Annotated in this window: 44 protein-coding genes and 2 tRNA genes; 22 read left to right on the top strand and 24 right to left on the bottom strand. The window is 39.5% G+C overall.

What is annotated here, in order from left to right; genetic code table 11:
• Positions 1 to 156 precede the first annotated feature (156 nt).
• Complete coding sequence (locus Q8P68_05195) at positions 157 to 756, top strand: hypothetical protein (protein ID MDP4008557.1); 600 nt, start codon at positions 157 to 159, stop codon at positions 754 to 756.
• A gap of 94 nt (positions 757 to 850) precedes the next feature.
• Here Q8P68_05195 and Q8P68_05190 read toward each other — a convergent pair whose 3' ends face one another.
• The 7 genes from Q8P68_05190 to Q8P68_05160 form a co-directional block, all read right to left on the bottom strand.
• Positions 851 to 1,534 (bottom strand): Bax inhibitor-1 family protein, encoded by a 684-nt coding sequence (locus Q8P68_05190; GenBank protein ID MDP4008556.1) that lies wholly within the window; start codon positions 1,532 to 1,534, stop codon positions 851 to 853.
• Positions 1,535 to 1,628: 94 nt separating this feature from the next.
• On the bottom strand, positions 1,629 to 4,574 hold the full coding sequence (locus Q8P68_05185) for an S-layer homology domain-containing protein (protein ID MDP4008555.1): 2,946 nt from the start codon (positions 4,572 to 4,574) through the stop codon (positions 1,629 to 1,631).
• A gap of 439 nt (positions 4,575 to 5,013) precedes the next feature.
• Positions 5,014 to 6,015, bottom strand: coding sequence for a peptidoglycan bridge formation glycyltransferase FemA/FemB family protein (locus Q8P68_05180; GenBank protein ID MDP4008554.1), 1,002 nt, complete (start codon positions 6,013 to 6,015; stop codon positions 5,014 to 5,016).
• A 6-nt stretch (positions 6,016 to 6,021) separates the two neighbouring features.
• Complete coding sequence (locus Q8P68_05175; GenBank protein MDP4008553.1) at positions 6,022 to 7,272, bottom strand: aminotransferase class I/II-fold pyridoxal phosphate-dependent enzyme; 1,251 nt, start codon at positions 7,270 to 7,272, stop codon at positions 6,022 to 6,024.
• A 4-nt stretch (positions 7,273 to 7,276) separates the two neighbouring features.
• Positions 7,277 to 8,887 (bottom strand): UDP-N-acetylmuramoyl-tripeptide--D-alanyl-D-alanine ligase, encoded by a 1,611-nt coding sequence (gene murF, locus Q8P68_05170; GenBank protein MDP4008552.1) that lies wholly within the window; start codon positions 8,885 to 8,887, stop codon positions 7,277 to 7,279.
• 93 nt (positions 8,888 to 8,980) lie between these two features.
• Complete coding sequence (locus Q8P68_05165; protein MDP4008551.1) at positions 8,981 to 10,033, bottom strand: HNH endonuclease signature motif containing protein; 1,053 nt, start codon at positions 10,031 to 10,033, stop codon at positions 8,981 to 8,983.
• A gap of 259 nt (positions 10,034 to 10,292) precedes the next feature.
• Positions 10,293 to 11,141, bottom strand: coding sequence for an alpha/beta hydrolase (locus Q8P68_05160; GenBank protein MDP4008550.1), 849 nt, complete (start codon positions 11,139 to 11,141; stop codon positions 10,293 to 10,295).
• Positions 11,142 to 11,203: 62 nt separating this feature from the next.
• Here Q8P68_05160 and Q8P68_05155 point away from each other — a divergent pair, with 62 nt between their 5' ends.
• From Q8P68_05155 to Q8P68_05145, 3 genes are read left to right on the top strand one after another with little or no spacing between them, the layout of a single operon-like run.
• Positions 11,204 to 11,776, top strand: coding sequence for a hypothetical protein (locus Q8P68_05155; GenBank protein ID MDP4008549.1), 573 nt, complete (start codon positions 11,204 to 11,206; stop codon positions 11,774 to 11,776).
• Positions 11,777 to 11,819: 43 nt separating this feature from the next.
• Entirely contained in the window at positions 11,820 to 13,067 is a 1,248-nt protein-coding gene (locus tag Q8P68_05150; GenBank protein ID MDP4008548.1) for a cell division FtsA domain-containing protein, read from the top strand.
• A gap of 8 nt (positions 13,068 to 13,075) precedes the next feature.
• A complete protein-coding gene (locus Q8P68_05145) occupies positions 13,076 to 14,929 on the top strand; it encodes a hypothetical protein (GenBank protein MDP4008547.1) in 1,854 nt (617 codons plus the stop codon).
• Here Q8P68_05145 and Q8P68_05140 read toward each other — a convergent pair.
• The gene (locus tag Q8P68_05140; GenBank protein ID MDP4008546.1) at positions 14,926 to 15,186 is read right to left on the bottom strand and encodes a hypothetical protein; all 261 of its coding nucleotides are present in this window, start codon (positions 15,184 to 15,186) and stop codon (positions 14,926 to 14,928) included. The two genes, Q8P68_05145 and Q8P68_05140, sit on opposite strands and share 4 nt — an antisense overlap.
• 161 nt (positions 15,187 to 15,347) lie before the next feature.
• Here Q8P68_05140 and proS point away from each other — a divergent pair, with 161 nt between their 5' ends.
• The 5 genes from proS (at position 15,348) to Q8P68_05115 (ending at position 21,578) form a co-directional block, all read left to right on the top strand.
• On the top strand, positions 15,348 to 16,784 hold the full coding sequence (proS, locus tag Q8P68_05135) for a proline--tRNA ligase (protein MDP4008545.1): 1,437 nt from the start codon (positions 15,348 to 15,350) through the stop codon (positions 16,782 to 16,784).
• 39 nt (positions 16,785 to 16,823) lie between these two features.
• Positions 16,824 to 18,371: an S-layer homology domain-containing protein gene (locus Q8P68_05130; protein ID MDP4008544.1), complete on the top strand. Its 1,548-nt coding sequence runs from the start codon at positions 16,824 to 16,826 to the stop codon at positions 18,369 to 18,371.
• Between the two features lie 81 nt (positions 18,372 to 18,452).
• The gene (locus Q8P68_05125) at positions 18,453 to 19,442 is read left to right on the top strand and encodes a hypothetical protein (protein ID MDP4008543.1); all 990 of its coding nucleotides are present in this window, start codon (positions 18,453 to 18,455) and stop codon (positions 19,440 to 19,442) included.
• 15 nt (positions 19,443 to 19,457) lie between these two features.
• Positions 19,458 to 20,531, top strand: a complete 1,074-nt coding sequence (locus tag Q8P68_05120) for a hypothetical protein (protein MDP4008542.1) — start codon at positions 19,458 to 19,460, stop codon at positions 20,529 to 20,531.
• Between the two features lie 15 nt (positions 20,532 to 20,546).
• Complete coding sequence (locus Q8P68_05115) at positions 20,547 to 21,578, top strand: hypothetical protein (protein ID MDP4008541.1); 1,032 nt, start codon at positions 20,547 to 20,549, stop codon at positions 21,576 to 21,578.
• Positions 21,579 to 22,156: 578 nt separating this feature from the next.
• On the opposite strand, the gene Q8P68_05110 is transcribed toward Q8P68_05115, so the two are convergent.
• From Q8P68_05110 to Q8P68_05095, 4 genes are all read right to left on the bottom strand, one after another.
• Entirely contained in the window at positions 22,157 to 22,483 is a 327-nt protein-coding gene (locus tag Q8P68_05110; protein ID MDP4008540.1) for a hypothetical protein, read from the bottom strand.
• Between the two features lie 36 nt (positions 22,484 to 22,519).
• Entirely contained in the window at positions 22,520 to 23,182 is a 663-nt protein-coding gene (locus Q8P68_05105) for a hypothetical protein (GenBank protein MDP4008539.1), read from the bottom strand.
• A 64-nt stretch (positions 23,183 to 23,246) separates the two neighbouring features.
• Complete coding sequence (locus tag Q8P68_05100; protein ID MDP4008538.1) at positions 23,247 to 23,855, bottom strand: hypothetical protein; 609 nt, start codon at positions 23,853 to 23,855, stop codon at positions 23,247 to 23,249.
• A gap of 26 nt (positions 23,856 to 23,881) precedes the next feature.
• Positions 23,882 to 24,400 (bottom strand): NUDIX domain-containing protein, encoded by a 519-nt coding sequence (locus tag Q8P68_05095; GenBank protein ID MDP4008537.1) that lies wholly within the window; start codon positions 24,398 to 24,400, stop codon positions 23,882 to 23,884.
• Positions 24,401 to 24,465: 65 nt separating this feature from the next.
• Between Q8P68_05095 and Q8P68_05090 the strand changes: the two genes are divergently transcribed.
• The 3 genes from Q8P68_05090 to dnaX are packed head-to-tail and all read left to right on the top strand — an operon-like array spanning position 24,466 to position 27,856.
• Positions 24,466 to 25,143, top strand: coding sequence for a ComF family protein (locus tag Q8P68_05090; protein MDP4008536.1), 678 nt, complete (start codon positions 24,466 to 24,468; stop codon positions 25,141 to 25,143).
• A 42-nt stretch (positions 25,144 to 25,185) separates the two neighbouring features.
• Positions 25,186 to 26,280: a glycosyltransferase gene (locus Q8P68_05085; protein MDP4008535.1), complete on the top strand. Its 1,095-nt coding sequence runs from the start codon at positions 25,186 to 25,188 to the stop codon at positions 26,278 to 26,280.
• Between the two features lie 55 nt (positions 26,281 to 26,335).
• A complete protein-coding gene (gene dnaX, locus Q8P68_05080) occupies positions 26,336 to 27,856 on the top strand; it encodes a DNA polymerase III subunit gamma/tau (GenBank protein MDP4008534.1) in 1,521 nt (506 codons plus the stop codon).
• A gap of 1 nt (position 27,857) precedes the next feature.
• Here dnaX and ligA read toward each other — a convergent pair whose 3' ends face one another.
• Positions 27,858 to 30,035, bottom strand: a complete 2,178-nt coding sequence (gene ligA / locus Q8P68_05075) for an NAD-dependent DNA ligase LigA (GenBank protein MDP4008533.1) — start codon at positions 30,033 to 30,035, stop codon at positions 27,858 to 27,860.
• A gap of 381 nt (positions 30,036 to 30,416) precedes the next feature.
• Between ligA and Q8P68_05070 the strand changes: the two genes are divergently transcribed.
• The 3 genes from Q8P68_05070 (at position 30,417) to Q8P68_05060 (ending at position 33,586) form a co-directional block, all read left to right on the top strand.
• A complete protein-coding gene (locus tag Q8P68_05070; GenBank protein MDP4008532.1) occupies positions 30,417 to 32,669 on the top strand; it encodes a hypothetical protein in 2,253 nt (750 codons plus the stop codon).
• A 96-nt stretch (positions 32,670 to 32,765) separates the two neighbouring features.
• Positions 32,766 to 33,077: a nucleotidyltransferase domain-containing protein gene (locus tag Q8P68_05065; protein MDP4008531.1), complete on the top strand. Its 312-nt coding sequence runs from the start codon at positions 32,766 to 32,768 to the stop codon at positions 33,075 to 33,077.
• Complete coding sequence (locus tag Q8P68_05060) at positions 33,077 to 33,586, top strand: hypothetical protein (GenBank protein ID MDP4008530.1); 510 nt, start codon at positions 33,077 to 33,079, stop codon at positions 33,584 to 33,586. The genes Q8P68_05065 and Q8P68_05060 overlap by 1 nt, the downstream gene beginning before the upstream one ends.
• On the opposite strand, the gene Q8P68_05055 is transcribed toward Q8P68_05060, so the two are convergent.
• From Q8P68_05055 to Q8P68_05045, 3 genes are all read right to left on the bottom strand, one after another.
• Positions 33,587 to 34,876, bottom strand: a complete 1,290-nt coding sequence (locus Q8P68_05055; protein ID MDP4008529.1) for a class E sortase — start codon at positions 34,874 to 34,876, stop codon at positions 33,587 to 33,589.
• 127 nt (positions 34,877 to 35,003) lie between these two features.
• On the bottom strand, positions 35,004 to 36,425 hold the full coding sequence (mnmA, locus tag Q8P68_05050; protein MDP4008528.1) for a tRNA 2-thiouridine(34) synthase MnmA: 1,422 nt from the start codon (positions 36,423 to 36,425) through the stop codon (positions 35,004 to 35,006).
• Between the two features lie 72 nt (positions 36,426 to 36,497).
• The gene (locus Q8P68_05045) at positions 36,498 to 36,809 is read right to left on the bottom strand and encodes a hypothetical protein (GenBank protein MDP4008527.1); all 312 of its coding nucleotides are present in this window, start codon (positions 36,807 to 36,809) and stop codon (positions 36,498 to 36,500) included.
• A gap of 549 nt (positions 36,810 to 37,358) precedes the next feature.
• Between Q8P68_05045 and Q8P68_05040 the strand changes: the two genes are divergently transcribed.
• Positions 37,359 to 38,327, top strand: coding sequence for a sodium:calcium antiporter (locus tag Q8P68_05040; GenBank protein ID MDP4008526.1), 969 nt, complete (start codon positions 37,359 to 37,361; stop codon positions 38,325 to 38,327).
• Here the strand turns inward: Q8P68_05040 and ychF are convergent.
• From ychF to Q8P68_05010, 6 genes are all read right to left on the bottom strand, one after another.
• On the bottom strand, positions 38,324 to 39,412 hold the full coding sequence (gene ychF, locus Q8P68_05035) for a redox-regulated ATPase YchF (protein MDP4008525.1): 1,089 nt from the start codon (positions 39,410 to 39,412) through the stop codon (positions 38,324 to 38,326). The two genes, Q8P68_05040 and ychF, sit on opposite strands and share 4 nt — an antisense overlap.
• 4 nt (positions 39,413 to 39,416) lie before the next feature.
• Positions 39,417 to 41,687 carry a class I adenylate-forming enzyme family protein gene (locus tag Q8P68_05030; protein ID MDP4008524.1) on the bottom strand — a complete coding sequence of 757 codons (2,271 nt, stop codon included), beginning with the start codon at positions 41,685 to 41,687 and terminating at the stop codon, positions 39,417 to 39,419.
• Positions 41,680 to 42,384, bottom strand: coding sequence for a type I 3-dehydroquinate dehydratase (locus Q8P68_05025; protein MDP4008523.1), 705 nt, complete (start codon positions 42,382 to 42,384; stop codon positions 41,680 to 41,682). The genes Q8P68_05030 and Q8P68_05025 overlap by 8 nt, the downstream gene beginning before the upstream one ends.
• 3 nt (positions 42,385 to 42,387) lie before the next feature.
• A complete protein-coding gene (locus Q8P68_05020; GenBank protein ID MDP4008522.1) occupies positions 42,388 to 43,314 on the bottom strand; it encodes a CdaR family protein in 927 nt (308 codons plus the stop codon).
• Between the two features lie 6 nt (positions 43,315 to 43,320).
• Positions 43,321 to 44,133 carry a diadenylate cyclase CdaA gene (gene cdaA / locus Q8P68_05015; protein ID MDP4008521.1) on the bottom strand — a complete coding sequence of 271 codons (813 nt, stop codon included), beginning with the start codon at positions 44,131 to 44,133 and terminating at the stop codon, positions 43,321 to 43,323.
• A gap of 78 nt (positions 44,134 to 44,211) precedes the next feature.
• Complete coding sequence (locus Q8P68_05010; GenBank protein ID MDP4008520.1) at positions 44,212 to 44,541, bottom strand: hypothetical protein; 330 nt, start codon at positions 44,539 to 44,541, stop codon at positions 44,212 to 44,214.
• A gap of 334 nt (positions 44,542 to 44,875) precedes the next feature.
• Here Q8P68_05010 and Q8P68_05005 point away from each other — a divergent pair, with 334 nt between their 5' ends.
• Together Q8P68_05005 and Q8P68_05000 are read left to right on the top strand one after the other, a co-directional pair.
• Positions 44,876 to 45,889 (top strand): HNH endonuclease signature motif containing protein, encoded by a 1,014-nt coding sequence (locus Q8P68_05005; protein MDP4008519.1) that lies wholly within the window; start codon positions 44,876 to 44,878, stop codon positions 45,887 to 45,889.
• A gap of 81 nt (positions 45,890 to 45,970) precedes the next feature.
• Positions 45,971 to 46,729 (top strand): FAD-dependent oxidoreductase, encoded by a 759-nt coding sequence (locus tag Q8P68_05000; GenBank protein MDP4008518.1) that lies wholly within the window; start codon positions 45,971 to 45,973, stop codon positions 46,727 to 46,729.
• A gap of 3 nt (positions 46,730 to 46,732) precedes the next feature.
• Here the strand turns inward: Q8P68_05000 and Q8P68_04995 are convergent.
• A tRNA-Phe gene (locus tag Q8P68_04995) sits at positions 46,733 to 46,807 on the bottom strand.
• Positions 46,808 to 46,926: 119 nt separating this feature from the next.
• Between Q8P68_04995 and Q8P68_04990 the strand changes: the two genes are divergently transcribed.
• The 4 genes from Q8P68_04990 (at position 46,927) to Q8P68_04975 (ending at position 49,344) form a co-directional block, all read left to right on the top strand.
• On the top strand, positions 46,927 to 47,790 hold the full coding sequence (locus Q8P68_04990) for an exodeoxyribonuclease III (GenBank protein MDP4008517.1): 864 nt from the start codon (positions 46,927 to 46,929) through the stop codon (positions 47,788 to 47,790).
• A 99-nt stretch (positions 47,791 to 47,889) separates the two neighbouring features.
• Positions 47,890 to 48,657 (top strand): RMD1 family protein, encoded by a 768-nt coding sequence (locus Q8P68_04985; protein MDP4008516.1) that lies wholly within the window; start codon positions 47,890 to 47,892, stop codon positions 48,655 to 48,657.
• 57 nt (positions 48,658 to 48,714) lie between these two features.
• Positions 48,715 to 49,215 carry a hypothetical protein gene (locus Q8P68_04980; GenBank protein ID MDP4008515.1) on the top strand — a complete coding sequence of 167 codons (501 nt, stop codon included), beginning with the start codon at positions 48,715 to 48,717 and terminating at the stop codon, positions 49,213 to 49,215.
• A gap of 54 nt (positions 49,216 to 49,269) precedes the next feature.
• Positions 49,270 to 49,344, top strand: a tRNA-Gly gene (locus Q8P68_04975).
• Here Q8P68_04975 and Q8P68_04970 read toward each other — a convergent pair.
• Entirely contained in the window at positions 49,333 to 50,808 is a 1,476-nt protein-coding gene (locus tag Q8P68_04970) for a recombinase family protein (protein ID MDP4008514.1), read from the bottom strand. The genes Q8P68_04975 and Q8P68_04970 overlap by 12 nt on opposite strands.
• Positions 50,809 to 51,367: the final 559 nt, after the last annotated feature.

The raw sequence follows: 51,367 nt of genomic DNA, 5'->3' as shown, positions 1-51,367 counted from the left end.
ACAATCTCATAGCGCTGTGCAAGCTTCATCATAAGATTACACATGCGGGAATGTATCGCGAGCCTACAAAAACAGATTTGCTTTATTTGGAACACAGAAAACTGGCACTTACGAAATTTTGACTTTTTAGCCCACAAAATTCTCCATAGTGTTCACGTGAACACTTTTGGAGGTGAGAAAATAAGTTGTGGGACGATCCAGAGTGGTGGGGTGATCGAGGATGATAAAACGAGTGAAGGAGAAGTTGAGGCGATGGCGGTGGATTGTGGGATGAGAGTTGAAAATGTGGTGAAAAACGGGTCAGCGCACAAAAAAATTCAACTTAATCTTTCCGAAAATACGCTTAACCAACTTTTGGAATTGCAAGAAAAAGGGCTTAAAATAGACGAATTGTTCAATGAATTTTTACAAAAAAGAAATCAGGAAATCGCGGAGGAGAAAGAAGAGATTGCGCAAGAGATAGCTAAAAAAGAGATTTCAAGATATGTACCACGAAAAGTTAAGGGAATTTTGAAAAAAGAATTCGGCACAAAATGTGCGGTGCGGAATTGCGGAAAAAACGCTGAACAGATTCATCACACGGCGCGATTTGAGCTTACCCATAGCCACAATCCATATTTCATGGCGCCATTCTGCAAAGCGCATCATGACATCGCGCACTCGATGGACGAGAGGTTTCTTCTGATGAAGGGGGGAAAGTTGCCAGGTGGTGGGACGAGTGAAGGTGGTGAGGCGACGAGGTGGTGGGACGAGTGAAAGTTGCCGGTGGTGAGGAAAGTAAAGTGGTTGGACGAAAGTTGGGCAGAGGCTTCCTGAAGGTGACAGGGTATGGTGAAGCTTTAAGATTTGATTAATTTCTCCTGAGAGCTCCCATCAATCTGAGTATGCTTATAAACAAATTAAAAATATCTAGATATAGAGCTAAGGCTGCATCTATATAACGATCCTCCGGATAATGTTTTAGCTTCTGAATATCGTACATTACAAATGCTGAGAAAAGCAGAACTCCAAAGCCGGAATAAATCATCTCAAATCCATTTCCCCATGGAAAAAATATGTTAAGAACTCCAATAATAATCATACCTATGATACCCATCATGAGTATGCCAGATAAACCTTGCAGATTTCTACCGGTCGTCCTACCTATTATAGCACTTGCAGTAAACATAAATGTCGTTGCAACCAAAGCCTTTATAATCACCTCATAGCCCCCAAATTCGAGCGCAAAACTAGCTATCAGAGGAACTACCGTAATACCTGACATAAGGGCAAACAAGGCAAATAAAATGTAATTTAGAGGTCTTCTTGTACTCCACATCCTAGACGTAAATATCAATGCCAATTCTAATCCAAATACCACAAAAAGCATCCATGGAGCTCCGATTATCATCCCCATCACGTAATCAGTACCAAAATACACTCCTCCGGCAGAGATCAAAATTGCTAAACCAAAAAAGAAATAGACTTTGTTAATAAACGTCGCATCCGCAGACTGAACCCCTTGCATACCATTTGTTGAGATTGGTGATTCCATTTTGTTTTAAGTTATTTTTAATACATTACAAAGATACATAAAAGAGAGGCCTTATGGAAGGCCTCTCGATTAAAGTTGAATTTTTTACAGAGATCTATCTTATGCTGCCTTCTATCTCTACAACGTCCAAAGCTTTCTTCAACATCTTTGCAAGTTCTGCACGGTTGACAAAGTCATCTACTCTAAACTTCTCCTTACTGCTATCAACTATGCCATATTTCACAGCAATAAACACAGACTTAAATGCAGGATGCGACTCTGGAATATCACTGAAAACTTGTTCAGCAACCCCCTCGACCTCAAGCTGAAGTGCTTTCACAAGTGTACTGATTACAACCTCACGAGTAACCAGCCCCCACGGTTCAGTATCAAAAAATATTCCAGCCTCTTTTAATCTGGATAAGTACTGCTCATACCATTCATCGCCTGTCTTCGCAGCCATCTTTTTATCATCACCTATCTTCGCAGCCGTAACTATCATCTTAGCAAATTCAGCGCCATTTGTAGGATCTCCCGGACGCACCATTCCATTGTTACCTATGATAATACCTTTCTCAGAAAAGGATTTCATTGGTTCATAATACCAATCATTATCATCAGCGTCCTTGAATACTATTTCACCATTCTCAAACTTCTCACGCCTGGAAGCCTTTTTCTCACCCTCCAACCAATGCTTCAAATTACTAAAGTCATGCTCAGTAAGGTTATCACGAGTAATGAAATCTTGTATCTTAGCTTTCACTCTTCCAGTCGCTTGTTCAGATAAATTGTCTAAAAGCACAATTTCTTTGATCCTCTCTAAATCTTGTCTGAAAGCAGGCTCTTTATCCAATCTTTCAAAATCCAATTTTTCAAATAGAAACATGGCGTCAGGAATTATATCTCGTTTTCTTGCAGCAAATTTATCTATATCAACGTTCCTAACTGTACGATCAAACACCTCTTTATCTACGCCTAAGTCACGAATCATTGCGACATCCTGGAGTGAAGCTTCTGTTACTAAAAGCATTTTCTTCAAAATAACTTTTGCATCACTGTCGGATAAGTCATCAACCATTTTGAGCACATCCTGGCTACCTACTGTATTTTTAAACTGCTCTTTTACATCTGGCACGAAACCACCGCCATTCAATTGAAATTCGGGACGACGCTCACGATCATCTCCGTCACGGTCGCCTCTATCCTCTCGAGGATCTTCATCAAAAGATGAATCATCAATACCAAGGCTTTTTACTTCTTTCATAAACTCATTTCCAAGTCTCTCAACTTTTTTCCAAATCAGGTCAACGGTATCAAGATCACCTTTCGAAGTAGCATCTTCACCTTCTTTGATTAGGCCATACATCTTTTTTATAAGCTCTGAAAAACTGCCTACGTTTTCACCTTTAGATTCACGGTCTTGCACCCATCTTTCTACTTTCATAACCTTAGCACGAACTGCCTGAAAACTATCAGCATTGTAATCTTGTGTTTTCTTGGCATTTAATTGATGCCAAGCTTCCGGCCCGAGAACTTCCCAATAATTCGAGCTGTGTACGCTATCAACCGCGTCTCTGAATTTCTTATGAACATCCCAGTATCGATCCATCATATCGTATATGTCCACACCCGACGTCATAGACTCAACGATCGATACAAGCTCGTCTTTCAAACTTACTATTTCCACAACTTGAGACTGCACTTTACTCAAAACTCCTTTCACATCGGTGGCCGGAGTCACACCAACTCTAGCAGCCTCTCTTTCATACCCTTCTACTTGATGTTCAAACTTCTCAACCTCTCTCTCGAAACGAATAGCATCCATTCTAACCCTGATAAGATCACCTTTTAATTGAAATGATTCCAATGTTTTTTCACATTCAAGATATGCTTCATCTTTTTCTCCATCTTTTCCTGACATCTGCGTACATTTCTTAAATATTTCATCAAATTCAAGACCTAAGAGTTTAGAATCTTCTACAAGTTGCTTCAATTCTTTCAACAGCTCAGTACCTCCACCTCTCCTTTGAAAGTCATGCCCCATAACCTCATGTTCACGCTCCGCCTCCTTTGCCACACGTATCAAATCCTCTCCAATATGTTTGAATCTTGATAAATCTCCACCACCTCTATTTTCACTATTATCCATATGTTTAAAAGATGGAGACCCATTCCCGAATTCATCTTGACGACGCTCCTCTTCATCTCTCATTCGCATCCCTTCTTCCCTACCCATACCTTCTTTAAATTCTTCTACTCCACCTCTTGCGTTATGACCTCCACAGTATCTTTTTTTAATTGCATCAAGAAGTCTAATCTCATCCTCATTTAAATTACTCGAGTTCATATCAAGACCCATCACTTTGGCAGCCTCTCTTACTTTATCTTTACAATCTTCGCCACCATTGATTAATATTGGCGTAGGAGTGAACCCTTCACCGTTAGGATTTGTCCTTGGCATTGGCTTAACAACCATTCTATCTCTACCATCTGCATTATCTTGCTCTCCACAGTGTCTAAGCTTAATTGCTTGAAGAGTCCTTAGCTGATCCTCACTCAAAGAATGTGAATTCATATCTATTCCATTTCTCTTCGCATCCTCTCTAACTTTATCCTCACAGCTAACTCTATCACTTCCATCTGCATTCATAGTTCCACCGTTATCAACAACTGGCCTCTTATTATCAAGAGGCTGAGCATCAGTAGATCGATCTGAAGACCCATTTCCAGATTCTTCTTGATGACGCATCCTTTCTTTCATTTTCATCTCATCTTGATCACGCATCTCTTCTTCTCTCCTCTTTATTTCATCTTGACGACGCCTTTCTTCATCTCTTTTCATCTCTTCATCTTGATCACGCATCTCTTCTTCGCTCATACCTTCTTTAAATTCTTCTACTACACCACCTCCTGTGGAAAAAAGTGTAATTTCATCAAAGGCATTAAAAAGATTTGCATGTAAGGCCTCCATCGTAATTGGAATCGCAAGCATAAGGAATGCGAACATCAGGCCAGTAACCATTAGAACCACCTTAAGTCCTTTTTGATTTTTGTTAGACATTTTGTTTTGGGTTAAAGAAATGTTTTTAGAATCAATAAAGTATCTGGTAATCATAACATAAAAAGAGCCGGCGCGCAAGTGCCGTCTTCTAAATAGGTATATAGTAATAGGTATATAGTACACATACATTTAGGACACCGTGGTAGAATTAAATCGCTCTCTCAAGTTCGGAGCCATCAAATTCCGCTTACAAAAGCAACGTCTCAACTACACTGTCCTAAAAGTGTGCATGTGGGTAAGAAACGTACGAAATAACGTACGAAAAGTGTGCACGTGAACACTTTTAGGTTCATTTAATGGCTCAAGGAAGCCATTTTTATTTCAAAAAAGTTACGTCAACATACCTGCGTCAACTCACCAATATCAGCATGCGAACTTAAAGAGACGGGGCGAGGATTTGGCGTACCAACGGGAGTACCGATTTAGTCTGAAAACAGGCTTAATAACCACGTTTAATACGCCTGATCGTTTCTACGATCCAATTCAACCAATATTTTTTTGTAATTGGAAGGTCCTGACAATGCAATATTTGCCGCCCCTCTCCACCAAATCCTTTTTTGAAAAAGCTCAAACCCGCCCATGGATGTTTTGGTGCATTATCCACTACTCCCCAAAAATTATAAGTATGCATGTTACGGCTCTTCGCCTCTTTGATCGCTTCCCATTGAATCAAGTAGGATGCAGGAATTTTGTTATATTCTGTAAGAGATGCTCCATGATGATAAGCCCCTTCGTCCCCATAATACATAATTACCGCTCCTGAAATAGCCTTACCTTCGAACATACCGATAAAGATTTTTATCTTATCCAAAGGGGCGAAAACCCTCCGCTGTGCATCTAAGAATTTTTTGCTATATGGCACAAACCCCTGTCTTTTTGCGGTCTCTTCATGAATCGCATAGAAAGTATCAAGAAGCTCCTGCGTTGCGCCGGATTTTATCGATACACCATCTTTTTCTGCGCGGCGCACACCGTACCTAGTGTTTTTACGCATCTGTGCAAGGATCTCATCTTCTGTGCCAGATATATCAAGGAGCCACAAGAGCTCCGGGTGCACCATGTGCACCGGAGCTCCCTTAAACCCATATTTCTTAAATAACGCCTTATTCTCTTCTGTCTCATCAAGCAGAGGACTAAGTCTTATAAAGTCGACTTTGTGTGCAGTCGCATATTTCTTTAAAAATGGAATTAAAGATTCAAATTGTTTTTCACTATGAACGCCATAAGGACAAAAAAGATAAGTCCCCCTCCTCGCTCTAAAAAGTATAAATAAAAGACTCTGCATCAGATTACCACTCTCAAAGATTCCAAGATAAAGTGGCTCATACCCTAAATCTTTTTGTAACTGACCGTATTCCCACGATTGCAAAAAAGACGTCTCAGTACTCCTCCGACCCCTCTCGTATTCATCCTTATTTTCTATTTTTTTTATTTCGTACATTTTATTTTAAAAAAGTTTAAGGATTTTCTCCGCTTGTTTCAAGTCCAGTGTATTGTATGTCGGCAAATTTACAACCCTAGAACATATATCCTCCGTGACCTTACAATCCCCATCATTGTAAAAAGTTTTTTCCATCGCACATGTCGGCGGTGCAATAGGCGACGCATACCAATCTCCAAGAATAATCGAGGATTTTTTTGCTTTACGTAATATCGCATCCATATCTTTTCTTGTTGGCATTAAAACCGGATATCTCAAAAATATCGCACCTTTATATTTATTAGGATCAATCACTTTAATTCCTTTTTTAGATTTAAGTTTATTGTAATATTTCTGTGCTAAATTTCGACGATGAGTATTAAATTGATCTAGCTTTGTAAATTGATAGAGAGCGAGCGCTGACAATGCGTTACTCATTCGGAGTGGATATGGACATTTAAATTCACCACTCTTCTCACTCTTTTCAACTTCCATAGTTAGCAGCTTAAGCTTCTGCAAACCAACCAATAGAACCTTACCTAAAACACCCTTGTTGTACAACTTTTTTATACACTCCATTGCGATAGGATGAAATAAATTTTTAGCAGTCACTAAGTTCCTCGGATATTCCGAAGATTTCAAAATTTCCTTAATCGCTCCCGCATATTTCTCATTTTTTGTTACTATCATTCCACCGCTAACACATGAAATCACCTTTGAACGACCAAGGCTAAAAAAACCTATATCTCCAATAGTCCCAACATATTTACCGTTTGATTTCGCACCCATCGCATGAGCGCAGTCCTCTATCAAAATCAATTTTCGTCTTTTGCAAATCTCCTGAATTTTCTTCATATTCGCAGGCACACCGAAAGTATGCTGCACCATTACAACTTTTGTACGTTTCGTAATTTTCTTTTCAAATTCATCCGGATTCATATTATAATCACTCGCATCAATATCGACATAAACAGGCTTTAACCCATTCCAAACAATAGAATTTACAACGACCATACATGTGAAACTCTGCAAAATAATTTCATCTCCCTTTGCAAATTTTAGCGCCTGCAAAATTGCATAAAGAGACTCACGCCCAGAATTAAGCGCAAATGCATATGGCACCTTAAAATATCCACAGAACTCTGATTCAAGTTTTGAAATATTTCGACCACTCCGCCACGCCAACCATTTCCATGGAAGAAATAACTGCTTAGCCGCTTCTTTCACGTCCTTGGCAGTAGAATTCGGTGACAATGCTATATTTATATTTTCTTTCATTACGTTATTTTAAAAGTTCTCGCATTACAGCCTCAGCGCCACGGCTCTCAAATAATATCACAGCTTTTTCATTCTCGGAAACACCCTTTATTGCTTGTAAAATCACCTCTGCGGAATCACTAAAAATATATTTAGATTCATCATAATCCTGGCCAAGCCCAATCATAATCGGTTTCAAAAAATCCTCCGATGTAAATACTGAAAAATCACAAATTGCCCTGATCTTTTCTCCAACATTTATATGCTCAATATCTGTTTTTGCACCAAGCTCAAGCATACCCGGGAAAATAAGTATTTTTTTATAACCTTTGAAATTCGCCAAATAATCGAGAGCCGCACGAACACCATCCGGGTTCGCATTATAACTATCATCTATCACAAAAATATCGGCCCCACGTGAAACAGATTCTTTTAAACACATAATTCCGTCAGGCATTTCAATCTTACGAACCGCCTTTGATATCTCTTGCAAAGTCATACCGCATTCATGTGCAACCGAAATTGCCGAAAGTAGATTTGGTAAATTTTGCTTACCAAATACAGGTGCCATGAATTGCACGCCATGAATATCAAAATCAATTTCTCGCTCTTTGACATTTACATGCAAGGCCATAACTTTCGCAGTACCTTCGCAGGCATAAGAAATAATCTTTTTGTCACTTCCGCTCGCCCATTTCAAAAGCTCGCTCGCCCCTTCACTATCATTATTAAAAAACGCCACCCCATCATCACCAAGCGATTCTATCAACTCATATTTCGCCTCTTGTATGTTTTTTAATGAACCAAATAATGCGAGATGTTGGTCGGCAACAGCCGTAACGACACCTATATCCGGATGCACTATGTCACATATCGCTTTGATCTCACCTTTTTTGTATGCACCCATCTCGATGATCGCATATTCATGTTCTGTTTTAAGTCCCTTCAAGATTTCCTGAGCCACTCCTATATCTACGTTTGTATTTCCGGGAGTCTTAAAAACCTTCCCTTTATAGTGCGACTCCAAAATCTGATACAAAAATTCTTTTGTACTACTTTTACCGTATGAACCGGTTATTCCTATAACTTTCATCTTATTCGCAGCCATCTTCCGTTTCGCATTTAAAATAACCTTACGCTTCATATGCGCAGTTATCGGATGAAACAAAAATACAACCAATGAGTTCAAGTCACCCACCAAAATACTTATAACAAGTATATACAAAGCAACTCTCCCTATCTCTAGGACAGAATAATTTACGATCAGACCGAGTATCATCATCAAGAAAAATGTTCCCGCTGTAATCAAAAATGCCTTAGTAGTTTTTTTCGGACGAAAAACTTGCCTTGAAATTACTCGAGTTAAAAATTCCAACAACTCGAGCGAGAGCGCCAATAATGCATAAAAAGAAAAAATACCGATATCTTTTACAAAGAAAAAATGACCTATTCCAATAGCCAATAATAAGACCTTAACAATCTGAAAATTTGGCATGATCTTATGTAGTCCAGACCTTGTCCTCATAGAGTCAATCATCCTATCGAGACGATACTCCTTCAACTGCCACAAGTATGTGTAGTATATCGCCCCATTCAAACTTGAGAAGATGTATAGAAGTATTAAAAACGTAAACATAGTTAATCTTTAAAATATTCCTCACTATCATTCACTCCGTATACTAGCATGAGTATGATTAATTGAGCGACATGTTTTTATCTTGTGATCACCTTACTTTCTAACATAGTACAGATTCACTTTTTTATCGATTTTGTACTTTGCATTTTTTGTCTCCTCATTTAGCCTGACACACCAATTTATTACACCACCTTCTTCACCTTCGATTAGTCCCGCATGCGCAAGCCGTTCATGCGATTTACAAAGTGGCACTAAGGTATCTGGGTCATGAGCTCCATCGAGCGCGAAGCGCTCGGTGTGATGCAAAATTTCATATGGCTTGCTACATCCCGGATATGCGCAATGCCCACTTGTTTTTGCAACAACATATTTCTTAATCTTCGCAGGAATATAACGTTTTCCGGTATTTACGGGCTCAGGTTTTGGCTCTTCAAACGCTTGATTCGCAAGCTTATCCAAATTTGCACAACCCCCATCACTCTGACCTTTTTCCACAGAGTCCAACATGTAATTTAGAAATTCATCCCACTCCTTCTCACCTTTTATTTTTTTCAATCTCTCAATCGTTTTCACATTTAATTTCATATAAATTGACTTTGTTATGCGGTTTTTAGGACTCTGACTCGTACTAGTACAAGATTCCTGCGGTGGTTCATTTTCTAACTTCATGGTTTCTTTTCCGTTATCCACAGCTGATTCTACAGGAATATTCCGCACTTCACCTTTGTATTCTTTTACGTATGTTTCCAAAGTGTTTTTACTCATGGTCATCGTCTTGGTCGCCCAAAACTTTTCACTTTCTTCGGTCACGATTGTCAGCACCGGACGCACTGCATTTATCCCTTTTTGCTGCGCAATTTTTTGCAACATCGGCCTGTTATCAAGCTTTTTCATAATCCAAAGAGCATCATCGACCGCATACGTGCTCATACCAGCAAACACGCGCGCATATTCATAAATATTTGCAAATCCCTTGGCTCGCCACACTTCTTGTTGTTGAATTTTTGGAAGTAACATCTTACATTTTTGTATCCATTCTTTCGCATTGAGACCGTATGTTTGGAATTCGAGATGCAGAGTGTTGATTTGCTCTTTAGATGTTTGTGTTTCATTTTGTTTTTGAAAAATTGTTTTGAATTGGTTCATGAGCGTGTAATTATGAAATTGCTTTTGAAGGAGAAAATCAGTTATTTCTCTACGAGAATTTTACCATACGCTCACCATTTTGAGTCAACATAAAAGTCTCAAAAATGCGCGCCCAGAAGCCATAATACGACGTTTTGACTGGACGATTTTTAGAAATATTACATGGTGGCGCTTCATTCACCCTTAAGGTGGGTCTGGCAAAGCTGCATTCCACAAAAAACCAACTATATTTAATGCCCATTCGTAAACCCAACCTGTTCTAACCAATAAATTCATCAATCCAACCACCTATTTCTTTTGCGTGGGTTTTGTGGATCCCATGACGACCACCTTTTATTATTTTTAAGCTGGAATTTTTAATTTTATCATCCATAATGTATGCGTCAGAAACCGGTACATAAGTATCATCAGTGCCCCAAACTATCAATGTTGGACAATTTATTTGTTCAAGATTGCCGGTTAAGTCCTCGCCTATAACGTTTAAGAATGTTTTCCTCATCACGCCTGATGTGTTTTCGTAGTCATGTACACGCAAGATTCCGTACATTAATTTACGAGCTGAACGCTTAAACAAACGAAGTGGTGGTAAGTCGAAAATACCGGCACCGAACTTTGCAATATTTTGCAGGACTCTCTTACTAAATGAGAGACTATGCTTAATACCGGCTGGAGCAATAAACACTATTCGATTTAAAGTCGGAGACTTTAAATCTCCAGGTGTTTCAAATAATTTTAGAATAACCCGGCCTCCGAACGAGTGAACTACAACATTATACCCTCCTTTCAACCCATATTTTGTATAAATTTTTTGTACAAACTTTTCAATAAAAGCTGAATAATCAGCGATACACCAAGCTTTTTTTGGCATAGCACTCTTGCCAAAGCCAGGCATATCCAAGCTAAATATCTTATACTTTTTCTTCGACAAATATCCTGCCAGTGGCTTCCACGAATGCAAATCCCCACCCCACCCATGCAGCATAAAAAGTGGCCTACCAGAACCAATGGATGCATATCTTATCTTCATGCCATCTATCTCAATATATGTTATATACTTCTCAAATTTGTCATTTATTGGCATATTATTTGCACTTAATTTAACTTGCATAAAGAGTGAATAATAGGTAAAACTCCTGTACTGACTATATCATAATTCTAACCTTGAAAAAGATGAAAAAGTATTCGATGTCCGTTTACATCCTACCACTTATTATCGTAACCACACTTATTTTGTCTGCATGTGGCACTGACAACGCAAGAATCGAAGCCTGCAATACAGATTATCAAAGCGCACTAACCCAAGGGAGTTGCGTGATGCAAATCGCTCTTGAAAAAGAAACTGAGAAATCGGCACTAAAAACATGTGACAAGATAGAAAATGGAGTTCGTAATACATGCATACGGAACGTCGCTGTGAAATTTGATCACAAGGACCTATGTTTTGATAATGAGAATGAAATTGAGACATATATATGTTTATCAAATCTAGCCGAGAAAAATAAGGATGCAGAGATTTGCTCGGAGATAGCGCGCAGCAAAGATAAAGAATTTTGTTTCAGAAAAGTTGCCGTAGCAAGCCTAGACAATAGCATTTGTGAACAAATTACCGAGAATGAAGAATTTAAACAAACGTGTATTGAGTCAGTTGAATACATAAGAACCTATGAGCCGGAAGAAGTAGAAGTAGAGGCAGAGACAGCTACAGAGGCAGAAAGTGAAACTGAAGTTGTACCAACTTCATAAAAAGTCCCCTTGGAGCCTATTCAATATTACCTTCAACACCCCCATGCTTAATCTTTTTAAGAAAAATCGCTCGGAAAAATATCATGTACTCGCCCTAGATATCGGGACAGAATCCGTAAAAGCTTTGATATATGAGACCGATGGCAACAAAGGTAAAATAATAGGAATTGGTAAATGTCGTCAAAAATTGGGCGACATGCAAAGTGGCGCTATTACCGACATAGCTGCTGTTATTAAAAATTGTAATACCGCTATCAAAAATGCGGAAAGAATTGCTGACGTTATGCCGGGCCAATTGATACTTGGCGTTGCCGGCGAACTTGTCAAAGGTATCACAACAAAAATCACCTACATCCGCAAATCACCGGAAACAAAGATAAATATAGATGAGCTAAAAAATATCGTACACAAAGTACAGTGGAAAGCCTACGACAAAGCTCGTGAAGAACTCGCATATGAAACCGGTTACAATGAGATAGATGTCAAACTCGTAAATGCGGCAATCGTTGATGTCCGCATAGACGGATACAAAGTCTCAAACCCAATAGGGTTTGAAGGGAAGGAAATAACTATGAATGTATTTAATGCATTTTCACCATTAATTCATTATGGTGCTTTGCAAACCATAGCTGCCGAACTAGATATGGAGCTACTTGCAATAACTTCTGAGCCATATGCAATCTCACGATCCATACCAAATGAAGATGGCGGACATATGAGCACTATATTTATAGATATCGGAGGTGGCACTACGGATATTGCAATCGTTGCAGATGGCAGTCTCGAAGGAACAAAGATGTTTAGCCTTGGCGGAAGGAGTTTTACCAAAAGATTAAGTCAAGAATTGAACATATCTTTTGATGAAGCCGAAGATATAAAAATCGCCTATTCAGAGGAGCAGCTCGAACAACAATCCAGTAAGATTGTGCGAGAGGCCATGCGGAGCGACAGCGAAGTATGGCTTGCCGGAGTTTTACTCACACTAAGTGAATTTGAAAATATCGAAACTTTCCCATCTAGAATATTGCTTTCAGGTGGTGGCTCTAAACTTCCGGAAATCAAAGAAGCCCTTGAATCACGTGACTGGCATAAAAAGTTACCATTTGCTCGCAAGCCACAGATAAGCTTCATGAAGCCCAAATATATAACTTCATTAACTGATGATACCGGTAAAATAGTAGACCAGCAGGATATAACTCCAATGGCACTTGCCCACCTTGGAATAGAATACACCGGAGAAGAAAAAGTATTATCAAGCTTACTACGAAAAGTAGTAAGGATTACAAGTTAACAAAAAAAATGACCAACGAAGAGGAAAAGCCAATAAGCAGTGGCCATAAAGTTCGACCACCCATAAAAAAAAAGATAGTTTATATAGAAATCGATGATGAAATAACTACGATTTTTGACTGCGTCAAAAATCTACCAAATAAAAAAATATACTTAGTTGTACCAAAACGGGCCGCACTTTTTCATAGTATTGTTAATTTAAAAATAATAAATAAAAAACTTGTTGATATTGATAAGGAGCTCTTTATCGTAACCAAAGATACAGTTGGATTGAAACTTGCCGCCCAAGCCGAGATAAAAAGCTTTGACTCTCTTGATGCTGACCTTATAGGTACGCAAACCCAAAAAACTAAAACAAACGTCCACGAACCAATGGTGGCGCTAAGCAATGAAAAGCTAGATGATGACCCAAAACGGCGCAGACTAAAAAAATTATCTATAATAGAAATCGTTAAAAAAACCCGCGACAATGCAAGTAGCAAGTTCGACCTTTTGACAAATATAACTAAGATCACAGAAAAAATCGGGAAACAAAATGACAGGAAACTAGTATTCGTTACACCGAGCAAGCGAGCATTCTCAACATTGATCATAGCAAGTATTGGACTCTTTACCTTGATCGCCTATTTTGCTTTGCCCGGAGCTCTGATCGAGCTCACAACAAGCCCAAACACTCTACAGAGAAGTGTAAATATAACTCTTGCAGACAAAACACGTAACCCTCGGTTATTTAGCACCTCTCCAGGCAATATTATAGAAACCTACAAAGTAGAAGAAACAATCAATAAAACAATACAATATAGTTCTACAGGACACCTTTTTGAAGGATCAAATTCTTCCGGGGAAATAACTATAATCAATAAAAGTAATCACAACTGGCCACTCGTAAAAGATACTCGATTCCAAACAGAGGATGGCCTCGTATTCCGTATAAAAACGGATGCCATAATCCCAGCTAGCAGAGAGATTCCGAAGATACGCGAGAATAGAAGTGCTTATGCAGACAGCGTACCGGGAGAACTCGCTGTAAGTGTCGTTGCTGATATTGAAGATGCCTACGGACAAGTTATAGGTGACAAAGGTAATATAGGACCTTCTCATTTTTTCGTACCGGGCCTTTCCAAAGAAAGTCAAAATCTACTTTATGGAGAGAGTAAATTCAACTTTACAGGTGGAGAAAGCATAAGTTCACCACGAGTGGTGAAGGAAGACATAAGTGCCTCAAAAGAAAAGTTATTGGAAGTCATGAAATCTGATGCTGTCAGTGCGCTACGAGATAAAATCGAGATGGATAACAGTCTCAAAAACACCAATTTAAAATTAATGGAGGATTCATTTGTACTAACCTTCTCAGAACCCAAATACACCGTCGCACCTGACCTCATCGATAAAGAATTGCAAGAATTTGACGTATCAGGAGAGGTCAAAGTCACCGGAATCGCATACAATTTCAATGAAGTAATGAACATCCTTCGTCAAGATTTACAGACTCACAAAAGCCCTGATAAACGACTCGTATATATATATGATCAATCATTTGCTTATGACATAGCTGATATAGACAAGCAAACCGGAATTATAAAAATAACCGCCTCAATAAAAGGCATCGAAGAATTCGACATCAATCCGGACAGTGAAACCGGACAAAGGCTTATTAAAAAAATAAAAGAACATGTCATCGGCAAAAGTAAAAAAGAAGCCGCTGACTACATCCAAAATCTCCCGGAGATAAACAAAGTGAACATAAGTACATGGCCAAGCTGGGCCCCTAACCTACCAGCTGTCCCAGAGAACATTAAAATAGAAGTAATCCAAGGCGAAGCTATAAATGTGTCTTCTGAAAACACCGAAAGTAATAATTAAGCAGCCTGCTCTTTACCTGCCAATACATCTGCTATCCTAACTCGCACAGTTCTTGCACGTTCTGAATGAGCTAATTCACCAATACGACTTAAATGATCCTCAACGTCCGATAAAGTAAGTTCGAAGCCTCTTAATTTTTGCTCAACCTTACCTCTATATGGACTTCCTCCAAAATGCATATCACCATCTTTCACTCTAACTTCTATTTCATCCTCAGTACGTTTTCGATCAACCGGTCTATCATTTTCCGCATCCATGTTTAAAATGTTATAAAATAAACTCCACTTGCAATTTATGCTTAATTTGAAATTTGTCAATATTTCCATGTACATAAAAACCGTATTGTCATATACATATACTTTTCAGTAGAATGCCAAAGAATTAAGGTTGTTGACTTAAATTTATTAACTTAAGAAGTATGGCTCGTATAACTCCGCAAAGTGAAGATTTTTCAAAATGGTATTTGGACGTGATCAAAGAAGCTGATATGGCAGAGAATTCTGCGGTACGCGGATGTATGGTTATCAAACCTTGGGGTTATGCAATTTGGGAAAATATCCAAAGAGAGATGGATCTACGTATCAAGGCCCTCGGAGTTAGAAATTGTTATTTTCCAATGTTTATACCGGAAAGTTTTCTGACAAAAGAAAAAGATCATATAGAAGGTTTTGCTCCCGAATGTGCAGTTGTCACTCATGGAGGTGGCAAAAAGCTGGAAGAAAATCTATTTGTGCGCCCTACTTCTGAAACTATTATTTACGACACTTATTCTCGCTGGGTTCAAAGCCACCGAGATTTGCCATTACTTCTGAATCAATGGGCGAATGTTGTACGTTGGGAAATGCGAACTCGACCATTCCTTCGAACTACAGAATTTCTATGGCAAGAAGGACATACTGTACATGCGACATCAGAGGATGCGGCAGAATTTGTAGAAAAAGCTCTCAATATGTATGCGACATTCGATAAAGAATTTTTGTGCATACCTGTTGTAACCGGTAAAAAATCTCGCAAAGAGACTTTCGCAGGAGCTCTATATACTATGACAACAGAAGCTCTCGCAAAAGACGGTAAAGCAATTCAAGCCGGAACTTCTCATCATTTGGGACAGACGTTTGCAAAAGCATTCGGAATTCAATTTCAAGATACAGATGGAGAACTCAAACATGCATGGCAAACATCATGGGGAGTTTCTACAAGAATTGTCGGGACATTGATCGTGTGCTTGGGAGATGACAAAGGACTGAGACTGCCTCCAACTGTCGCACCAATACAGGTGGTGCTTATCCCTATTTGGAAAGATGATGAAGGCAAAAAGAAAGTTCTCGACATATTCAATAAAATAGAAAAAGATCTCAGGGAAGCAAATATCCGAGTACATCTGGATGACCGCGACAATGTGTCCCCGGGATTTAAATTCAACGAATACGAAGTAAAAGGCGTTCCGATTAGAATTGAGATGGGCCCTCGCGATTTCGAAAACGGTGAATTTACATTGGCACGTAGAGACACTCAAGAAAAAATCACACACAAGATACATAGCAAATTCGACGCAGAAGATGTACAAAAACTTTTAGATGAAATTCAAGAGAACTTATATAAAGATGCTTTGGATTTTAGAGAAGCCAACACCCACACTGTTGACAATATGGATGACTTCAAAAAGGCTATCGAACAAGATATACCAGGATTCGTCAGAGTGTATTGGTGCGGAGATGGCGCGCTCGAAGAGCGCGTGCAAGATGAAACCAAGGCAACTATTAGAATAATTGAAGATGAAAACGTAACAGGTCAAAAATGTTTCTATTCCGGAAAAGATGCAAACCAAAGAGTTTTATTTGCGAAGTCTTACTAGATTAGTGTATATTTGGTAGCGAAAATAAATACAAAAAACATGAAGGCTATTTTCAAAGATTTATTTAGGGTTGGTTTGGCTGCCACGGCATCTATGTCAGTGCTGACAGTGGCTTTGATGTTTAGTCAAAATGCTTTAGCGCAGGGAACATACACTCCAAATGTAAATGATGACCCTACAAATTTTCCGCCTGAAGCTAAATTTATTGTAAAAACAAATGTAGGTATGGGGCAAATAGCCGAAGGTATAATAGGTACGGAATTTTTCTTTGATGCCAGAACCTCAAGAGACCCTGAAAAAACAGCCCTATTATATAGGTGGGATTTTAATGGTGACGGAAACTATGATACCGGGTTTTTAACTGAACCAACCATAAGTAAAGTATTTTGGGATATGGGAACTTTTGACGTAAAATTAGCGGTAAAAGATGGGTCTGGGCAATTTGACCATACGGTTAAAACTATAAAAATCGTTCGCAATACAAAGCCGACTGCGTTTTTTACTATGGATCCCGATAAAGGTTCTCCTGCACAAATATTCAGATTCAATGCCAATGAATCATTTGATGATCAATACAAATCACAAAGACTTCAATATCGCTGGGACTTCAACGGAGACAAGGTATACGATACAGATTGGTCTAGCCGCACCTTCGCCTCTTACACTTATGGATATGGAGTCAAAGGTATGCAAAAAATAACATTGCAAGTAAAAGATCCAAACAATGAAAGAAGTGAATTTACTAGAAATCTTGAAATCCTAGAAAACACTATCCCTGTTGCGGTACTCGATATAGAACCGAAAATTGGGACATTTGATACTATGTTCCGTTTCTCCGGAGAAAAAAGTTTTGATGATGAAACCGAATTCAATAGCTTGGAATTTAGATGGGATACAGATTACAACGGGCCGGATGATATAATATATGATTCCGGTTTCGCACGCATAGGGTATAGGAAATTTCTCAAGTTCAATCATCCGGACCAAAGAACCGGGACTCAAAAAATCCGCATGGATGTACGTGATAAAGATGGCCGGATCGGGACTGCTATCGCTTACATCGAATTGCACTGGGCTTCGCCGTATCTCAAAATGCTTAATGATGCCGGTATCATAGCTACCAGATATGATAATGATTTTAATCCGGACAAACCTGTTTCCCGAGGCGAAGTTATCAAAATGATTCTAAAAAAACTTGGAGTTAATGTATTTACAATAAGATATGAACCAAGATTTTCAGACGTTGGAAGCTCTAACCCAAACTATAAATATATTCTTGAAGCGGAGGAACTTGGCATAGTTGAAGGCTATCCGGACGGATCGTTCCACCCTGACTCATCTATAAGTCGCAGTGAAACTCTGGCTATGATACTCCGAGCATTCAACGTTCATATCCTTCGTGGAGGTTTTCAATTTTACCCGGACGTCCCAAAGAGTGAATGGTTTTTTCAATATGTAGATACCGGTACTGTAAACGAACTGGTTAGCGGATATGACACCGGGTACTTCGGTCCACATGACCCAATTACATTTGGTGAAATCTCAAAAATGTTATATCAAGTTGGAGAATTGAACAAAACGAATTAAACAACAATAACTCAATTAAAAAATATTGCGAGAAAGCATAAACTTCGCTTTAATGTAAAGGCCCTCCAAACAAACACACATATGCTAAAAATCCCAAAGAATAAATACATCATCACCTACCTATCTTTCGTATGTGGTTTCTTTTTGATTTTCTTGGCACAGTTCGTGTTTGCGGTCGCTTTACCTCCACCCCTTAGTGGCGATGCGATCTCCCCTACCGTACACAGTTTAGATATAGCCGGAGGAGCTACTGATTCTGATAACAATGGAGTGAGTATTGATAATGATGGGAAGATGGATATCCATACCGGGACATTAACCGATTCTTATAACGACCCTCAATATGGACTCAATATAGGTTCAAGCAAAGGTGGGCTCCATGTATCTGCACCATATAACCCTGTCGCCGGTATCAACGACGTAAATATCATACCAAAAAACCCGGATCAATACGGAAGGGTCGGTGTTGAAGGTCGAGTAATAATAGGCAATCAAACAGGGGCTCCGAGTATAATGAAAGGATTTGTTGGGTATATCCAGCATGCCGCAACGCCAGGGGTGTTTCAAGAATACGAGCCACTACCCGCTAACGTTCCAATGACGCCATATGCATTTTATACTACCGGTAATACATACCTCGGTGATACGGTTACAATTGATGGTGATATAAAAAATGGCACCTCTGCTGTAACGATCGCTGCTGACGCGACTGTCTCCGGAAATATGAATGTAAATGGGAATCTTGAAACTGATGTGTTGAATTTCTCAAATATAGATAATCTGGATAATCGTCTTTTAATCGGAGATCCGGATGCAATCGTTTTAGACAATGCTAGTAGCTCAAGTTATGCTGATTTTGATATCTTCAATGCTACTCGCTCCTGCGCTCCTAATGCGTATTTAGTCGGCTGCTCCGGATACGTTACCGGAGCTAACTCTTATGCCCCTTACCGTGGAGCCGTACCTTCTTCAAATCTCAAAGGTGGTTCATGCACATCCTATGCCTCCGTTCCTCCTGGAGCATCTGATTTCACACTATATTCTGTACCTTATTGTTTTAATCTAAATTAAACCTCATAGTACCTTATGAAAAAAACTTTTTCAAAAAGCGTTAACTTATTCCTGATTATTTCCGGGATACTTGGTGGAGCTGCCTTTGCAATAGCGGTTGCTCCATTTGCACTTAACCCTCCATCCGCCAATACCACAGTAGTGAATTTCCCAGCTTTCAAAATTGGGTACGATATGGATGATGTAGATGGTGATCTATATATAAACTCAATAGGGCAGACTCTATTCAACAGCGATTTACCAGATCCTTTTACAACCGATGAAAATGGTAATTTGCTACCACTCCGTTTTGGCTTCGATATAAATTCAGCAAATGCAGGTCTGTATACCCTAGGGAATTATATGGGACTAAAAGCTAGCCCAACCCAAGGCGAGGGGCTATTTGGAAGGGTCGGAGTAGAAGGTAGAGTCACGGCAACTCAAGCAACAGGTGGTACAGGCACGGCACGTGGATTCGCAGGATACCTTGAATACGACCCATCGCTCAATCCAACCGTTGAAAATGATATAAATTTCTCGACATTGCCAAATAGCCCAAACAATTCATTATTCGATGACTTTATTCGTATTTCAAAAGGTATTCCATGGGCTTTTTATACTGAGAATAAATCTAAATTCAAAGATGATGTTGAAATCACAGGTAACATAACCTCAAGAAATGAGCCAATAACATTTGCTGATTTGAGTGGGCCCGTAAGTGACCCTGTTGTACAGATGAATAATGGAGACCTTGTCTTGGATGATGTATTTGCAGATAATTTTTCAGCTACAGGTGATTTATCGGAACAATTTTTTTTACAAACTAGTGATCCGGCTCTATCAATGCTTCAAACATATCCAAATGGAAACCAACGCCCTGATTTACAAATTATCTCAGCTATAATTTATTGCCCACTAAACCCTACGCCATCTATACGGCTCGGATGTGGAGGAGCCGTAATCACACCTAATCCTACCGTCTCCAGTGCTCCATACCTAGGAGAAGAACAAATCTCAGACAGGGGTTGTAAATCTTACGCAAGAAGACCACCCGGCCCGATTGTACCTGGCTCCCTAAGTGCTTATGCATTTTGTTGGAGGCCGGAATAAATTTAACTTAAATCAATGCCAAAAATTCAGAAAACACAAATCTCAAAAACAATTATAAATCTCATACTTTTCATATGTGGAATAATCCTTATTGTAGGTATTTCTTCATTTATCGCCTTCGGCGCTACTCCAACCACAGAAACTCCTAACTTCAAATCTCTTGTGATTGGACGAGCGGGGCTTGATAACATAGGTATGACAATTTTTGGAGATAATTTTTCTTTCGATTTTTGGGGGCTAAATTATATGGATTCTCTATCCCCTACCGGCTCTCTGTACGCGGTAAGTATTAATTCTAATAAAGCCGGTACTATAGTAACAGGTAAAAACGTTGGCGTACTTGGAGAGAATAAACAAAATGCAGCAAATAAATATGGTCGTACCGGTGTTATCGGACAAGTCATTACACCATCTCAAGGCGTTGGTAGAGGTATACTTGGTTATCTTGAACCGATCGCGAGTATATCATCACCTCCTCCTGATCCAAATGCTATACCAAAATACACTCCAATTGATACAGGGAATTTATATGGGATATATGCTGATGCTGCCGAGTCACATCTTGCCAATGTTACAATCGATGGGCGGATAACTTCAACTGTAACTTCAACTGATGGAACAACTGAATTCGAAGGCCCTGTTGATTTTCTCGGATCCTTAACAGTTGAGGACACCTTAACTGTGGACAAATTCGTACTGGATGCAAATCTGTATGAGAACGCCCAAATCACGACATCTGCCGCTACTAATTTTTTGCAAAACAATCTGAATAAAATGATATTTACTGTTAGAAACAGCACCCCTGTATTAACAACATCAGCACCCGGCCTCACCCAAGCAACTGCAACTTGCCCAAATGGTAGTGTGCGAATTTCTTGTTATGGTGACGTAACATCTACGGTTGAAATTTCCCCTGAATATCTAGGCTTTTCAAGCTTCCGAGGCACTTCTACAAATGATAATAATGGTTGTAAATCTTATGCCCAAAACAAAGGTGAGGGCTACGTGCATGCCGCAGCTATGTGTATGGTTCCGCAACTCCCTTAGTAATTTAAATTATTCTACTACTGATTCTAAAACGGTGGGTATGACGAATAAGTTATTTTCACAAAACAATTTCTCAGAGCAAAATGGCTTGTTTGAGCTATTATATGAGGCTAAAAGTGTGCGCCCGCACACTTTTGAAAGCTAGGAAACAGGTGAAAAAACTGAACATTATAAACAGATGCGATACAAATGCAAAAAAAATGAAACACAAAATGAGGGTACAATCCAACAAGGAAATACTAAAACGGCTTATACAAGCCCAACTCAACCACTTTTTCCCCAGGGAAAATTTTGAGGCGGAGGCAATCTTTATCATTCCGCTCGTCCTTAAAATCAATCTTTTCCTTCGTCCTTAAAACCGACCTTTTCCTCCATCCTTAAAACTGATCTTTCCCTCCTTAACTTTTTTGAAATAAAAATGACTTCCTTGAGCCATTAAATGAATGAAAAAGTCTGCCCGTGCAGACTTTGGCGTGTGGGCGCAGACGGATAAGCGGAGGTACTTTGGCGTGGCCGCAGACCAGGTACTTTAAGCGGACAGAAATAAGTAAATGAATTCAAATCATTGTGATGATCGATTATTTGCTATTTTTTTGGAGACAGAGTTTTCGTAGGTCGATGAATTCGATTTTCTCGCAAAGAGCTGAGTTATTTTCTACCTTTGCTTGTTTGTAGAACTCCTTATCTGATTGACTCTGCGCTACTTGCTCCTCCTCTGTTAGAGAATCTATATAGTCTGATTCATCAAACGTAATATTTGGATCTGCATCTGTAGTTTTCGGACTATTACAAGCGGTAAGTGCAAATGACATAAACATTATCATACACAGAATATATGGTTGTGCTTTGCACGCCTTATTTGGCAAAGCAAGTTTCACGCTTCGCCATGATAGATTTTTTTTCATTGGTGAGAAATTACTTTGCTAAAATTATTATAGGTACTAAAGTCCGAGGCTTTTCCTTATATCGTCAGCTTTACCTGCATCTTCGTCGCGTTGGTTTTTTTGGTCGAATTTGTATTCAAGATCCTTCCACTCAGATGCATGTTTTTCTTCTAGTTTTTGAAGATGTTCTCCATGTTCAGCAGATAATTCTTGGAATTTACGTTGTTCTTCTTCCAAAATTTTCATCAATTGTTCAACTTTGTATTGAGTAAGCTTTGGAACGTATTGAATAATCTTCCACTTTTCTTCTTTTGTAAGAGAAATCGAACCTGCTAAAAGTTTCAAAAATTTAACTTCGTCGAATTGCAATTGATGTGGTGGAAGTTTGATATTTGTATCAAATCCATCCCAGATCTGTCCAAAAACATAATCTCCGGCTCCTCCTCCTGATGCAGGTGGTGTAACCGGTGCTACCGGCTCAACTGGTGTAACTGGTGCCGCTATTGGTTGTACTGGCGCTGGTGCGACTGGCTCAACCGGCGCTGCTGCCGGTTGTACTGGCGGTGCTGCTGCCGGTTGTACAAAGGTTTGATCTGCAGGTTGACCACCTGCCGGTTGACCACCTCCAAAACCCGGATTAAAACCTCCAGCTTGTCCTCCTCCCGGATCAGCTGGTTGACCACCCCCTTGCATTCCATAATTTTGATCTTGTGAATTCATTTCATTTAATTAAAGTTTAATTTTCGTTATTTAGTTTATAGAATGGGCTTTTAGACCGCAATAGTTACTTTGCTTCAAAAACCCTTACCTTTTCTCTGATAAACCTCTCTTGCGTCTCAGGATTTTCTTTTTCGAATGTAACGATGCGCATTTCTATATTCTCATTTTGCATTGTTACCTTAATCCCATTGATAGCACTCATTATAAGATTCAATTGCCATCCATTTTTTGATGCAAAATTTTCATAAAATGTTTTAAATCCGTCTGAGTCCGTCATGCCGGGATACTCGAATGTAAGAAAATACTCCGTCCCACCTTCAAATTGATTTATTTCAGATTCTATAAATTTTGACTTATCAAAAACTTTAATCCCGCCGGGTAGATCCGGATATTTTGTAACCACCTTTTCACTAAGTGTTGGAGATCCTATAATTACCATCTCTATTGGCGTAAAGTGCTCACCTGTCTGAGAAACGCGCCCACCTGACATATATGTTGATATATTAGCATTATCGGTCTTTTCTGATTTTGGCTGATCCTCGTGCTTGTTAAAAAATGGGAATACCTGCGACAAAACTGCAAGAACTACTACCGTGAGAACCACTTCAAGACTAAAACCAAGCCTTGCTTTTATCACTCTACCTTTTGATTTATCGATCTTTTTTTTCGTCATTATTTTCAAAGTAATCTTCTGAACTATTATACATTTTTACGTATGAAATTCAATGCATTAGCCAGTATCTCACGAGCATTGTCATATGTGATTTTCTCAATGACTTCCGCTTCTGAAAGCCATACGAAATCATCATGTTCATGAGAAAGTTCCGTTTCCGCACTGGGGATTGTACGTCCAACAAAAAACACAACGGTCTTGCGTATCCATCCTTTAAGATTTGGGAAATTTGCATAAAAAGTATATGTCAGATAATCCCTAAATCCATTTAAAATTGTAAGTTCTTCTATTCCAGTCTCCTCTGTAAATTCTCTTTTGGCCGTCCCCTCTTCTGTTTCACCCTCTTCCACATGGCCTTTTGGAAGATCCCAATGCCCTTCCGGGTATTTTAAAAGTAAAAACTCTCTACCTTTTTCAGAATCTCTAAAGACTATAACGCCACATGATTTTTCTATCTTTGGTTTAGACTTTGTATAACTACCGGTTGTAGTTTTCTCATTGTCAAATCGCATATTAATTGTCTTGCAATGTTTTTTCCCTCCCATTTTTTAAATTTTTTTTAACTTTCTTCGATAGAATACCCTACTTTATATTTAAAAAACAATAAACTGTGAAACAAATTGTATCTTTGCTCGCGACTTTCCTCGATTTTTTCTTCCCAAGAATATGTCTCGGATGTGACATGGAAGGCGCATACCTATGCCATACTTGCGAAAACCTCTTAAAAGAAACGGTGTCTCAGAACTCGCTTCATACCGACTTCCTGGATACTGTTTTTATAGCATGTGAATATGACAACCAAAACTTGATAGGGAAACTTATAAAACGTATCAAATATAAATTCTCTGAAGAATTAGCGGATTCGCTCGCAGATATCGTAGTACAGAATTTAATTGATTCTATAGATTGGAGTAATATCGGTATTCTTATCCCTGTGCCATTATCAAAAGAAAGGCGAAAATGGAGAGGGTTTAATCAAGCCGAGCTTATTGGGGGTAAAATTGTAAGGCGATTGAATAAGCTTGGAATTGATACACGAATCGAGGATGAAATCTTGAGAAAGGTGAAGGACACGCCGCCGCAGGCGGCGTGCTCATCAAAGCTGGAACGCTTAGCCAATGTGGAAAACGCCTTCGAAGTAAATAAAAACATACGACCACCAAATGCAGTTATCTTGTTCGATGATGTCTATACTACTGGCACTACTATGAATGAATGTGCCAAGACTTTAAAAAATGCCGGTGTAAAAAACGTATTTGGTTTGGTTATTGCGAAAAAAAAAGTATAATCACGTCCGTAATAAACAACAGAAATTCTCACCACAAAAATAATGAAAGTAGCTATAGTTGCAGATTTTTTACTGAAATTGGGCGGAGCCGAGCGCGTCGTCAAATGCCTACTTGATATGTATCCGAACGCCGATATCTTCACCTTACTCTACGATGAAGAGTCCATCGGTAAAGTTTTTCCGAAGAACAAAGTAACACAGTCAGAGTTTGCAAAATGGCCTAATTTTCTCAAAAAAAGATATAAATATTTCTTCCCACTACTCCCCGGGTTCGTCGAGAAATTCGATTTAAGCGAATACGATCTGGTTATAAGCTCAAGTTCTGCATATGCACATGGCGTAATCACTGACCTTGAAACCAAACATATCGTTTATTGTCATTCTCCAATGCGTTATGCATGGGACTATGCTCACAAATACCTAGCTGAACAAAACCTAAATATCATAAATCGCTGTATCGTCAGATATTTCATAAAAAATATTCGTGAATGGGATTTTTTGGCTTCGAGACGACCTGATTTTTACATAGCAAATTCAGAGCACGTCGCTAAACGCATCCAAAAATATTACAGAAGAGAATCCACTGTGATCTATCCACCGGTAGATATTTCAAGATTTAAAATCCAAAAATACCATGAAGACTTCTTCTTAATTGTTTCCACACTAACTCCGTACAAAAAAATTGATCATGCTGTGCGATTATTTAATAAGGTAAACAAAAAACTAGTGATTATTGGAGACGGTCCCGCTAGAGGCGCACTCGAAAGTATAGCCGGTAAAAATGTTGATTTCCTCGGGTTTAGAAGTGACAAAGAGGTAAATGAATATATGCAAAATTGCCAAGCTTTGATATTTCCCGGTGAAGAAGATTTTGGCATAACCCCTATCGAAGCAATGGCGTGCGGAAAGCCGGTATTGGCTTACCGCAAAGGCGGCCTACTTGAATCAGTGGTCGAAGGCGAAACCGGGGAATTCTTTGATGAACACAGCCTTCAGTCTATGGAAGACGGTCTCGGCCGCCTCCTACTAAATTACAAATTTTACGACCAGAAAAAAATCCGTAAACAAGCTGAGAAATTCTCAGACAAAAAATTCAAAGACCACATGAGTGAATTTATAGAAAAACTAAAAAAATAATCGTATTCACAAATAGGTTTAAAGCCGCTAAAATTGCCCCCTCTGAACAAATACAATGTCACTATATCTCAAATACAGACCACAGGATTTCGACAATTTAGTCGGACAAGATCACATAATCCAAACCTTGATCAATGCACTCAAGGAAGATCGGGTGTCTCATGCGTATCTTTTTTGTGGGCCTCGCGGAACCGGTAAAACATCTATGGCAAGACTTATCGCAAAAGCGATAAATTGCCTTTCTCCATCAAGCGATGGAGGCCCATGTAATGAGTGCGATATTTGCGTACAAATAAATGACAATAGACTGACTGACATAATAGAAATCGATGCGGCTTCAAATCGCGGTATTGATCCAATCCGTGAGTTACGCGAAAAAATCAGCTTCTCACCAAATACGGCAAAGTACAAAATCTACATCATAGATGAGGTGCATATGCTAACAAAAGAAGCCTTCAATGCACTACTCAAGACCCTCGAAGAACCACCTGCTCATGCATACTTTATCCTTGCAACTACAGAGATTTACAAAGTTCCAGATACAATTATTTCACGATGCCAAAGATTTGATTTCCATAGAATGGCCAAAGCAACTCTAATCGAAAGGCTCGCATTTATAGCAAAAGAAGAAAATGTGGAATACGAAACTGAGGCACTGGAATGCATAGCGGAAAGAGTAAATGGAGGAATGAGAGATGCCATCGGACTACTCGAGCAAAGTACAAAACATGGAGGTATCACTTTAGAAAATTTAAAAAAAACCCTAGGACTCACCGAAAACCAATCAATCATAGATCTTTTTGACTCTATTTATTCCGGAGACATGTTACAAAGTCTTAAAATGATAAATGATATTCACAATCAAGGATTTGACCTCGAACAGATGAGCAAAGACTTTTTGGAGTACTGCAGGAAACAAATGCTAATCGCAGTAAAAGCCAATGACACAGCGCGTATCGGGAGAGTAGTTTTGATAATCGACAAACTTGAGGATGCTAAAAGCAAAATCAAAAACTCTAGCCTGCCTCAATTGGCACTCGAAATAGCTGCAATTAAGTTATGTGGAATTGATTGTAATATAGTGCAACCGGCAAGGATGTCCCCTATAGAATCCGAAGAATATGAAACAACTCTAAATGAACTCGAAAGTAGCAATGAAAATGATTTCTTAAGCAAACTTCGTAAAAATTGGAATACTGTTGTTGCAAAAATAAAAAAACCTGCGATTCGAACTTCTTTCAAAGATGCCAAAGCTGTATCTATCAAAGATAACACTCTACTGCTTCATTTTAGTACGCAATTTCATCTGGAAAAATCCTCTACTGTCGAAGCCTTATCTGAAATAGAAAATGCAATTGAAGAGATGTACAACCAAAAACTCAGTATAAAAATGGAATTGCGCAAAGTGGATTTGACTCCAACCGTCAAAAATCGAGAGCATAGCGGACTTGAAAGTAATGATACGGCAAACTCACTTCCAGACAAACAGACTGTAACCCCTTCGACTCAGACACCCGCTGATGCAACTATCGAAGAGTCCCCCGAAGATGCAATCAATGTATTTGAAAGCTGGTAGACTATATCATCGCCAAGAATTCTTCCTCGCTTATAGTTTTAACCTTCAATTCGTTGGCCTTTTTTAACTTTGAGCCCGGATCCTCCCCAACTATAAGATAATCTGTATTACTACTAAGTGAGCTTAGAATTTTGCCACCATTTTCTTTGATTTTAGCTTTAGCTTGATCTCGCGTCATAGTTTCAAGACTTCCGGTAATTAGGAATTTTTTACCGCTTAGCACATTTGATTTTGCACTCATTGATATTGGTAAAATCCGAATCCCTACTTCAGCGAGCGAATGCAACATATGAATCCCATGATCTTCTCTAAACCAATCATATATGCTGTGCGCTACCTTTTTACCCATGCCGTCGACGTCCTCCAATTCTTCAAATGAAATTTTTTCAAAAACTTCTATAAGTATATCCGGAGAAAAATATTCATATTTTATCAAAATCGGAGACTCATCTATATCCGCAGCCACTTCATCAAATAGCGAAACCTGAGCCCGCATCGCAACTGGCAGCTCCTCCCTCTCGCCATATTCGAACTTAACATTAAATTCCTCAAATTTATTTTGCAAAAATACGGCCAAATCCGCCGCAGTTTCAGCCCCAACGTGACGTATCCCAAGAGCAAATAAAAAACTATTAAATTTAATAAGTCTCGCATCCTCAATTGAGCTGATCACATTTTTTGATCGCTTATCCTGAAAAAGGTTAAGTGTAAGCAAATCTTCAGCAGTTAATTTAAACAAATCAGCAGGGTTTGATAAAAACTCATTTTCCATAAGTTGGATCACTAACTTCTCCCCTACTCCATCTATTTCAAACGCACCTTTGGAAACAAAATGAACCAATTGCCGCTCTTTCATGGCTTGGCAATTTGAATTCGTGCAACGCGTAATCGCATCCCCTTCCGGTTTCTCAACATCTGATTCACATATCGGACAATGAGCCGGAAATTCATAAGGCTTTGCGTTAGTCGGTCGCATATCATGCAAAACTTCTACAACTTCCGGGATTATGTCGCCCGCTTTTTGAATAATAACCGTATCACCAATTCGCACGTCCTTGCGAGCTATCTCATCCTCGTTATGAAGCGTGGCGCGGGCAACTACGGAGCCCGCGACAAAAGTTGGACTTAGTATCGCGACCGGAGTCAGTGCGCCTGTACGCCCTACCTGAATGATAATATCCAGAATGACCGATGTGCTCTGCTCTGCAGGAAATTTGTACGCCATCATGTATCTGGGCGCCTTCCCCGTAAATCCTAACTTCTCCTGTTGATTTTTATCATTTACCTTCACCACAATACCATCTATGTCATAAGGAAGGCTCTCTCTTTTATCATGCCACTTCTCACAAAACTCAATCACCTCATCTATATTTTTCAAAATAGTCATATGCTTTTCAATTTTCAGCCCAAGTTTTTTCATGGCCTGCATCATTTCATAGTGTGTTTTTTCGGTTTGAACCTCATCAAATGCATGCATACTATAAAAGAACATATCGAGTCCACGATCTGCCGTCACCGATGGGTCAAGCTGTCGAACAGAACCTGCAGCCGCATTACGAGGATTTGCAAATTCATCTTTAAACTTCTCAAAACTCTTACGTGGCATAAAAACCTCACCCGAAACTTCCACCGAAATATCTTCATTTAACCTCAATGGAATACTCTCAATCGTCCGCACTGTGTGAGTAATATCCTCACCTTCAACACCATTTCCACGGGTGATCGCCTTTGTCAAAACTCCATCCTCATACCAAAGCGTCACATTTAATCCATCAATTTTGAGTTCACACACGTATTCCGGGCATCCACGATAACCTGCACGAAAGGTTGTTTCTTGTTTTTCGCCTACAACATATAACAATCCTTTTTTAACTCGTTCGTCAAAATCCCGTAAATCATCCGCCGAAAAAGCATCAAAAAGACTCCATTTCTTCACCCTATGCCGCACCTTTGCAAATTTCTCAGAAAGTACTGAGCCGACCCTCCGGGTCGGCGAATCCAATGTCACCAAATCCGGATACATTTCCTCTAATTCTATAAGTTCACGCTTCAGCGAATCTCGAACCGCTTCAGAAACACTTGACGTATCCTCAACAAAGTATTGAAAATTTAGTTTGCGAATTTCAGCTCGCAGAAGCCCAATTCTCGATTTCGCCTCGTTTTTTGTAAGATTTTTCATCAGACCAAATAATAACATCTCAAGCTGCATAATAACATTAATAAATAAAACCTTTCAATGATTTCAAAACGCGAATCACCAAATCCAGTTTTTACCTACAAATTGTACGTTATTCTGTACAAAATCTCGTCCTAGTACGAGTCAGAAATTTCAGAATCCTGTTGTCACATATTGCATACCATAATCATATTCATAAGAGATAAAACATAAACTGAAAGTACCCATAAGTGAGTACTATCAGTTCAAATTTGCTCCTAGACAACAAACAAAAAAACTTCGTAAAAACCAAATTAAAACCGGACACAATCTTTTTTCTAAAAACCCTCATTGTCTAGCCACCACTTTTCTGCTAGAATATAAAGAATAAATTAAAGCTAGTTCATGAAGAAAAACTTACACCTAAATTTAAACGATATATTCAACGCATTCACTGAAGCCGATTTCATGGAAAGGAGAATGGTTTTTATGGCTGATGATGGGGGGCCGGAAGTGTCAGCGGCAGCCGAGGCAACAGTGGAAGCAGCGCCAGCGGTACCGACAGCAGATGAAAAGGCAAACACTGAAAAAATCAATAAAGCAAAAGAGTTCGTCAAAAAATTGTTAGGAGATGGCGCGCCGGCAGTAGTAGCAGACAAACTAAAAATCAAGGCCGATGACGTCACAGTAGGCGCAGGCGAAAACATCACCGAAGTCAAAGCCTCATACAAAGGAATTGAATTTACCATAGATGCAAACACGAAACCTGAAAATGCAAAAACTCTCAACACCCTCATGTCCGCCGAATTCGACTCTTTCATTTTTGCAAGCGGAAGCAAGATCGACTTCAAAGCAGGAACAGCAACTCTTGTCATAGATGCCAAGGCAACTACGTCCGGTGCCGCTCCTGACTCGCTGACCGTAAATGTCGATATCGCCACGAACAAAATTACAGATATAACGATTGATCCAAATGCGGGTGACAAAACAATTAACATGTGGATAAAAAACCTCGTAGGTAAACCGCTCACCAACCTCACGACTAAAAAACTAACCAAACTTAATGTCATCCATGCAACTGCAATGGAGACTGATTTCGATGCTTTACTTGATAAGGTAAATTTTCCGGAGGATTTCAAAGGAACTTTCAAAAATGCATTTGCAGAAGCCATAAAAAATAGCGCAGAAGGAGTTATTACAGTAACCGTCGACAACACTGAATTTACAATGACAGTTGAAGGCGCTGGAGACGAAATGAAACTTTCAGGAAAAATGCCATTTCTTGGTGGCCCAGCTCTACCATTCACGCTAAACGATAAAGCGGAATTAGAAAGTGAGATTGGAGATAAGAAAATCGTACTAAGTTTTGAAGAAGATAAAGTAACAATGAAAGGCCTTGGAAAAAACTCAAATCAAACATTAACAATGCCGTTTGCACCTTCGGCTGGAGAAGACGTACAGATAACGCTTGACGGTGAACCTATCCCTGATGACACCGATATAGTAGCGCTCTTCGGAGAAGAGAATCTCAAATCTGCCGGCTTCACGGATGAGCAGATCGCGGACATGCGAGGTGATGCGGAAAGTGAAGAAAGTGAAGGTGACGGTAAAAGTGGAGGCGCCGGCAAAAGCAAACTTGATAAATACATCAGTCGGGATATGCAAAATAGCGTAAAAGGTTTTATGGGAACGGTACAAGAATTGATCGCGACTATCCTCGAACTACTTGAAAGCCTCGGAATAGATATGAACAAGGACAATAACGCGGATAAACGACTTTGGATGTTTGTTATCAAAGAAAAACTCGGAACAAAAAACGTCGGAAAATTAAAAGAAGTCTCGATGAGCGACTTTATGGATTGTTATGTCCCTGGGGAAAATGGCGATGTCGGCAACTTTGCCGCTACCGTTGAAAATTTGCAGGCGAATGGATTTGATACCGAAGGAGAGAATGGACGAAATCTTTTTAACACATTGGATAAAATCCACGGCTCAATGAATCCTACCGATGAAGAAGTAGAGGCAGGAGATGATGCAGGAGCGAAAAGACTTACGGCGAAATTCGAAGCGGATGGCGGCGATACGGATGTAAGTACATTTTTGTATGATAGCGGACTCATCAATCGCAATGGTCGCTGGAGCTCTCAATGGGAAAAGAAACCGGCGGTTGCTCCGGAAATAGAGACTCCACCAGTAGTCGAAGATAATGAAAGTCAAAGCGCAATAATTAAGGAGAATTTACATAAAACAAATGTCGGAAGCGGTAATACGGCTAAAATCGCCGATTATTTCATCTCTACCGGACTGTCACCCCAGACTGATGGAGAAACGAAGAAAAATATCCAAGTAACACCGGATAAACGTGACGCCTTCATGCAACTCTTGTTGCAACCGATAAAAGATATAGAGGTTAGTTATAACCTTCTAAATGAGGAAAGCCGTTCGCTCTTCGCAACGAACATTGGAATCGAGTCGAAGGATTTGCTTACACTCGTGAAATGGCTTCACAATCCTGAAACTGGCCAGTACAACGGCACTACCATGACTTTGACAAGCTTATATGGAATCACCTCTGACAAGCAGTACACCCTTGCGGATTTACTTTCAGCTATGGGCGTAGCAAACTCTACGGAGCCAGTGGCGGTGGCAGAAAGCTGAGGCGTGAAGAAGGACTTAAGTCCGGAGTGATAAAATCGGTGGATTATGTCATCTCCTCCGTGTTAAAATAAATATGCTACTTAGCTTTTTTCAAAAATGAAAAAATTCGGATTGACAGCTAACGACATTGAGGATTTGAAAAACTCTTTTCAAAGGTTTGGCAAAATTAACAAAGTCGTCATCTTCGGCTCGAGAGCGATTGGAAATCATAAACCTTATTCAGATGTCGATTTAGCAATAGTGGAAGGTAAAGTCGGTCTGTCAGATCAACTGAGAGTACTATCAAAAATTGAAGAAGAAACAAATTTGCCTTATTTCGTTGATTTGCTGGATTATAATTCCATCACAAATGAAAACTTAAAAAAACATATCGATACTCACGGCAAAGTAATCTATAAGAAAAAATAATGAGCGATGGACAGCAAAATCAGGGATGGGTGACTGGCAATGTGATCAATTTGCAGGGGATTGGTGGGGATGGAAATTCAGCTAGTGCGGGGAATTCAGGTAGTGCAGGACAAGGAGCCGGTGCTACTGACCCAGTAGTTGCAAAGCGAGCGCAATTTCAGATACCTGCGGATATGCAGCAAAAATATCCGGCACTCGTTGACCTCGTAGTTATGACAGAATCTATGACCGATGATGAGCGTCAATATTGGTTTCAAATAATGCCTGTGATGACTGAGCAGCAGTTACTTAAATTTCAAGGAATACTTGAAACAGAGAAAAAACAATTACAGAAACTCGATCAAGAGTACGATGATCAATTGAAAAAACTAAACAGCCGACATCTTATAGAATGGCAAGAATTTGAAACCCGCGAAAAACGCAAAGAAATAGAAACTGCTGAGAAGCAATCCGAGGTTCAAGAGAAGAAGGCTGAGGAGGATTTATTGCAACAGCTTGATGATGTTTAATTATTCAACCTGGATTGCGGTTACAATCAGGCGTTTTAAATTTGTACCGATTGGCGTACAAGTCATTAGTGTTAAGCGATAATCATCTGTTTGCTTCAAAACATCAACCTGACTTGGCCAAACTTGTTTGATTTCAGTTACTTTGTATTTGAACCGTCTTTGATTATAATAAACGACAATTTCATCATTTAATTCAACCTTGTGAAGTAGTGCGAATACATCCTTGTAATCGCCAGGAGCTGTAAGATAATAAGAACTATGCCCGGTTAAAAATACATTCCCCTGCTCGCCCGGTTTTGCAGTACCGGGATAACGTACCACCCCATCCTGAAGAGCCTCCTGGATAGAATCTTCTATATCTTGAAGTCTATCTGAATATATAACTTTTTCGTCACTTACTTCTGAAAGTGGTATATTTTTCCCTATGCGCGGAATCATAATTCTATTGTCATCCGGAGTCACTTGTATGTCGAGTGGCAAAAGTTGCAATTTGTCTTTATTTACCTGACGCTCATCTTCCGCCAATACTAAATCCTCCGGAGCCGGTTCAAGCGACTCAACCTCTACATATTCTTTTGCCGCTTCTTTTGCAGTGAAATACTCACTCATAAAACTATTTGTCTTTATGTGGTCTTTTGTAATTGTCGTGAGAGCCTGTGCATTTAAAATCGTAAATGTAATCGCAAAAATAATTGCAAAAACAGAAAAAACTCTAGCCCCTGCAAACACCGGCTTTGATGCCATATGCATACCTGCCTTAAATTTGTAATAACTCAATTTTATAAATTTTGAAAACCGCTCAAATGCCGATACAGTACACACCTCCCTAAGAGGCTGTACAAAATTTGTACTCACAATGCCCGCGGCGCTTTCGAGCGTGCGTTCAGCTTTGGCCTTAAACTCTTTTTTCTTGATAGCTTCGTTCACCGCATAATCTATAATCTCATCCATGTGCATTACCTCAAGCACTCGCTCCTTATTCTCTATCAAATGTTTTTTTATTACGTGTGCACTTTTAACAAGAGAAGTTTTAATCTTTGATTTTGCAAACAGTTTCGATAGACCTTTTTTCATTCTCAGAAACATAGGTTCTTTTTCTCTTATCACCTCGCTGAGGCGCTCTTTTACTTGGTCTTGCACATGCAAAAAAACAGAGAAGAAATTGTGCTTCGCATGTTGAAAATCAACCGCCTCAGCCAGTCTCTGAATTTTCTCACACAAAGAGGCATCATATTTTTTACGATGCGCATATTCGAAATCCCTTATTTTGTGGAACTTAGAAGCGTTCACTTTTTGTTTTTTATTTTGTCTTACGTCAATTATACAACAAAACAACTTATTACCGAAGTATTTTCATTGGAAAATTTTGACATATATTACCACTTGTTGTGAACTAAGCCCCGCCGGCGGGACATTCTCAAACTATTATCCCGCCGCCAAGGACTTCATCGCCTTTGTAAAAAACGACGGATTGGCCCGGGGTAACAGCGCGCTGCGGATCTACATAGATTATTGTAGCGGTAGCGAGTTCGTTTGAATTGTTTACTTTTAAAATTGCATCATTTGGAGTAAACCTGTGACGCAAGCGCGCCAAAATCGGCATACCTGCATCTGTGAGGGCAGCTTTTGGGATTTTATCCGCCACAAATGTAAGCTTGATTGCATTAACTTCTTTGGCAAAAAGGTCTTCATTGGCTCCGACTATTAACGCATTCTTCTTGGCATCTTTGCCGATTACATACCATGGGCCGCCCGGGCCGCCGATTTCAAGTCCACATCGCTGTCCGATAGTATAAAAAGCAAGCCCTTCATGAACACCCTTCTCTTCTCCGTCTTTGGTAAGCATCGGCCCTAGAATGTTCGCACCATTTACCTCCGGCTTCATATGTCTCTTCAAAAAAGGCACATGACTTTTTTCCGGGAAAAAACATATCCCCTGAGAATCTTTTTTCTTTGCAACTTTCATGAGCCCCTCTTCCTCTGCAATCTCCCTTATCTCATCTTTATTCAAATCCGCTAATGGGAAAATACAATGTTTTAAATTGTTCTGAGTAATTGTATACAAGAAATATGACTGATCTTTTAACTTGTCCGTTGCCATCTTGAGTGCAAAGTGAGTATCACCATCCTCATCTGTAACAAGTTCGTTTTTGACATAGTGCCCGGTTGCAAGAAAATCCGCTCCGAGCTCCCTCATCTTTTCTATTAAATATCCGAACTTTATCGAACGATTACATTCAACGCAGGGATTTGGAGTAACACCCTCTGCAAATTCATCTATAAAATAATCAACTATTTTCTGCTTAAAGACATCCCTAGTGTTTAAAACATAAAAAGGCATGTCATATTTATGAGCGATTTCACGGGCATGCTCCAAACTTTCAAGTGAGCAACATTTGTTTTCCGGGAATTTATTTACTTTTTCTAAATGGTTGCTTCGCACTTTATTCGCATCAGCAAGTTCGCCTTCGCTCACGCTGTGCGGGTCAACCCAAAATTGCATGTGCACTCCTATGCCTTTGTAACCAAGTCGAGTTAATATGGCTGGGAGCACTGAAGAATCAACCCCTCCGGACATCGCCATAACGACAGTCCCTGATTGAGAATTCTCCCCACCGAGGCGAGACACTACTTCATCGAGTTTGGATACATCTTGCGTGTTTTTTTTGCCATTATTCAACCTCTTACCATTTTCATCAACAACACAGTTTTTATCATCCTTGTACTCAATAGACTCGCCATTCGGCTCGTCTAGGCAAGCGCCGCAACCACCATCCAGCACCGGATAATATTTGAGCCCTTCAATCTCTTCCCCTATATGTGATTTATCCTTTGTCATCCAAAATCATTAATATACAAAAAACGCTAGAATTATACTAAAAACCCAGCGAACTGCAATGATACATGTGGTTTACTTACTGACACAATCTTGATAATACCAATTTACAATAGTTTTCACAGCCTCATCCATACCATCATAGCTTGGCATATTATTCGTATCTAATATAAAAATAGCATTATTTTGGCACTCCACCTGATTAAGTTCTGAATCAAGAAAAGCTTTAGAAAGCATGTAAGAATCCCCGTGCCTTTTTAAGATGATCAATAAAAAGCCAGCTTCAGTTTTCATTCTAATCAACCCACAATATTCACCAACTCGATCTTCTACAGTAGCTTTGATATCTTCACGGCCAAGTCCTGTTGAAAATTTAACTTTTCCCAATACCCCATTAACGGTTCCTTAAACAAATTGGTAAACCAAAAGTATGTTTGAGGGCGTGTAGATGCTGAAATCTAAAAAATCCAAACGTGCGAAAACAAATTTAATGAATTTTGATCATGTGGAAGTGTGCACGTGCACAGATTTTGTACGTTATCTTGTACAAAAACTCTTCCCGGAAGGAGGCATTGTACAATAATCCGTACAATTTGGTTTTTATGCACTTGCTAAAAAAAATACTCCCAGACACACTTCTCTCATAAAATGGTCTCTCAAGTACGTACTTCATGGCTTGTTCTTAAGAATGACGTCTGAAGTACACATTTCAAAGCGTTTTCATGGAGATTGAACTTTGAAATACGGCATTTCGACGCCCGTTCCCGGGAATGACGTCTGAAGTACGGCGTTCAAGACGTGTGCGCGCACAGCATTGCCCAATTTGTTTAAAGAACCACAAGTGTGTTGTGCTATTGACCCGTAAAATCGCATAATACAGTTGAGAATAACGCTGTTTTGTGGCATAATTAATAGATGAAATAAAAACAAAAAATTATGGAAATAGTATTTTTGATACTTGGACTGATTGGGCTATGGGTTGGCTCTGAATACGTGGTCAAAGCCTGTAAAGCTATAGCTCGCCGATTTGGTATATCTGAGCTCCTTATCGGAATCACTGTTGTAAGTATAGGAACGTCCCTGCCTGAAATAATGGTAACGAGTTTTTCCGGTGCCAGAGGTGTATCTGATGTTGCCATTGGCACGATGATTGGGTCTTGCCTTGCACAGATTACAATTATACTTGGAATCTCAGGGATGGTGCATGACGTACATTCTCAAAAAAAAGCCATGCAAGTAGATGGTCCAATGATGCTTGTCGCAATACTTATTTTTGGAATGATGTTATATAGCGGTGGTGAACTCACACGGTTTGAAGGTATTCTGATGATTTGGATATACATTTCTTACATATGGTTTACAGCTCACAATGATGTTATATGTGAAAACAAAAGGTTACTCGGTGTACATACGGCAGGCGATAAACCTGCGATTTTCAGAATAGGGCAATTGTTTATAGGAATGACTATCCTGCTTGGGTCTGCGCATTTTGTACTTGAAAGCGCGACTACCATAGCGAGAGCACATGGGTTATCGGAAAGTTTTATCGGAGTTATGATTATCGGAGTCGCTTCGTGTCTCCCCGAACTCTCAACGGCGATCGTTGGAATGTGGAAAAATGCACCAAGTATAGCAGTTGGAACACTTATCGGTTCAAATATTACCGACCCCCTACTCTCAACCGGAATAGGTTCTTTGTTCAATGGATTTGAGACTGATATGGACTTACTACGATTTGATCTTCCTTTTTGGTTTCTCTCTTCTTGTATAGCCTTGATACTTTTAAATATGCGGGGTGAAACATTACACAAAAGCCAAGCTGCTATATTGATAGCAATCTATGGCGTATTCATATTATTCAAACTGGACGTAATGCCGATCCCCGAGTGGATGTACTTGTTTTAGTTCGAAGTTAGGAAGTGCATCACGTCTCCATCGGCGACTATGTAGCTTTTTCCTTCCGAGCGGAGTTTACCTACGTCACGAGCGCCTTTTTCACCCTTGTGAGCAAGGTAATCATTATAGGCGACAACTTCTGCGCGGATGAATCCTTTTTCAAAATCAGTGTGAATTTTACCTGCTGCCTGCGGAGCTGATGCACCTTTTGGAATTGTCCAAGCGCGCACTTCTTTTACTCCGGCTGTAAAATATGTATGTAATCCTAAAGTATCGTAAGCTTCGCGGATTAGGCGATTAAGGCCCGGCTCTTCAAGGCCGTATTCTTTCAAAAACTCCTGCGCATCTTCCTCCGGAAGCTGCATAAGATCTTCTTCTATTTTTGCTGAAATCGGAACTAGGCGTGAGTGGTCCGGAAGACCAAGCACGTTCCGTGCTTTGCTAATATCAAATTCTGCAATCTCATGTTCTGCGACATTAACTACATATACGATCGGTTTTGCTGTGAGTAAATGCAAGTCTCTTATCTCCAATTCTTCATCTTCGGTTAGATCCACCTCGCACGCCATACCTCCGCTCTCTAGATGGTTTTTAAGTCTTTCAATAAGATTGAGATATACTACCGCTTCTTTTTTTCCTGTTTTCGCATCCCCGGATGCTTTGCCATAACGTTTTTCAACGGTCTGAAGATCAGCCAAGATCAATTCTGTCTGAATAATTTCAACATCACGCTTCGGGTCTATATTTCCATGAACATGGTGAACATCATCATCTTCAAAATACCTAACAACTTGCGCAATCGCCTCACATTCTCGAATGTTGGCGAGGAACTTGTTTCCGAGCCCTTCACCTTCTGAAGCCCCCTTCACGAGCCCTGCGATGTCCACAAATTCAACCACTGCCGGAAGTACACGTTCAGGCTTAACTATTTCAGCCAAATGTTTCATACGATAATCCGGCACTTCAACCAAACCTACATTTGGATCGATAGTGCAAAACGGGAAATTCTCCGCCCTTGCGGCTTTACTTTTGGTCAATGCATTGAAGATTGTAGACTTACCAACATTTGGGAGTCCAACGATTCCTATTTTCATAATTTTATTTTTTAGTTAAATATTCCTTAAGGCCGGCAGGGCGAGAAAAGGCGTATACATCCCGGAGGGTGCACTTAGTCGCATAATTCATCGCGGATTCTATCAGTTGAACACCGATACTGCGAGAGGAATTTGGGATAATTTCAAGCTCTGTAAGTGATGGGTATTTCATGAGCATATTGTAGCCCATTGAAGATTCATCTTCCGGACGAGAATTTGGCATAAGTTTGATGAGAGATGCCCCTTCACTCAAACCACCCTTTGCTCCGGAATGAAATTTATATACGCTGTCTAATCCATCATTTAAATATTTCAAAACCTCTTCCTCAGTTGGGGTTTGAGGCTTGCTTACGGCGTTAAATTGTTGGTCTAGCACTGATTTTTTCTCATAATTTGAGCTACCGATTGCAACGCAGATTACTTTGTCACCCTGCTCTTTTGAAGTGCTTAAAGTTAAATCTCCTGTGATCTGCGAATATGTGGAATTTGCAATTTCATCTTCTGAAATATCAGTGATAACCATTGATAGAAATCCTTCAACTTTGCCATCTTTTGTTGCGAGGATGGTCGTTCCATTATCGATGTATTGCACGAACTTATTCATATCTATCGTAAGTGGATCCCAGCAATGATTGTAAAGCTCAAAAGCCCGCTTCATATATGGCTTGTTGTTTGATTTGAGTAAAATAAATTCGTACATATTATTTTTTGTAATTTGTAAAATCGGCTGAAGTTTTTTTTTGTCGATTTGACTAGCTAAAACTGAACGTTGAACTTTGCGAGTTGAAGTCATAGGGATTTCATCTTCAGATATTGTCACTATATACGCAGGGATTTCATATGCTGAAATTTGTGATGGTTCTGATGCGAGTTTTCTTTTTAGCTCAACTTCAAATCTTGAGATTTGTGTTTCATTTTTGGCATTGTGCCAAACTATGGCTGCTGCGATTTCTTCTCCATATCTATCATCCGGCACACCAATCACACAAACTTTATCTATATTCGAATCTATTTGCTTGAGCCTATCCTCCACTGCGGACGGTGAAATATTGACTCCACCTTTTATTATGATTTCTTTGAGACGCCCTAAAAGATAATAAAATTTTCTATCGCCTATCATTTTAAAATATGCCAAATCACCGGTCATGAACCAGCCGTCAGGATTGAATGCTTTTTCGCCACCAATATAACCCTTCATAACTATTGGGCCTTTGACTGCAAGCTCTCCCTCTTCGTCTTCCTTTAGCTTTTGTCCATCAGAGCTGAGCACTGTGACTTCCGCCCACTTCATAGGCACTCCTATAGAATTCTCCTGTATAAGTTTTTTATACAGATCTTCCGATACGTCATGTGGGATACCGGTTACTCGCAATGCAGTTTCTGTTTGACCGTAACCTTGATAAAGACGAATCTTATAAAGATCCATGAATTTTTGAACCTCACTCGGCTTTACCGGTGCCGATCCTATTTGAATTTTTTTCAGCCGAACACTCTCATGACATTTTACATATTCACCAAGCATTGAAGTCTGATCATAACAAATTGTAGGAACTATTGATGTGAATGTCGCCTTTGTCCGAGCGACCTGTGCCCAAAATTGAGAAGCGGAATAAGCCGGTGGAATCGCAATGCTTGCTCCACCGAGCAATGATGCAAAACAAAAACTCGTAGAATTTATATGATGCAAAGGAAGTATCACCATGAAAATATCATCACTTGTAATACTGAACCATTCACGTATTCCATCTCCATTTGCAATGAGATTTTGGAGACTAAGTGAGGCGCCCTTTGGGCGCCCGGTCGTCCCTGAAGTAAACAAAATCAAAGCCTCATGATCCAAACTTTCTTTCCATGGAATATCTATATTTCCCACAGCTTCCAATACCTCATTTATAATTTCAAAATTAAAATTCTTAGGATTCAAAGTCAACTTGGTATTCGCAAGTTCTGTTTTGTATTTTATATCATCGATCGTATCACGCTTAGTATCGAGTGGCACACTCACAATACCGATGCTCCAAGCTGTCCAGCTAAGCACAAGTAATTCAATAGAATTCGGAAATTGAATCGCGATTCTATCTCCGGGGTTTAGCCCCTTATAAATCATCCACGCTCCAACTTTTTCAACCAATTGCAGAAAATCCTTGTATGAAATTTCTTCAATAAGTTCACCTATTTTTGAATACGAAGCGAGTACAGTCTTACCCCCCTGATTCATCGCAAGGTCTTTTAAATATCCATATAGATTTTGAATTGGTGGCGTGAATTTATCCATGCAGTTCATTAATTGTTATCTGGCCGGTGGCTGTCTTAGAATCTTCATCGAGTGCCGCATATGTCCACTGAGAACCATGATTGTGTGAATCTATCCTAGAGCGCGCTCCATTCTCTCCCATACATACACCTATACCTTTTTTACCTTCTTTGTGAATTAAATCAAGCATTGCAAATATTACATCATTATCACTTTCTTCAGTCGCGTATGTAGAAATTTTTATAATATCCGCTCCCAATTCATCGGCAGTTTGTACCACAGCTTTTAGTTCATCAAATAAAGGAGTTTTCTCAAAATTATGATATGAAATAATGATCTGAGTTATACCTCCATTTTCTTCGATAACATTTTTTAAATTTTGCACGAGATCTTTTGATGTGTGGATCCCTATATCAACAAAATCAACTCCGGCAATCACGGCCTTGCAAAGCAAACCCACTCTCGCTTCCTCGCTACCATCAAAAGACCCGTGCTCTATATCTCCTTTGTTAACACATAAAATCGGCAAGTCTATCAACGAAAACAATTCATTTAAAAGTTTCTGATCTTTGCGGGAAACATCATAAGTAAATGGCAATGAATCAAGCCATACCTCAACCATATCAGCACCTTCTAACAATGACTTCTTTGCACTATTAACAACTTCTTCGAAGGTAGTACACCTGATAGGTACACATACCGTAATATTATTTCTCATAAATTATTTGATTTCTACTGTTACTTTTTGATCTTCATTCACCCAAGTAACATTATCAGGAATAACAAGTTTTACAAAGAATTCTCCACCGGTAATAATTTTCTCAATATCATCCACCGTTAGAGGCTCTGTTTTGATTGATAATATATCTGCCAAGTCAGTAAGTCTCCCCCTAATGAGAATATTTGATGGTTTAATTATGGTGCCATTTATACGTGTCACATCGACATCCTCAGCATATTGCAATGATATAAATGCTAACTTTTCACCGAGCTCTTTGACCAACTGCAATTCCGTACTGACAGTTTCCGGAGTTATTTTGATACTGTGATCTATCGGCTCGCCATCTTCATCGTAAGCTACCAATGTATAAGTATTTTTTATATTCACCTTATCTTGTCCGGTCAGCTCAATCTTATGGCCAATATAAGCTATTGAATTGATCAAGCTACTCGGTCCTTTTACCGTAGCCTTCCTAGTACTATATAAAGACTCTCCTATAGAATATTCTGGAGCTGGCGACCCTACGATCTCCGCACGTATAGCAAAAGATTTTGTTTCTATTTCCTCCAAAGTAACTTCAACTTCACGAGGGATATAAGACACTATATTAACATTGCTTTTTTCAGTACTAACGCGAATAGGCAATTTATGAACGCCTTCTTTTAAACCGGTTAAATCAATCTGTGCTTTGAATTCTTCAGCGTGCAAAAACGCCGTATCATCTTTTGGGGCTGTAACCCTAACAACTATTTCCGGCAAAGGATTTGCGATCTCAACACCTGTCGGGCTATTGAGCACTTGTATCGTTAATGCCTCCGGCACGTCATAAATAACATTTTGAAAAATTATCAAGAAAAACCAAAAGCTGACAGCTAGTAGCAGCGCAAATATTTTAAATGGTAAATTTTTAAAAAGATTTATTTTCATGTATGTTTATAAATTATTTTTCAGGAAATTCGTAAGCTCTGAGACCTCAAGGTCTTCGTATATTTCCCCATCATATACACCAGATACGACTTTTCGCTCTTCGGAAACCACAATAATAACTGAATCAGTATATTCAGAAAGTGTCATTGCGGCTTTGTGCCGAGTACCAAATTTTTTATCAAATTTCTTAACAGACTGAGGAAGTATGCAGGCTGCATATTTCAATTTATTTCCATGTATAATTACCGCTCCATCATGAAGTGGTGCCTTTGGATTGAATACAGATTCAATCAACGGAGAAGTTACCTTTGCGTCCATCTCAATACCAGTAGATTCATATTCTTCTAAACTCACTTCTTTTTTAAAAACAATCAATGCCCCATGCCGTTTTTCAGCCATTTCAAACGTAGCATGAACAATTTCTTTGATCACGTCATGCGTTACATGGCTAGATGACGACAAAAACTTAGTCTCTCCTATTCTCTGGAGCCCTCGCCTTATCTCCTCCTGGAATATAATCGGAATCGCAATAAGCACAACTGTAAAGAAATTTCGGAGTAACCACTCCAGCGCAATCAAATTGAATGCTCTGCTGATTATATAAAGAAATCCAAGTAGAGCGAGGCCAGTCAGGATTTGCTTTGCCTTTGTCCCTCGAACTAGCTGAATAATCCAATAAAAAAGTATCGTCACCACAAATATATCAACAAAAATTTGATACATTGAAATATCCATATAATTTATAGTCTGCCATGCGTTGATGACCTGATCAGATATGAATGTGATTGCTTTCGCCAGTATTTGACCCAAAATTTCCATCTTGAACATTAAAAAAACCACTATTCACTAGTGGAGTAGAAATCTACCGAAAATACAGCCTTAAGTCAATGTCTCCGCTTATTTAAGGTCTTCGAACCTCATATCAACCGATTCAATATCTCTTCTCGCCTGTTCAACTATCATCGAATTACTAACTGCACCATTGGTCGCTCGAAAATCCTTTATATCTTCATGCTTGATAAATTGCATAACATCGGTTCGTGCAACCTTATCTCTCCTTTTTACCTTTTCCAAAGAATTCAAAACCTGTTCATGGCCAGTCAAAGCGTCATATTTAAGAATACTGGCAACTGAACTCCCCATACCATCAGTCTCTATAGCCAAAGAAAATCCACTCAGCATCATAGTTAGAACCAGCATAGCCATAAAAATTTTCTTCTTTGACATTTTATTTTTGTCTTAAATCTTTTGAATTATCATGTAATAATAGCATATTTTAGGGTAAAATTCAATGATTTATAATAAGTTAGGTTAGGTTTTCTAATGAGCTAACACATGAATTCGAAGGTGACGGAATTTCCAGGGTGAATTTTAGAGAAGCGTGCCCCTCGCCCCAAGGGTAGCGCTCGCTCACCATAAAATATTCTTGACAAATCGTCACGTCAAAATGGCGCAAGTCGCTTGCCTTAGCTACTTTTCGAGCTTTTAAGTCTTGATTTTTAAGCGTACTTTTGGTAATTTAAATCCACTGAAAACCTCTTATTTTTTAAACTTCTACCATATGAATTCTAATGCAATATTTGAACTATCTACCTCATCTTTTTCTCAATCTTCCAATCTTCCACTTACAAATTTTTCAGATAAAAAACTTCTCGCTCTCTGTAAAAAATATGGCACGCAGGCGCTACTTTGGCGGCAAAAATTCATAGGACTTCTTCCTGAAGCCAATCGTCGCAAACTTTATGAGAAAAAAGGGTATGGCTCGATATTTGAATTTGGCAAACGTATGGCGGGCTTGAGCGAAGATCAAATACGGCTTGCGATAAATCTAGAAAAACGTTTTGAAGATAAACCGGTTTTGCGCAGAGCTCTAGTCGAAGGTCGAGTAAGTATTAACAAATTGTCTAGAATCGTTTCTATTGCAAATGTTTCAAATGAATCGATTTTGGCTGCGAGTGCGGAAGTTTTATCAAATCGTTCACTTGAGGTTCTGGTTCGTGATGTTAAGAGAGGGGGTGAGTCAGACTTAAGAAATCAAAATGGCTTATTTGAGCCGCAAATCGATGCAAAAAGTCTGCACGTGCAAGCCTCTCAAATCAATATACAAAGCCAGGAGATTATTTTGAAAAAAGCACAGTTAAATCTTGCTGAAGATACGATTAATCATCTTTTGGCACTTCAAGAAAAAGGCATCGATATAGATAAAATTGTGAGAGGTGGTTTCGTGAAGCGAAACGAAGATTTGGCGGGAAAAAAGGTGAGAAATGCGGAGTATGTGGCAAAAAAAGAATGGAAACGTAAGGCAGATGGCAAAAGGCCGGTGAGATACATCGGAGTTGAAACAAAAAAAATACTTGAAGAAGAATTTGGGGTTAAATGTGCGGCGCCAGGTTGTGCGAGAGAATCAAAAAATATTCATCACACAGCGAGATTTGGGCTAACTGGCAGCAATAACCCTCATTTCCTGGCGCCACTCTGCAAAGAGCATCATGACATCGCACACGTCATGGATGAGAAATTTATGATGATGAAGAACTTGGAAATTGGATACTATGAAACTGATTTTGGAATGTAGTATTTTATGAGGAGTGTTCATGATCTTCTTTGTTAAAAAAGGATTATTTGCTATATTGTGCTGGAAAATAATCAAATCAACATGGCTTTAATACCTCCAATTTACAAACCAACTGCGGTAAAATTTAAACTCGCAAAAAAACTTGAGCTCACTCGTGATGTGTGGGAATTCACGTTTACACCTCTTGATACAACTCCGTTCAATTTTGAGCCAGGACAATTTATAAATATCAATATTCCATCAGATGAAAAACGTATAGTTCGCTCATATTCGATCGCTTCGAATCCAAAAATAAAAGAGCATCTCGAGCTCTGTATAAAATTAGTTGATGGCCCAGGGTCGCGTCATCTTGGCTCATTAAACGTAGGCGATGAAATTACAGGAAATGGGCCTTTTGGGCTTTTTGCAACCAAAGACAACTACACTGAAAACATGCTAATGATCGCAACAGGAACGGGAGTTGCCCCTATGAAAAGCATGATGGAATACCAAATCGAAATGAATTTCAGAAGTAATATGACTTTGTTTTTTGGAGTCAGGCATGAGGAAGACATCTTTTATGATGAACTATTTAACGGTATGGCGCAGGCTCACAAAAACATCGATTACAAGCTTACATTATCTCGCCCACAGGACTCATGGATAGGTAACCGCGGCCGTATTACAAATCTAATTCAAGAATACAAAGAACGTGGCGACTTCAAACCAGGTGCGAATTTGGACTTAGAAAATCTAAGAATTTTTATATGTGGAAACGGCGATATGATCAAAGAAGTTGTCGACACGTTCAAAGAGATGGGTCTAAGTGAAGACAAGATCCATCACGAGAAATTCTATTAAGAGTGGTGCCCGGGGGCGGAATTGAACCACCGACACGAGGATTTTCAATCCTCTGCTCTACCACTGAGCTACCCGGGCATGTATAAAAACTTGCCGGCTGAGTATATCAAAGGAACCTGAATTTACAAACAATTTTTCTTACATTTTTTCTAATATTATTGTAGAGTGCATATCGCTTATTTTGTATATTTGAATTCATGAAAATTGCAGCTTGGAACGTCAACGGAGTCCGTGCCATAATGAAGAAACCTGATTTCTTCGGATATTTGGATGGGCCGGATGCACCGGATCTCATAGGTTTTCAAGAAATAAAAGTAACTCACGATCAACTGAGTGATGAATTACTTTACCCAAAAAACTATTACACATACTGGAATCCAGCGATAAAAAAAGGTTATGCAGGGACGGCCCTCTGGACCAGGGTGAAACCCCTGAATATTTGGTATCATTTTGAATACGCAGACTTCGACCATGAATACCACAACACAGAGGGCCGGAGCACAATTGCGGAATTCGACTCATTTTTATTTTGCACAGCATATTTTCCAAATGGAGGACGCAACGAAGACCAATTTAATTTCAAATTTGATTTTTACAAATATCTATTTGCACACCTTGCAGATCTTTCAAAAAAAACCGGGAAACCAGTGATCATCAACGGAGATTTTAACATCGCCCACACCGAACTCGACATCGCTCGCCCAAAAGAAAATGAGAAAAGCATAGGATTTACAATCGCAGAACGCAAAATGCTCGACTGGGTAACGGAGGATCTAGGATTTATAGACACTTTTCGTGAATTTGAAAAAGAAGGAGAGCACTATACTTGGTGGCATTATATCTCAAATGCCAGAGCCCGAAATGTAGGTTGGAGAATCGACTACACGATGATAGATCCAAAGCTACGGAAACATCTAAAATCAGCCAGTATTCTCAATAATATTTTTGGCTCAGACCACTGCCCTATCGAAATTGACATTCAATTACCTGAAGATTCAAAGCTCTCTGAGCCAATAATCCATGATAAAAAGTCATTGGAGTTACCAACACTATTTGGCTAAAAAAAGGCGTATTACGTCATTTTCCCCTTGCTAAGGTTTATTGTTATGGTACAATAGCGCGGAAAAGTCAAATATCCAATCTTACTGAACAAATTTTTTATGCAAGTCCATGCCCTTCATCTCGGAAGACAATTCCATCTGCGCGAAATCCCAACTAAACTTGGCGTAAAAGCATCTCACAAAGACCCTCTAATTATCGAATATGGTAAAGGTAAATACGTCGTGCTCCTCAAATACGGAGTTGCTGTATTTTGGAATTTCTCCTCAGGAGAAGTTAATGAATTTTCAAACAAATTACGAGAATTTTTGGTTGAAAGTTTTGAAATACCTATGGAGGAAGAGATTCAAGTCAAAGCAGGGAATAAGAAAAATGAAACTAGTACACATGAAATAAAAGTTGACGAAATAACCATCGAAAAAATCGCAGTTATTTCACTGATCCTCGGACGCTCTGTCGCGCTGGATCACTATGATAGAGAGGTCGATCAAGTACTCAACAATTTTGCAACAGTTATGAAATCATTTGCTGAACGCGGAAGATCATCACTCTCTCACAAAGAACTCTTAAAAAGAGTCGGCTTTGCCATGAATGTTCGCCACATGATAGTTACTCAAATGGCCCTACTCGATAAACCAGATATAACTTGGGATGATGAGCCACTCGACAAATTCTATAACGACCTACTTGAGTTCTACGAAATCGAAGAACGTTATGAAATTCTAAGTCATAAATTAACTACTATTTTTGACAGCGTTTCATTTATCCTCGATTTTCTAAATTCAAAAAGATCAACCTTACTCGAAGGAATCATCATACTTTTGTTCGTCATAGATATAATCGCATTGTTTTTTGTTGAATTCAAATAGTCAGCTTAACATTAGACATTACTTCTGTTAAACTCCTGTCCTATTTAAAGAGAAAAAATGGTAGAAGATCTAATTTCACAGATCATCAATGATGCCAATCCTTCACAGGTAGAACGTCTGGACGGTGAGGATGGGCTTATTCGTGCATTCGAAGACACTCTCAAAATACCAAACACCACCCTACTCTGCTACGGCACAGTAAAACATCAAACACGTGCTCTACCAAGTATTTTTCCAAACTATTATGCCGAGCGTGTTAAACGAAATATATCAACCAGATGCCTCATACCGGCTGACGCACAAAGCCTCAAAGAATGTATACAAAACGATGTTGCACATCTTAGGACCACGCGTTTCATAGGCAGAGAGACAACCATGCCCGTAGAAATCAATATTTACGGCGACTCCGTCGCAATCATGTCATTTGAAGATAACTTTGCAGTAATCATCCGCAGCAAAACCGTAGCTGACTGCATGCGTATTATATTTGAATTAGCATACGACTCAGCCAAAGAGAGTGATATCAAAGTACGTGAGCGATTTGAAAATGTTTTTTAGCCTTAGGCTTGCATTCAAGCCCAGTTTTTTGGTAAAAATATCCCTGCTCTTCTTGCACGTATCGTATAGTGGCTATTACATTGCCTTGCCAAGGCAGAAATACGGGTTCGATTCCCGTTACGTGCTCCAAACGGAATATTGCGAAATTTTTGCGGTCTGCGCCCACGGAAAACCCAATTCCACGGCGGCTTTTTGGCCGATGATGTAGAAGTTCGAGCCAATTTTTTGCAGAAAGCTCCGCTTTTCTTCTAAATTTCCAGAATCAACGTAGTTGATGGCTTGGTGAGCCGACAAAATCCATTCTTTGAAGAGTTCGAGCCAGTAGAGTCCTCTTCCGCCGGATTCCTTTAAATTCTCTTTGATTTCAATTTTGCGGTTTAATAGCTTCTTCTTGGTTTCCGTGTACTCCTCATTGGTTATGGTTTGCTCAAGGTAGGCATCAAGAAGGCGCATTTGCTTTTCTTCCAGTACCTTGAGTTCCATTTTACTTTCACCGGCGGAAGAGGACGAAGCGGTCGAAGCCTTTTTGTAATCAAGCTCCCATTGTTTCATAAATTTTTCTTTCCAGTCATCACTCAAAGCAACTTTTTGAAAAAGCTCATTGAGTTGTTTCACAAGTTCTCGCTCCTCCACATATTTCTGGCTACAAACACGGTTCTTTTTGGTGCAGCGGTAATAAATGTAGGTGCGGCCGGATTTTTTCACCTTCTTTTCTGCTGTAATAGCACGGCCACACTCTCCACAAGTAAAGATCCCACGAAAGGCAAAAGCCGCAATTTCTTTTGCCTTTCGTGGCTTAGATCGTTTCTGCATTTCCCGCTGCACCTTATCAAAAAGTTGCTTTGAGATTATCGGTTCATGGCTTCCCTGGTAGGCTTCGCCCTTTCTGGTAATAACACTATAATAGAATGGATTTTGTAACATTCCATCAAGTCGCGACAGCGACAATGCTTTGTCAGTACGTCGGCTCACCAAGCCCAAAGAAAGCGACAATTTTTGTAAATCTTCAAGTGTTTTCTCACCAGTGGCATACGCCTCAAAGAGCGTGCGAACTGCCTTCCATCTTTCAGGGTCTTTTACGATTGTGTGATGCCTTAATTCGTTCAAATAACCTACTGGTGCAAGCCCGGGCAGTTCGCCGCGCCTTAACTTCTGGCGTATGCCACGTTTAATGTTTTCTGAAAGATTATCAATGTAATATTTACTTTGCCCAAAAGCGATACTGAGCATGAATTTTCCTTGCGGCGTGCTATCAAACCAAAAGGTAGGGAATTTTAGCGATTCAATTTTCTGCTCATCAATTAAATAGATGATTTTGCCTCCATCAATGCTATTTCTTGCCAGCCTATCAGGATGCCACGCTAAAATTCCCACGTTATTATCCGGATGACCGCCAAGTTCAACTTGCTCAATCATTTTGTTAAATATTGGTCTGCCTGGCACTTTAGCTGTTTTGCTTTCTATAAATTCATCAATTACCTCTAATTTTTCTTTAGAGGCATATTCTCTTAGTTCTGTTAATTGTGCTTCAATAGAGAGAACTTGGCGGTCGTCTTCATCTGTAGATTTGCGAGCATAGAGATAATATTTCATAGACCTTTTGGTTAAGTGATAATCCCAAAGGAGCAACCCTGCTGGACACAAATGCGTTTGCACGAATCTGTACAGAGTTGCTCGTTTGGAGCTTCAATCTGGATTAAAAAAATCCGTGCAGTCTGCTATTTGTGTCCGCCACAATAATAGATCAAGTCCAGCAGGGTTGCAAATTTCGTATCGCTTTTGGGCAAAAATTGTCGCTTTCTTTGACTGGAAATTTAGAAGTTTTGCCTTCGGCAAAATGCAAAAAATTGGCTATAAACCACAGTGGTAAAATAAACAGTATACCATTGTGGTTTATTCCGCGCTTCGCGCGGCGAACTTCCATATCATCGGCCAAAAAGCCGCCGTGGAATTGGGTTTTCCGTGGGCGCAGACCGCAAAAATTTCGCAATATTCCGTTTGGAGCTGCACCTATGGCGAAGTTCGGACTTATTTCAAAGAGAAGCATGGAGGCTAGCCTCCATGCTTCTCTTCAAAAAATGACAATTTTTTGATGAGAAGCTAAGGACAGGCGCGCGGTGCCAGGTTTCACCGCGCGCTTTGAGAGAAATGG

The organism is Candidatus Peregrinibacteria bacterium, assembly GCA_030700255.1.
Classification (GTDB): domain Bacteria; phylum Patescibacteriota; class Gracilibacteria; order UBA1369; family JABINC01; genus JABINC01.
This window is presented reverse-complemented; position numbering and strand designations above follow the sequence as displayed.

Excerpts from the sequence above, each read along its gene's own strand:
- Q8P68_05190 (MDP4008556.1), bottom strand. The coding sequence starts at position 1,534 with ATGGAATCACCAATCTCAACAAATGGTATGCAAGGGGTTCAGTCTGCG.
- Q8P68_05185 (MDP4008555.1), bottom strand. The coding sequence starts at position 4,574 with ATGTCTAACAAAAATCAAAAAGGACTTAAGGTGGTTCTAATGGTTACT.
- Q8P68_05180 (MDP4008554.1), bottom strand. The coding sequence starts at position 6,015 with ATGTACGAAATAAAAAAAATAGAAAATAAGGATGAATACGAGAGGGGT.
- Q8P68_05175 (MDP4008553.1), bottom strand. The coding sequence starts at position 7,272 with ATGAAAGAAAATATAAATATAGCATTGTCACCGAATTCTACTGCCAAG.
- murF (MDP4008552.1), bottom strand. The coding sequence starts at position 8,887 with ATGTTTACGTTTTTAATACTTCTATACATCTTCTCAAGTTTGAATGGG.
- Q8P68_05165 (MDP4008551.1), bottom strand. The coding sequence starts at position 10,033 with ATGAACCAATTCAAAACAATTTTTCAAAAACAAAATGAAACACAAACA.
- Q8P68_05160 (MDP4008550.1), bottom strand. The coding sequence starts at position 11,141 with ATGCAAGTTAAATTAAGTGCAAATAATATGCCAATAAATGACAAATTT.
- Q8P68_05155 (MDP4008549.1), top strand. The coding sequence starts at position 11,204 with ATGAAAAAGTATTCGATGTCCGTTTACATCCTACCACTTATTATCGTA.
- Q8P68_05150 (MDP4008548.1), top strand. The coding sequence starts at position 11,820 with ATGCTTAATCTTTTTAAGAAAAATCGCTCGGAAAAATATCATGTACTC.
- Q8P68_05145 (MDP4008547.1), top strand. The coding sequence starts at position 13,076 with ATGACCAACGAAGAGGAAAAGCCAATAAGCAGTGGCCATAAAGTTCGA.
- Q8P68_05140 (MDP4008546.1), bottom strand. The coding sequence starts at position 15,186 with ATGGATGCGGAAAATGATAGACCGGTTGATCGAAAACGTACTGAGGAT.
- proS (MDP4008545.1), top strand. The coding sequence starts at position 15,348 with ATGGCTCGTATAACTCCGCAAAGTGAAGATTTTTCAAAATGGTATTTG.
- Q8P68_05130 (MDP4008544.1), top strand. The coding sequence starts at position 16,824 with ATGAAGGCTATTTTCAAAGATTTATTTAGGGTTGGTTTGGCTGCCACG.
- Q8P68_05125 (MDP4008543.1), top strand. The coding sequence starts at position 18,453 with ATGCTAAAAATCCCAAAGAATAAATACATCATCACCTACCTATCTTTC.
- Q8P68_05120 (MDP4008542.1), top strand. The coding sequence starts at position 19,458 with ATGAAAAAAACTTTTTCAAAAAGCGTTAACTTATTCCTGATTATTTCC.
- Q8P68_05115 (MDP4008541.1), top strand. The coding sequence starts at position 20,547 with ATGCCAAAAATTCAGAAAACACAAATCTCAAAAACAATTATAAATCTC.
- Q8P68_05110 (MDP4008540.1), bottom strand. The coding sequence starts at position 22,483 with ATGAAAAAAAATCTATCATGGCGAAGCGTGAAACTTGCTTTGCCAAAT.
- Q8P68_05105 (MDP4008539.1), bottom strand. The coding sequence starts at position 23,182 with ATGAATTCACAAGATCAAAATTATGGAATGCAAGGGGGTGGTCAACCA.
- Q8P68_05100 (MDP4008538.1), bottom strand. The coding sequence starts at position 23,855 with ATGACGAAAAAAAAGATCGATAAATCAAAAGGTAGAGTGATAAAAGCA.
- Q8P68_05095 (MDP4008537.1), bottom strand. The coding sequence starts at position 24,400 with ATGGGAGGGAAAAAACATTGCAAGACAATTAATATGCGATTTGACAAT.
- Q8P68_05085 (MDP4008535.1), top strand. The coding sequence starts at position 25,186 with ATGAAAGTAGCTATAGTTGCAGATTTTTTACTGAAATTGGGCGGAGCC.
- dnaX (MDP4008534.1), top strand. The coding sequence starts at position 26,336 with ATGTCACTATATCTCAAATACAGACCACAGGATTTCGACAATTTAGTC.
- ligA (MDP4008533.1), bottom strand. The coding sequence starts at position 30,035 with ATGAAAAATCTTACAAAAAACGAGGCGAAATCGAGAATTGGGCTTCTG.
- Q8P68_05070 (MDP4008532.1), top strand. The coding sequence starts at position 30,417 with ATGAAGAAAAACTTACACCTAAATTTAAACGATATATTCAACGCATTC.
- Q8P68_05065 (MDP4008531.1), top strand. The coding sequence starts at position 32,766 with ATGAAAAAATTCGGATTGACAGCTAACGACATTGAGGATTTGAAAAAC.
- Q8P68_05060 (MDP4008530.1), top strand. The coding sequence starts at position 33,077 with ATGAGCGATGGACAGCAAAATCAGGGATGGGTGACTGGCAATGTGATC.
- mnmA (MDP4008528.1), bottom strand. The coding sequence starts at position 36,425 with ATGACAAAGGATAAATCACATATAGGGGAAGAGATTGAAGGGCTCAAA.
- Q8P68_05040 (MDP4008526.1), top strand. The coding sequence starts at position 37,359 with ATGGAAATAGTATTTTTGATACTTGGACTGATTGGGCTATGGGTTGGC.
- ychF (MDP4008525.1), bottom strand. The coding sequence starts at position 39,412 with ATGAAAATAGGAATCGTTGGACTCCCAAATGTTGGTAAGTCTACAATC.
- Q8P68_05030 (MDP4008524.1), bottom strand. The coding sequence starts at position 41,687 with ATGGATAAATTCACGCCACCAATTCAAAATCTATATGGATATTTAAAA.
- Q8P68_05025 (MDP4008523.1), bottom strand. The coding sequence starts at position 42,384 with ATGAGAAATAATATTACGGTATGTGTACCTATCAGGTGTACTACCTTC.
- Q8P68_05020 (MDP4008522.1), bottom strand. The coding sequence starts at position 43,314 with ATGAAAATAAATCTTTTTAAAAATTTACCATTTAAAATATTTGCGCTG.
- cdaA (MDP4008521.1), bottom strand. The coding sequence starts at position 44,133 with ATGGAAATTTTGGGTCAAATACTGGCGAAAGCAATCACATTCATATCT.
- Q8P68_05010 (MDP4008520.1), bottom strand. The coding sequence starts at position 44,541 with ATGTCAAAGAAGAAAATTTTTATGGCTATGCTGGTTCTAACTATGATG.
- Q8P68_05005 (MDP4008519.1), top strand. The coding sequence starts at position 44,876 with ATGAATTCTAATGCAATATTTGAACTATCTACCTCATCTTTTTCTCAA.
- Q8P68_05000 (MDP4008518.1), top strand. The coding sequence starts at position 45,971 with ATGGCTTTAATACCTCCAATTTACAAACCAACTGCGGTAAAATTTAAA.
- Q8P68_04990 (MDP4008517.1), top strand. The coding sequence starts at position 46,927 with ATGAAAATTGCAGCTTGGAACGTCAACGGAGTCCGTGCCATAATGAAG.
- Q8P68_04985 (MDP4008516.1), top strand. The coding sequence starts at position 47,890 with ATGCAAGTCCATGCCCTTCATCTCGGAAGACAATTCCATCTGCGCGAA.
- Q8P68_04980 (MDP4008515.1), top strand. The coding sequence starts at position 48,715 with ATGGTAGAAGATCTAATTTCACAGATCATCAATGATGCCAATCCTTCA.
- Q8P68_04970 (MDP4008514.1), bottom strand. The coding sequence starts at position 50,808 with ATGAAATATTATCTCTATGCTCGCAAATCTACAGATGAAGACGACCGC.